This window comes from Pseudomonas brenneri (assembly GCF_007858285.1).
GTDB classification, from domain to species: domain Bacteria; phylum Pseudomonadota; class Gammaproteobacteria; order Pseudomonadales; family Pseudomonadaceae; genus Aquipseudomonas; species Aquipseudomonas brenneri.
Genome location: NZ_VFIL01000003.1, coordinates 169687 through 227357 on the forward strand (window position 1 = coordinate 169687; position 57671 = coordinate 227357).

Annotated in this window: 44 protein-coding genes and 1 other RNA gene (1 of these 45 running past the window's edge); 23 read left to right on the top strand and 22 right to left on the bottom strand. The window is 60.9% G+C overall.

Annotated elements, in window-relative coordinates; translation table 11 throughout:
• The 5 genes in view from FJD34_RS07460 to FJD34_RS07480 are tightly spaced (at most 26 nt apart) and all read right to left on the bottom strand, a layout consistent with a single transcriptional unit that may run on beyond the window.
• Nucleotides 1–315, bottom strand: partial view of an alanyl-tRNA editing protein gene (locus FJD34_RS07460; RefSeq protein ID WP_065943402.1) — the 5' end (the start) only. The gene continues 414 nt to the left of window position 1, outside the view; the window shows 315 of its 729 coding nt (coding positions 1–315); its start codon is at nucleotides 313–315; the stop codon falls past the left edge of the window.
• Nucleotides 316–317: 2 nt separating this feature from the next.
• Nucleotides 318–1310, bottom strand: a complete 993-nt coding sequence (locus FJD34_RS07465; RefSeq protein ID WP_032863394.1) for a serine O-acetyltransferase — start codon at nucleotides 1308–1310, stop codon at nucleotides 318–320.
• A gap of 23 nt (nucleotides 1311–1333) precedes the next feature.
• Nucleotides 1334–2248: a PLP-dependent cysteine synthase family protein gene (locus FJD34_RS07470; RefSeq protein ID WP_032863393.1), complete on the bottom strand. Its 915-nt coding sequence runs from the start codon at nucleotides 2246–2248 to the stop codon at nucleotides 1334–1336.
• Nucleotides 2249–2274: 26 nt separating this feature from the next.
• Nucleotides 2275–4137, bottom strand: coding sequence for a molybdopterin-synthase adenylyltransferase MoeB (gene moeB / locus FJD34_RS07475; protein ID WP_032863392.1), 1863 nt, complete (start codon nucleotides 4135–4137; stop codon nucleotides 2275–2277).
• 26 nt (nucleotides 4138–4163) lie between these two features.
• Nucleotides 4164–5057, bottom strand: a complete 894-nt coding sequence (locus FJD34_RS07480; RefSeq protein WP_162237661.1) for a DMT family transporter — start codon at nucleotides 5055–5057, stop codon at nucleotides 4164–4166.
• Between the two features lie 160 nt (nucleotides 5058–5217).
• Between FJD34_RS07480 and FJD34_RS07485 the strand changes: the two genes are divergently transcribed.
• Nucleotides 5218–6642, top strand: coding sequence for an aminotransferase-like domain-containing protein (locus FJD34_RS07485; protein WP_032863390.1), 1425 nt, complete (start codon nucleotides 5218–5220; stop codon nucleotides 6640–6642).
• Between the two features lie 110 nt (nucleotides 6643–6752).
• Here the strand turns inward: FJD34_RS07485 and ppsR are convergent, their stop codons facing one another.
• Nucleotides 6753–7571 carry a posphoenolpyruvate synthetase regulatory kinase/phosphorylase PpsR gene (ppsR, locus tag FJD34_RS07490; RefSeq protein ID WP_032863389.1) on the bottom strand — a complete coding sequence of 273 codons (819 nt, stop codon included), beginning with the start codon at nucleotides 7569–7571 and terminating at the stop codon, nucleotides 6753–6755.
• A 178-nt stretch (nucleotides 7572–7749) separates the two neighbouring features.
• Between ppsR and ppsA the strand changes: the two genes are divergently transcribed.
• The 8 genes from ppsA to FJD34_RS07530 all read left to right on the top strand — a co-directional run bounded on the left by ppsA (nucleotide 7750) and on the right by FJD34_RS07530 (nucleotide 15878).
• On the top strand, nucleotides 7750–10125 hold the full coding sequence (ppsA, locus tag FJD34_RS07495) for a phosphoenolpyruvate synthase (RefSeq protein WP_065943400.1): 2376 nt from the start codon (nucleotides 7750–7752) through the stop codon (nucleotides 10123–10125).
• A 99-nt stretch (nucleotides 10126–10224) separates the two neighbouring features.
• On the top strand, nucleotides 10225–11214 hold the full coding sequence (locus FJD34_RS07500; RefSeq protein WP_090291711.1) for an alpha/beta fold hydrolase: 990 nt from the start codon (nucleotides 10225–10227) through the stop codon (nucleotides 11212–11214).
• Nucleotides 11215–11443: 229 nt separating this feature from the next.
• Nucleotides 11444–11935, top strand: coding sequence for a ribonuclease E activity regulator RraA (gene rraA, locus FJD34_RS07505; protein ID WP_029298280.1), 492 nt, complete (start codon nucleotides 11444–11446; stop codon nucleotides 11933–11935).
• Nucleotides 11936–11958: 23 nt separating this feature from the next.
• On the top strand, nucleotides 11959–12954 hold the full coding sequence (locus FJD34_RS07510; RefSeq protein ID WP_032863386.1) for a zinc transporter ZntB: 996 nt from the start codon (nucleotides 11959–11961) through the stop codon (nucleotides 12952–12954).
• 85 nt (nucleotides 12955–13039) lie between these two features.
• On the top strand, nucleotides 13040–13285 hold the full coding sequence (locus tag FJD34_RS07515) for a hypothetical protein (protein ID WP_029298275.1): 246 nt from the start codon (nucleotides 13040–13042) through the stop codon (nucleotides 13283–13285).
• Between the two features lie 2 nt (nucleotides 13286–13287).
• The gene (locus FJD34_RS07520; RefSeq protein ID WP_032863385.1) at nucleotides 13288–14112 is read left to right on the top strand and encodes a mechanosensitive ion channel family protein; all 825 of its coding nucleotides are present in this window, start codon (nucleotides 13288–13290) and stop codon (nucleotides 14110–14112) included.
• Nucleotides 14113–14199: 87 nt separating this feature from the next.
• A complete protein-coding gene (gene sigX, locus FJD34_RS07525; RefSeq protein WP_032863384.1) occupies nucleotides 14200–14790 on the top strand; it encodes an RNA polymerase sigma factor SigX in 591 nt (196 codons plus the stop codon).
• Nucleotides 14791–14897: 107 nt separating this feature from the next.
• Nucleotides 14898–15878: an OmpA family protein gene (locus FJD34_RS07530; RefSeq protein WP_032863383.1), complete on the top strand. Its 981-nt coding sequence runs from the start codon at nucleotides 14898–14900 to the stop codon at nucleotides 15876–15878.
• A 62-nt stretch (nucleotides 15879–15940) separates the two neighbouring features.
• Here FJD34_RS07530 and cobA read toward each other — a convergent pair whose 3' ends face one another.
• From cobA to FJD34_RS07570, 8 genes are all read right to left on the bottom strand, one after another.
• The gene (gene cobA, locus FJD34_RS07535) at nucleotides 15941–16678 is read right to left on the bottom strand and encodes a uroporphyrinogen-III C-methyltransferase (protein ID WP_065943399.1); all 738 of its coding nucleotides are present in this window, start codon (nucleotides 16676–16678) and stop codon (nucleotides 15941–15943) included.
• An 11-nt stretch (nucleotides 16679–16689) separates the two neighbouring features.
• Nucleotides 16690–19398 (bottom strand): nitrate reductase, encoded by a 2709-nt coding sequence (locus tag FJD34_RS07540; protein ID WP_090291708.1) that lies wholly within the window; start codon nucleotides 19396–19398, stop codon nucleotides 16690–16692.
• Entirely contained in the window at nucleotides 19398–19715 is a 318-nt protein-coding gene (gene nirD / locus FJD34_RS07545) for a nitrite reductase small subunit NirD (protein ID WP_032863380.1), read from the bottom strand. The genes FJD34_RS07540 and nirD overlap by 1 nt, the downstream gene beginning before the upstream one ends.
• Nucleotides 19712–22165 carry a nitrite reductase large subunit NirB gene (gene nirB / locus FJD34_RS07550; protein ID WP_032863379.1) on the bottom strand — a complete coding sequence of 818 codons (2454 nt, stop codon included), beginning with the start codon at nucleotides 22163–22165 and terminating at the stop codon, nucleotides 19712–19714. The genes nirD and nirB overlap by 4 nt, the downstream gene beginning before the upstream one ends.
• 272 nt (nucleotides 22166–22437) lie before the next feature.
• Nucleotides 22438–24105, bottom strand: coding sequence for a bifunctional protein-serine/threonine kinase/phosphatase (locus tag FJD34_RS07555; protein WP_032863450.1), 1668 nt, complete (start codon nucleotides 24103–24105; stop codon nucleotides 22438–22440).
• A complete protein-coding gene (locus FJD34_RS07560; RefSeq protein WP_032863378.1) occupies nucleotides 24105–25316 on the bottom strand; it encodes a nitrate/nitrite transporter in 1212 nt (403 codons plus the stop codon). Before FJD34_RS07560 ends, FJD34_RS07555 begins: the two co-directional genes overlap by 1 nt.
• Before the next feature lie 204 nt (nucleotides 25317–25520).
• Nucleotides 25521–26096, bottom strand: a complete 576-nt coding sequence (locus FJD34_RS07565) for an ANTAR domain-containing response regulator (protein ID WP_032863377.1) — start codon at nucleotides 26094–26096, stop codon at nucleotides 25521–25523.
• Between the two features lie 14 nt (nucleotides 26097–26110).
• Nucleotides 26111–27337, bottom strand: a complete 1227-nt coding sequence (locus FJD34_RS07570) for a CmpA/NrtA family ABC transporter substrate-binding protein (RefSeq protein WP_090291706.1) — start codon at nucleotides 27335–27337, stop codon at nucleotides 26111–26113.
• A gap of 247 nt (nucleotides 27338–27584) precedes the next feature.
• Between FJD34_RS07570 and FJD34_RS07575 the strand changes: the two genes are divergently transcribed.
• The 4 genes from FJD34_RS07575 (at nucleotide 27585) to FJD34_RS07590 (ending at nucleotide 30627) form a co-directional block, all read left to right on the top strand.
• Nucleotides 27585–28460 carry a secretin N-terminal domain-containing protein gene (locus FJD34_RS07575; protein ID WP_223232711.1) on the top strand — a complete coding sequence of 292 codons (876 nt, stop codon included), beginning with the start codon at nucleotides 27585–27587 and terminating at the stop codon, nucleotides 28458–28460.
• A 170-nt stretch (nucleotides 28461–28630) separates the two neighbouring features.
• Nucleotides 28631–29053, top strand: a complete 423-nt coding sequence (locus FJD34_RS07580; protein ID WP_090291704.1) for a winged helix-turn-helix domain-containing protein — start codon at nucleotides 28631–28633, stop codon at nucleotides 29051–29053.
• Nucleotides 29050–29511 (top strand): transglycosylase SLT domain-containing protein, encoded by a 462-nt coding sequence (locus tag FJD34_RS07585; RefSeq protein WP_090291702.1) that lies wholly within the window; start codon nucleotides 29050–29052, stop codon nucleotides 29509–29511. The genes FJD34_RS07580 and FJD34_RS07585 overlap by 4 nt, the downstream gene beginning before the upstream one ends.
• Nucleotides 29512–29601: 90 nt before the next feature.
• A complete protein-coding gene (locus FJD34_RS07590; protein WP_032863372.1) occupies nucleotides 29602–30627 on the top strand; it encodes a quinone-dependent dihydroorotate dehydrogenase in 1026 nt (341 codons plus the stop codon).
• A gap of 117 nt (nucleotides 30628–30744) precedes the next feature.
• Here the strand turns inward: FJD34_RS07590 and rmf are convergent, their stop codons facing one another.
• Entirely contained in the window at nucleotides 30745–30960 is a 216-nt protein-coding gene (rmf, locus tag FJD34_RS07595) for a ribosome modulation factor (protein ID WP_002553055.1), read from the bottom strand.
• 533 nt (nucleotides 30961–31493) lie between these two features.
• On the opposite strand from rmf, the gene rlmKL reads away from it, so the two are divergent.
• Together rlmKL and FJD34_RS07610 are read left to right on the top strand one after the other, a co-directional pair.
• A complete protein-coding gene (gene rlmKL / locus FJD34_RS07605) occupies nucleotides 31494–33764 on the top strand; it encodes a bifunctional 23S rRNA (guanine(2069)-N(7))-methyltransferase RlmK/23S rRNA (guanine(2445)-N(2))-methyltransferase RlmL (protein ID WP_032863371.1) in 2271 nt (756 codons plus the stop codon).
• Between the two features lie 134 nt (nucleotides 33765–33898).
• Nucleotides 33899–36298, top strand: coding sequence for a sensor domain-containing diguanylate cyclase (locus FJD34_RS07610; RefSeq protein ID WP_090291700.1), 2400 nt, complete (start codon nucleotides 33899–33901; stop codon nucleotides 36296–36298).
• A gap of 85 nt (nucleotides 36299–36383) precedes the next feature.
• Here the strand turns inward: FJD34_RS07610 and dacB are convergent, their stop codons facing one another.
• Nucleotides 36384–37844 (bottom strand): D-alanyl-D-alanine carboxypeptidase/D-alanyl-D-alanine endopeptidase, encoded by a 1461-nt coding sequence (dacB, locus tag FJD34_RS07615; RefSeq protein ID WP_032863369.1) that lies wholly within the window; start codon nucleotides 37842–37844, stop codon nucleotides 36384–36386.
• 236 nt (nucleotides 37845–38080) lie between these two features.
• On the opposite strand from dacB, the gene FJD34_RS07620 reads away from it, so the two are divergent.
• Complete coding sequence (locus tag FJD34_RS07620) at nucleotides 38081–38425, top strand: YggL family protein (protein WP_032863368.1); 345 nt, start codon at nucleotides 38081–38083, stop codon at nucleotides 38423–38425.
• A 51-nt stretch (nucleotides 38426–38476) separates the two neighbouring features.
• Here FJD34_RS07620 and FJD34_RS07625 read toward each other — a convergent pair whose 3' ends face one another.
• Nucleotides 38477–39667 carry a benzoate/H(+) symporter BenE family transporter gene (locus tag FJD34_RS07625; protein WP_032863367.1) on the bottom strand — a complete coding sequence of 397 codons (1191 nt, stop codon included), beginning with the start codon at nucleotides 39665–39667 and terminating at the stop codon, nucleotides 38477–38479.
• A 347-nt stretch (nucleotides 39668–40014) separates the two neighbouring features.
• On the opposite strand from FJD34_RS07625, the gene FJD34_RS07630 reads away from it, so the two are divergent.
• Complete coding sequence (locus FJD34_RS07630) at nucleotides 40015–40779, top strand: GntR family transcriptional regulator (RefSeq protein WP_090291698.1); 765 nt, start codon at nucleotides 40015–40017, stop codon at nucleotides 40777–40779.
• Between the two features lie 59 nt (nucleotides 40780–40838).
• Here FJD34_RS07630 and guaD read toward each other — a convergent pair whose 3' ends face one another.
• From guaD to xdhA, 4 genes are all read right to left on the bottom strand, one after another.
• Complete coding sequence (guaD, locus tag FJD34_RS07635; RefSeq protein ID WP_090291696.1) at nucleotides 40839–42143, bottom strand: guanine deaminase; 1305 nt, start codon at nucleotides 42141–42143, stop codon at nucleotides 40839–40841.
• Between the two features lie 7 nt (nucleotides 42144–42150).
• Nucleotides 42151–42993: a xanthine dehydrogenase accessory protein XdhC gene (xdhC, locus tag FJD34_RS07640; RefSeq protein WP_065943391.1), complete on the bottom strand. Its 843-nt coding sequence runs from the start codon at nucleotides 42991–42993 to the stop codon at nucleotides 42151–42153.
• A gap of 115 nt (nucleotides 42994–43108) precedes the next feature.
• Nucleotides 43109–45508 (bottom strand): xanthine dehydrogenase molybdopterin binding subunit, encoded by a 2400-nt coding sequence (gene xdhB / locus FJD34_RS07645; RefSeq protein WP_065943390.1) that lies wholly within the window; start codon nucleotides 45506–45508, stop codon nucleotides 43109–43111.
• A complete protein-coding gene (gene xdhA, locus FJD34_RS07650; RefSeq protein WP_090291694.1) occupies nucleotides 45501–46949 on the bottom strand; it encodes a xanthine dehydrogenase small subunit in 1449 nt (482 codons plus the stop codon). Before xdhA ends, xdhB begins: the two co-directional genes overlap by 8 nt.
• A 267-nt stretch (nucleotides 46950–47216) precedes the next feature.
• Between xdhA and FJD34_RS07655 the strand changes: the two genes are divergently transcribed.
• The 6 genes from FJD34_RS07655 (at nucleotide 47217) to ffs (ending at nucleotide 56601) form a co-directional block, all read left to right on the top strand.
• Complete coding sequence (locus tag FJD34_RS07655; RefSeq protein ID WP_032863361.1) at nucleotides 47217–47876, top strand: GntR family transcriptional regulator; 660 nt, start codon at nucleotides 47217–47219, stop codon at nucleotides 47874–47876.
• A gap of 2 nt (nucleotides 47877–47878) precedes the next feature.
• On the top strand, nucleotides 47879–51367 hold the full coding sequence (gene smc, locus FJD34_RS07660; RefSeq protein ID WP_090291692.1) for a chromosome segregation protein SMC: 3489 nt from the start codon (nucleotides 47879–47881) through the stop codon (nucleotides 51365–51367).
• Nucleotides 51368–51620: 253 nt separating this feature from the next.
• The gene (gene zipA, locus FJD34_RS07665) at nucleotides 51621–52484 is read left to right on the top strand and encodes a cell division protein ZipA (protein WP_032863359.1); all 864 of its coding nucleotides are present in this window, start codon (nucleotides 51621–51623) and stop codon (nucleotides 52482–52484) included.
• A gap of 86 nt (nucleotides 52485–52570) precedes the next feature.
• On the top strand, nucleotides 52571–54928 hold the full coding sequence (ligA, locus tag FJD34_RS07670; protein WP_090291690.1) for an NAD-dependent DNA ligase LigA: 2358 nt from the start codon (nucleotides 52571–52573) through the stop codon (nucleotides 54926–54928).
• Between the two features lie 184 nt (nucleotides 54929–55112).
• Nucleotides 55113–56276: a zinc-binding metallopeptidase family protein gene (locus FJD34_RS07675; protein ID WP_090291686.1), complete on the top strand. Its 1164-nt coding sequence runs from the start codon at nucleotides 55113–55115 to the stop codon at nucleotides 56274–56276.
• Between the two features lie 228 nt (nucleotides 56277–56504).
• Nucleotides 56505–56601: signal recognition particle sRNA small type (ffs, locus tag FJD34_RS07680), an RNA gene on the top strand.
• Nucleotides 56602–56745: 144 nt separating this feature from the next.
• Here the strand turns inward: ffs and FJD34_RS07685 are convergent.
• A complete protein-coding gene (locus FJD34_RS07685; protein ID WP_090291684.1) occupies nucleotides 56746–57648 on the bottom strand; it encodes a DUF2167 domain-containing protein in 903 nt (300 codons plus the stop codon).
• Nucleotides 57649–57671 lie beyond the last annotated feature (23 nt).

Consider the following 57671-nt stretch of genomic DNA (forward strand, 5'->3'; position numbering starts at 1 on the left):
CTGGTAGCGCCGCTCCCAGTCCAGGCCAGCATCCACCTGCACACCGGCCCGCAATGATTCGGGGCAATGTTCCACCTGGTGCCAGATGATCGAGCGCAGTACTGGGTCGCGCACGGTCCCTGTCACGTTGACGCGGCTGCCGTCGGGCAGGGTGAAGTAGCCGGTATCTCCCGGCTGCCCACCTCCGGTGGGGTAGAACAGGGTGTGTTCCAGGGCGACGCCCTGTTCGCTGACGGCGATCACGCGGGCGCTGAAGGCGTTCTGGTAAGGCGCGCTGTCGAACAGCGCCAGGGTTTCCATTGTGTGTACGGACATGTTCAACCTCCAACGATCAGTGGGCTGGTTTGCAGCAGGCGCCGCACCATTGCGCTCAACCCGGGTGGGGAAAGCAGGGTGACCTCGAACTTCGGCCCGCACACCTTCAGGTTCAGGGGCAGGCGCGGTGGATGGGTGGGAGCCTGCAGCGTGCGCAGGCGAAATTGCAGGTGGTGACGCTCCTTGACCGTGGGTTCCAGCACCAGGCTGGACAGCGGATGGAAGTCGGCATCCAGCACCGTGACCCGGTGGCTGGTGCTGACTTCGCCGACCACATGCAGACGTTCGTCGAGGGCAAATGCCCCGAGGTAATTGCTGGCGTCTGATTCGTCGTTTTTCTGCAACTGGATCTGATTGACTACCTTCACCTTGGTGCCGGCGGGCACGTCCTGGGTGATGACACAGGAGGGGCTGATAAACACGTTGTCGCCGATCAGCACATAACCCAGCACCCTGGCGCCCGAGCCGACTTCCACATTGTTGCCCAGGCGCGGGTGGCGCTTGCCGTCAGGGTTGTTGGCGATGCCTCGTGCGCCCAGGGTCACGCCACACAGGATGTAGCAGTCATTGCCGATCTCGCAGGTTTCGCCGATCACCGTGCCAAAGCCATGATCCAGTACAAAACGTCGGCCAATGCGGGCAGCCGGGTGGATTTCGGCCCCGGACAGGATCTTGCCCTGGTTGCTCAACGTCAGCGCGATGGCACAGAACTGGCTGTGGGGCTGGTCGGAAAGATTCCATACCCGGTGCGCCAACCGGTAATACAGCACGGCCTTGAACGAGGCGTAGGATTCCAGGATCAGTTCGCCCCGGCCCCTGGACGCCGGGTCGCGCCAGGCATAGGCGATCAGGTCCTCGGCCACTTCCTGCGCCGCCGGCTGGATCAATTGCGCCAGGTGCGGCTGCAACTGTGCTATCTGCGCCGGCGAGAGGGTCTTGATGAGGTGGGTCAGCAACTCATCGTGCAACTGTTGCATGTCGATAAAGCCTCCCATGGAAGGCACCCCCGTAATTGTCGTTATTCGAAACAGGGCAGATAACTGTCGGCGCTGTCGTACACCATGGTCAGGACGACGGTGTCGGTGGGCAGTTCCGGGGCGAGCCTGGCGATGGCTACCATATTGGCGGCTGACGACAGCCCCAGGCTGATGGCATCGGTACGCATGATGCGCTTCATCATTTCCAGGCAGTCGAGGCGCGAAACCTTGAGCATGCCGTCCAGTACATTCAGGTTGAGAATGCTCGGGATCAAGCCGATGGACAGGCCCTGGATATGGTGCGGCGCATGGCGGTCGCTGAGCAGGTCGCACTCCTCGGGTTCGACCCCCATCACGCGGATCTGCGGCCAGGTGGCCTTGAGGGTTTCACCGATACCGGTGATATGACCCCCGGTACCGATGCCGCTGACAAAATAGTCGACCTGGCGCTCGCCAAAGGCGCGGATGATTTCCGGGGCGGTGGTGTCGCGATGGGTCTGGGGGTTGGCGCCGTTACGCTGTTGGTTGAGCATGACGAAGCTGGGGTTTTCCAACTGCAGTTCCATGCACTTTTCGCCATGGGAGTTGTTGCCCAGGCGGCTGTCCGACAGCACCACCTTGGCTCCATACAGGCGCAGCAGTTTCTGCTTTTCGGGGCTGTAGTTGTCGGGAATCACCAGCACCACTTTGTAGCCCAGCACATTGCCGGCCATGACCAGGCCGATACCCGTGTTGCCACCGCTGGGTTCGATGATGGTTTGCCCCGAATCGCGAATCAGGATGCCCCGGCGTTCGGCGTCGAGGATCATCCCCAGGGCGATCCGCGCCTTGTGGCTGCCGCCCGGATTCAGGGATTCGAGCTTGGCAAAGACCTCGATGCCGAGGTCTTCGGAGAATTGTTCCAGGCGCACGATGGGCGTTTGGCCAATGGCGTCGAGTATGGAGTTATGCAGCATCAGATAAGTACCCCCAAGGCCCGTGATCAGTACAAAGGCATGTCGGGTTCGACGTCGCGCACCCAGTGTTTCATGCCGCCTTCCAGCACCCGGGTGTTGGCAAAGCCCGCTGCCAGCAAGGTACTGGCGGCTTGCTCGGCGCGGATGCCGGCGTAGCAGATCAGGTAATGGGTATTGTCACGGCTGAGGGTATCGAGCTGATCGTCGAGCTGGGCCAGGGGGATGTGCACCACGCCGGGGAGTTGGCACACCTCCAGCTCGCTGGCGTCGCGCACATCCAGCAGGATGTCGGCGCTGCTACGGCGTTCCAGCAACTGCTTGAGCACCTGGGGCTTGATGTAGTGTTCTTCGGCCAGGCTGGGGGCGTTGCGGATGGCATCGGCACACACGGCGGCTGTGGGTTGGTGCTCATCGCGCAGTTCGGAGCAGCACGGGCAATCGGCGCGCCGCTTGAAACGGATTTCACTGAATTTCATGGCCAGGGCATCAAAGCGCATCAACCGACCTGACAACGGTTCGCCCAGACCGATCAGCAACTTGATTGCCTCGGTGGCCTGGATCATCCCGACCACCCCGGGTAGTACACCGATGACCCCGCCGGCGCTGCAATTGGGCGCCAGTTCCGCCGGTGGCGCGTGGGGGTACAGGCAGCGGTAGCAGGGCCCGCCTTGATAATTGAACACGCTGATCTGGCCATCGAAACGATAGATTGCGCCGTACACCAGCGGCTTGCCCAACTGTACGCAGGCATCGTTGACGAGGTAGCGGGTCTCGAAATTGTCGGTGCCGTCGATCACCAGGTCGTAGGCACCGACCAGCTCCAGGGCATTGTCGGCATTCAATGCGGTGTCGTAGGTGTTGATTTGGATATGGCGGTTGAGGTCTTGCAGGCGCTGCTTGGCGGATTCGACCTTGGGCAGGCCCAGGGTGCTGTTGCCGTGGACAACCTGGCGTTGCAGGTTGCTGCTTTCCACCACGTCGAAGTCCACCAGCCCCAGGGTGCCGATGCCGGCGGCGGCCAGGTACAGGCTGATGGGCGAGCCCAGGCCACCCGTACCGATGATCAGCACCTTGGCCTTCTTCAGGCTCAGTTGCCCTTCGCGGCCAACGCCGGGCAGGGTGATATGACGCACATAGCGCTGCACTTCCTCGTTGCTCAGCGAGTCGATGTCCATGCCACCGGAGGTGGCCAGCAGCACTTCGATTTTTACCTTTTCGGGTAGCGGCTCGTCGGGGCCGATCAGTTCTTCCCCCGCCGTGAACAGGAAGTGCTCCTTGAGCTGACCGTTGTTTTCGTGGAACAGGTGCGCCCGCAGTTGCGGGTAGCGGGTGCAGGTGTCTTCAATGACTTCGCGCAATGTCGATCCGGCACCCTCAAGGGTCGATTCTGGCAACTTGGCCACGCGCACCAGGATGTCGGGGAAAGAGACAGCGTTCATGTACAACTCCGTTTGCAGGTCGTTGAAGGGGTTGAGGGCGAAGTGCGTGCCATCCCAGGCAAACAGTTTCGACCCAAGGGCCTTGCCCTGGCGGACATCCACCACCAGGTAGCTGACGGGGTAGATGGGTTCCCCCATGTACAGGGCCTTGTCCTGATCCTCGTCGCTGAAGTACGCACCGACATCCGGGTGGGAGTGGTAGATCACCACCACCGGGTTGTCCGTGCGAAAGGCCTTGTTCATCAGCAGCGTGTCGGTCACCGAGAAGGTGTAGCCGTTGGCCGCGCTGCGTGGGTACATCTCGGGGTTCTTGCGGTGCAACTCGTTCTGGATATTGCTGCCCAGGTACACACTGCCGTCGGCGAAGACAAAGCCGCAGCACTCTTCGGGATAGGTGCTGGCGGCGTGGGCGTAGATCTGTTCCAGGGTGGTTTGGCGGAGGACGTCCATGTTTCTCTCGCGTGGTGGGGAAAGGGTCAATTGGGCTTGGCCAGGAGCTTTTCGATGGGCAACTTGGTGATTGCAAAGCCGGCCAGCAGGATCGCGGAGTACAGCATCAGGTCCCGGGACAGCTCCAGGCCTTCGTACCAGGCGCCGATGATCACGGCGAACACCGGGAAAATGATAAAGACGAACGACAGGATGATCGGGCTCAGGCGCTTGAGCAGCATGAAATACACGATAAAACCGCCGACCGATGCCACCAGGCCCAGGTACAGCAGGGCGCTCCAGGAGCGCAGGGTGATGGCCTCGAAGGTCGGGGCTTCGAACCATAGGCCGGCGACGAACAGCATCAGCCCGGCAATCCCGATGGGCAGGGTGTTGTAGGTGATCACGCTGATGGCGCTGCCTTTTTGCTTGGTAATGACATAGCACAAGGCATGCATGATCGCGGCGGTCAGAATCGCCAGCACGCCGAAGAACTCGGCATGGTCAAGGTGCAATCCCTGGCTCCTGATGATCATGTACAGGCTGCCGAAACCGATCCCAATCCCCACGACCTGGGAAAAGTAGATGCGCTCGCGCAGGAACAGCGCCGAGAAAATCAGGATAAACACCGGCATGCAACTGAACAGCAGGGCGGTGAGGCCGGACGAGACGTGCATTTCGCCATAGTTGAGCAGGTAGTAGGGAACACTGAAGTAGCAGAGGGTCACGAATACAAAGAACCAGCGGCTTTCCCGTGGAAACAGGATCGGCTCGCGACGCACCAGGGCAAAACACAGGAACAGTGGAAAGGCGATCAGGAAGCGCAGGCCCGCCGAGGTCAATGGCGGCACGCTTTCCACCGCGATCTTGATCCCCAGCCAGGTGGTGCCCCAGCTCAGGCAGACAATCAGGAACATTACACTGGTGATCAGGCCAGCCAGCCATTGTTTGTGTGATTTGGTTTTTTCGGCATTTTCGAGAACGGCGGACATTGGCATCGTTTATTGCTTCCCTGAGCCGGAATTGAACTCTATATTGAACTTGTAATTAGAGGTTTTACCCGGTGATTGAACCCGTAAAAGCACACTATTAGGGCGAAAGATGGCTGTCAAAACAAATATTGACATGGTGTCAATTATGCGAGAGGGACTGTCCAGCGGGCAGGGCGTGAAGTACAAGCGCCTGTCCGACGTCATGGAACGGGGCATCCTCGAAGGCTTGATCGAGCCGGGACGAAAGCTGCCGCCTCACCGGGTGCTTTCGGACAACCTGGGGGTGACCATCGGTACCATCAGTCGTGCCTACGGCGAACTGGAACGCCTGGGCCTGGTAGTGGCGCGGGTGGGTGATGGAACATTCGTGCGCAAGCGTGGGATGGAGCGCCAGCGTGACGAGGGCTTTCGCAATTTCAGCGAGGAGCCGCGCCAGTACTTCGATATGAGTCGCAACATGCATATTCCGGGTCAGGAAACGACCTTCCTGGCCCAGAGCTTCCAAACCCTGTCGACCAACGCCAAGTTTCTCCAGGACATCAGTGCCTATACTCCGGACGCCGGTTTGCCCCGCTACCGCGAGGCGGGGGCGCAATGGCTGGTGCAGCGCGATTTTCATCCGATTCCAGAGCAGGTCATCTGTGTCAATGGCGGCCAGCATGGGTTGCTGTGCGCCTTGATGGCCTTGGTGCGCGCGGGCGACACGGTGGTGACCGAGCAGCTGACCTACCCTGGCCTGATCACCGCCGCACGGATGCTCGGCATCCGGCTGATTGGCCTGGAAATGGATGAGGAGGGCGTGTTGCCCACGGCGCTGGACGAAGTCTGTCGCAATCACCGGGTGTCGGCCCTGTATTGCACGCCGACCATCCAGAATCCCACGACCGCCGTGTTGTCGGTGGCCCGCCGTGAGGCGCTGGTGAAGGTGTGTCGCGAGCACAACCTGTTGATCCTGGAAGACGAGGCACATGGGGTGCTGGTGGAGGACCGGCCGCCACCTTTGAGTCATTTTGCCCCGGAGCGCACGATTCTGATCAGCAGCCTGAGCAAGGCTGTGTCGGCGGGCCTGCGGGTGGGGTATGTACATGCGCCGCCGGCGCTGGTCAGCCGTATTTCTGCGGCCTTGCGCTCAACCTGCTGGATGGCCACGCCGGTGACCCTGGAGTTGGCCACGCAGTGGATTGAAAACGGCACGGCAGAGTATTTGTTGCATCAGCAGATCAATGAGATCAGCCGCCGCAAAACGTTGGTTGAGGACCTGTTGATGGGCCTGGAATACCGAACGCACCCCAACAGCCCGCACTTCTGGATTGAAGTCCCGGAGCCTTGGCGTGCGTCGGAAATCGAGGCTGAACTCAAGCAGAACAATTACCTGATCGCCACGGCAGAAGCCTTTGCGGTAGGACAAACGGCGGTGCCGCAGTTCATTCGGGCAAGTATCTGCAATACGTCCGGGGACGATCAGCTGTTACGTGCGGGATTTGATGCGTTGGCCACGGCGCTGGGGCAGGGTGGCGACCGGTTTCATCTGTGAGACCGCGTTATCGTTTATCCCAGGCAAGCCAGCGCCCACATTTTGACGCGTGAACCCCATCAAGTGTGGGGGCTGGCTTGCCTGCGATAGCGATGGACCCAAAATGAAAACTACTTGAAACGCCGCTCAACACCTTTTTCTACCAGGATCTTCGCCGAAATCTCTTCCACCGAAAAATGCGTGGAATTGATGTGCGCAATATTTTCCCGGCGGAATAGGTTCTCTACTTCCCGCACCTCGAATTCGCACTGGGCATAGCTCGAATAGCGGCTATTGGGCTTGCGCTCATTGCGGATGGCCGTCAGACGATCCGGATCGATGGTCAGGCCAAACAACTTGTGCTGGTGGGTACGCAGCACCGCCGGTAGCTGCAGGCGCTCCATATCGTCTTCGGTCAGTGGGTAGTTGGCCGCGCGTATGCCAAATTGCATGGCCATATACAGGCAGGTCGGGGTCTTGCCACAACGCGACACGCCGACCAGGATCAGGTCGGCCTTGTCGTAGTAGTGGGTGCGGGCGCCGTCGTCGTTATCCAGGGCGAAGTTCACCGCCTCGATCCGCTCCATATAGTTGGAGTTATGGCCAATGGAGTGGGACTTGCCCACGGAGTACGAGGAGTGTTCACTCAGCTCCTGTTCCAGGGGCGCCAGGAAGGTCGAGAAGATGTCGATCATGAAACCATTGGAAGTCGCGAGGATCTCACGAATGTCCTGGTTGACGATGGTGTCGAAAATGATCGGGCGCATCCCGTCTTTTTCGGCGGCCAGATTGATTTGTTGTACCATGGCCCGCGCTTTATCCACGTTATCGATATAAGGCCGGGTGAATTTGGCGAAGGTAATGCTTTCGAACTGCGCCAGCAGGCTTTGACCCAGGGTTTCGGCGGTAATGCCGGTGCCATCGGAGATAAAGAAAGCAGATCGTTTCATTTGAGCCTTGGGCCTTAAGCTGATGACGAATCTTGGATATGATAGGCGCGATTTTGCCGTCCCACAGTGGGCCGCATTCTCACTTATTTTCCAGGTCCAGGCCACAAACGCCGGTAAATGCTCCTATTGAGCCGCCGGCGCCCTGAGCTTTTCCAACACAGTTAGTGGAGAGATCACCTTGGTAGAGTACGTAGTTTCCCTCGATAAGCTCGGCGTCCATGATGTAGAGCATGTGGGGGGCAAGAACGCATCCCTCGGCGAGATGATCAGTAATCTTGCAGGCGCTGGTGTCTCGGTGCCCGGTGGTTTCGCCACCACGGCCCAGGCATACCGCGATTTCCTCGAACTGAGCGGTCTCAACGACCAGATCCACGCTGCCCTGGACGCGCTGGACGTCGATGATGTCAACGCCCTGGCCAAGACCGGCGCACAGATCCGTCAGTGGATCATGGAGGCCGAGTTCCCCGAGAAGCTCAACGCCGAAATCCGCACTGCCTTCGCCAGCCTGTCGGCCGGCAACCCGGACATGGCTGTCGCCGTGCGTTCCTCGGCCACCGCCGAAGACTTGCCCGACGCCTCCTTCGCCGGCCAGCAGGAAACCTTCCTGAACATTCGCGGCGTGGAAAACGTCATCCGCGCGGCCAAGGAGGTGTTTGCCTCGCTGTTCAACGATCGCGCCATTTCCTACCGTGTGCACCAGGGTTTCGACCACAAGCTGGTAGCCCTGTCTGCCGGTGTGCAGCGCATGGTGCGTTCGGAAACCGGTACCGCCGGCGTGATGTTCACCCTGGATACCGAGTCGGGCTTCCGTGACGTGGTGTTTATCACCGGCGCCTACGGCCTGGGCGAAACCGTCGTACAAGGCGCGGTCAACCCGGACGAGTTCTACGTCCACAAGCACACGCTTGAAGCCGGTCGCCCGGCGATCCTGCGCCGCAACCTGGGCAGCAAGGCCATCAAGATGATCTACGGCGACGAGGCCAAGGCCGGTCGCTCGGTGAAAACCGTTGATGTGGACAAGGCCGAACGTGCCCGGTTCTGCCTCAGCGATGCGGAAGTCAGTGAATTGGCCAAACAGGCGATGATCATCGAGAAGCACTACAAGTGCCCGATGGACATCGAATGGGCCAAGGATGGCGACGACGGCAAGCTGTACATCGTCCAGGCGCGTCCGGAAACCGTGAAGAGCCGTACGTCGGCCAATGTCATGGAACGCTACCTGTTGAAAGAAACCGGCACCGTGCTGGTGGAAGGCCGTGCCATCGGCCAGCGCATCGGCGCCGGCAAGGTGCGGATCATCAAGGACGTGTCCGAGATGGACAAGGTCCAGCCAGGTGACGTGCTGGTCTCCGACATGACCGACCCGGACTGGGAGCCGGTGATGAAACGCGCCAGCGCCATCGTCACCAATCGTGGCGGGCGTACCTGCCACGCGGCGATCATCGCCCGTGAGCTGGGGATCCCGGCAGTCGTCGGTTGCGGCAACGCCACCCAACTGCTCAAGGATGGCCAGGGCGTCACCGTATCCTGCGCCGAAGGCGATACCGGCTTCATCTTCGAAGGTGAGCTGGGCTTCGATATCAAGCAAAACTCTATCGATGCCATGCCTGACCTGCCGTTCAAGATCATGATGAACGTCGGCAACCCCGACCGCGCCTTCGACTTCGCGCAGTTGCCGAACGCTGGTGTGGGCCTGGCCCGCCTGGAGTTCATCATCAACCGCATGATCGGCGTGCACCCCAAGGCCCTGTTGAACTACGACGGCCTGCCGGTGGAAATCAAGGACAGCGTCGACAAGCGTATCGCCGGCTACAACGACCCTGTTGGCTTCTACGTCGAGAAGCTGGTGGAAGGCATCAGCACCCTGGCGGCGGCCTTCTGGCCGAAGAAAGTCATCGTGCGCCTGTCGGACTTCAAGTCCAACGAGTACGCGAACCTGATCGGCGGCAAGCTCTATGAGCCGGAAGAAGAAAACCCGATGCTGGGCTTCCGTGGCGCTTCGCGCTACATCAGCGAAGCGTTCCGTGACTGCTTCGAGCTCGAATGCCGTGCGCTCAAGCGTGTGCGCAACGAGATGGGCCTGACCAACGTCGAGATCATGGTGCCATTCGTGCGCACCCTGGGCGAAGCGAGCCAGGTGGTTGACCTGCTGGCCGAGAACGGTCTGACCCGTGGCGAAAACGGCCTGCGCGTGATCATGATGTGCGAGCTGCCGTCCAACGCGATCCTGGCCGAGGAGTTCCTGGAGTTCTTCGATGGTTTCTCCATCGGTTCCAACGACCTGACCCAGTTGACCCTGGGCCTGGACCGTGACTCCGGGATCATCGCGCACCTGTTCGACGAGCGAAATCCTGCGGTCAAGAAGCTGCTGGCCAATGCCATCCAGGCCTGTAACAAGGCCGGCAAGTACATCGGTATCTGTGGCCAGGGCCCTTCCGATCACCCGGACCTGGCCAAATGGCTGATGGAGCAGGGTATCGAAAGTGTTTCGTTGAACCCTGATTCCGTACTGGAAACCTGGTTCTTCCTGGCTGAAGGCCAAGCCTCGGCGTAATCGCCATTTGCCGGCCAGCCATTGTGGCTGGCCGGCATTTCTCATTCTGTACAGGGCGGAACTCCCTCCGGACGCCGCCCTTTTTTGTGCAAGAACATTATGCAGAGCAGCAGTAACCTGTTTCCCGTCGCCCTGATCAGCGCTGAGCGTCGTGGCGACCTGAGTGAAGATGTCTATCGCCTCAAGCCTGGCAACAGTCCCGACAGCACCGTAGAGCTGGCGGTGACACGCCTGGGCCTGGCCGATGTCGCGCAAAGCCGTGGTGTCCCGGTGGTGCTGGTGCATGGCAGCTTCTCCAATCGACGTTTCTGGTATTCGCCCAAAGGCATTGGTCTGGGGGCGTATCTGGCGCGCCAGGGCTTTGATGTATGGATCCCGGAAATGCGTGGGCACGGGCTTTCCCGGCGCAACCAGGATTACGCCAAGAATCGTGTCGCCGACTATGCTCGATACGACTTGCCCGCCATCGCCGCCTTTGTGCGAGAGCAAAGCGGGCAGATCCCGCACTGGATCGGCCATTCGCTGGGTGGCACGACCTTGGCGGCAGCCTTGGGTGGCCAGTACCTGGGCGCGCCGGCGGTGGCATCGGTGGCACTGTTTGGCTGCCAGGTCAGTCGTACTTACTGGCCGTTGAAAATTCCGCCGGTGGAGTGGGGTGGGCGCTTGATCCTGAAGCGCTTTGCCCAGCTCTCCGGCTCGCGGCTCAAGCGTGGTCCGGAAGACGAGCCCATTGGGTTGGCCCTGGAAAGCATGCGCTGGCATGGTTTGTTCGGGCGTTTTGGCGATGCCGAGCGCGATTGGTGGAAAGGTCTGGCTGAGGTCGATGTGCCGCTGTTGGCGGTGAGTGCCGCGGGTGACCATCAAGATCCGGACTGGGCCTGCCGCAAGCTGTTTGAACAAGTGGGCAGCGAGCATCGTCAATACCTGTGCCTGGGGCGCCAGCAAGGGTTCAGCGGTGATTTCGGGCATGTCGAGATGCTGGTCAGTAAAGCCGCCCAGGCCGAGGTGTGGCCACTGGTGCTGCGTTGGCTGAAAGATCCACTGATACCCTTGGTGGGCGCGCAGGCGCAGGTGCCCGTGACAGTCTGAGATAAGGCTCTGAGACGGGCGTTTCGCTTGATGGGACTTGCGGCTAAGATATGACGCACCAGGCTGTTCTGGTCATATTCAGTCGCGCAGTGGTTATTGCGTTACAGGCTGGTGGGTCTGATCATTGCGGCCCACGAGGCGGCAGGTCTTAAAGAATGCCCGTTGCGATGCGTTTTCTTGATGTGGCTGTGGATGTTCGACACCTTCTTTCACCGACAGGAGTTTTTCGATGAACCATTACGTTACCCCCGACCTGTGTGACGCCTACCCGGACCTGGTGCAGGTGCTGGAGCCGATGTTCGCCAACTTTGGTGGTCGGGACTCCTTCGGTGGCCAGATCGTGACCGTCAAGTGCTTTGAGGACAACTCCCGCGTCAAGGAGCAGGCCGAGTTGGACGGCACCGGTAAAGTGCTGGTGGTCGACGGTGGTGGTTCGCTGCGCTGCGCCTTGCTGGGTGACATGATCGCCGATCGCGCCGCAAAAAATGGCTGGGAAGGGTTGGTGATCTACGGCTGTGTACGGGACGTTGATGTCCTCGCCCAGACTGACCTCGGCGTGCAGGCCCTGGCCAGCCATCCGAAAAAGAGTCATCGCCAGGGTGTGGGCGACCTGGGCGGGGCCGTGACCTTTGCCGGCGTGACATTCCGTCCAGGCGAATATGTCTATGCCGATAACAATGGCGTGATTGTTTCGCCCAGCCCGCTGAAAATGCCTGAATAACCGCAGTAATCGACGGGGTGAGGATGTTCGAGGAAGAAAACGCGCAGTGGGGGCTGGTGCATGCCCTGGTGCTGGACGGTAAAGGCGGTGCGCGTTCGATTGCCCGGACAGAGCTTGATGACCTGCAACTGCAGCCTCAGGAAAGCCTGTGGCTGCATTGGGACCGCAGTCATCCCCAGACCCAGACCTGGCTGCGCAAATCCAGTGGCCTGAGCGAGTTCGCTTGTGACCTGCTGCTGGAGGAGAACACGCGACCACGGCTGTTGCCGTTGCCGGACGACGAGTTGCTGCTGTTTCTGCGCGGAATCAACCTCAATCCGGGGGCCGAGCCGGAAGACATGGTGTCGGTGCGTATCTTTGCTTCGGCCGACCGGGTCATCTCCCTGCGGCTGCGGCCTTTGCGCGCCACGGACGAGTTGCTGGTGCAACTGGAGGATGGAAAAGGTCCAAGGACTGCTTCCGAACTGATCCTGTGCATGGCGCAATACCTGACCAACAAAGTGCAGGATCTGGTCAGTGACCTGTCTGAAATCGTCGATATCGAAGAAGAAAAACTGGATACCGACGAACGGTATACCCCGGAGCATGGCAGTGTCCTGCAGATCCGTCGGCGTGCCGCCGCGCTGAAGCGTTTCCTGGCACCACAGCGCGATATTTTTGCGCAACTGACGCGCATAAAACTGCCCTGGTTCGTCGATGACGATGCCGACTATTGGAATGAATTGAACAACAGCCTGACCCGTTACCTGGAAGAGCTGGAACTGAGCCGGGAGCGCGTGGGGCTGGTGCTGGAGGCCGAGGATAGGCGTTTGAGCCTGCGCATGAGTCGCACCATGTATCGCTTCGGGATCATCACCGGGATCTTTTTGCCGATGAGTTTTCTGACCGGTTTGCTGGGGATCAACGTGGGGGGCATTCCGTTCTCCGAGAGCCCCTATGGCTTCGTGATTGCCTGCTTGTTGATGGTCTCGGTGGCCCTTGGGCAGTGGTGGTTGTTTCGACGTTTACGCTGGGTTTGACCTGAACGTGACCTGAACCGCGGGTGAGGTCATGTGACCCGATGAATTTTGCCCTCGTCTTTTAAATCACTTGCGAGAGGTCCCTATGCACGATCCGTTTGAACAGTCTTTGCGTGACATGCTTAACGCTTCGCCGTCCAACCGTGACGACGATGCTTGCCTGGGCCGCGTACTGAAAACCGCCAACCGCCAGGTAGGCGCGGGCGACCTGTTCGGTCTGCTCGGTCGCTGGCTGCCGGCACTGATGATGGCGCTGAACAACGGTTCGGCCCATGTATCACCTGTTTCTCGTCGTAAACCTATTGCTCGCACTGCTGATAAGGCTGATTGAATATGGAACTTGATCTCTGGACGCAGAGTCTGGTCACTGCAATGACTGCGTTGTGGACCAAGGTGGCGAATTTCATTCCCAACCTGTTTGGTGCGCTGGTGCTGGTGTTGCTGGGCTTTGTCGTGGCCAAGCTGCTCGACACCCTGCTTTCCAAACTGCTCGCCAAGCTGGGCCTCGACCGCTTGATGGCCGGCACCGGATTGACCAAGCTGCTGGGGCGCGTCGGGCTGCAAGTGCCGATCTCGACGTTGATCGGCAAGATCGTCTATTGGTTTGTTTTGCTGATTTTTCTGGTTTCTGCGGCGCAATCCCTTGGACTTGAGCGAGTTTCAGCTACGCTCGACATGCTGGCGCTGTATTTGCCGAAAGTATTCGGCGGCGCGCTGGTGTTGCTGGTAGGGGTTTTGCTGGCGCAGTTGGCCAATGGCCTGGTACGCGGTGCTGCCGAAGGTGTCGGCCTGGACTATGCCGCAGGCCTGGGGCGAATTGCCCAGGGGTTGGTGATCATCATCAGTATTTCGGTGGCGATCAGCCAGTTGGAGGTCAAGACTGACCTGCTCAACCATGTGATTGTGATCGTTTTGATTACCGTTGGTCTGGCCGTTGCGCTGGCCATGGGTTTGGGAAGCCGGGGAATTGCCGGGCAGATTCTTGCGGGAATCTATGTGCGTGAGTTGTATCAGGTGGGGCAACACGTGCGTGTTGGCGAGGTCGAAGGGCAGATTGAAGAGATCGGTACGGTGAAGACTACGGTGCTGACCGATGATGGCGAACTAGTGTCGCTGTCCAATCGGGTTCTGCTGGAACAGCAGGTCAATAGCCGCTAACCCGGTAAACCCTGCTAATGTACGCCGCCGCAATCCTGGCAACCCAGGGTGTGGCGGACATTGACCTGACTGTCGGCACGACTTGTTTTGAATAAAGCCCAAACGCTGTCCACGCGCTATGACCCCCGTGAGCTCTCTGATGAGGAGTTGGTCGCGCGCTCGCACACGGAGCTGTTTCACGTAACACGCGCGTACGAAGAATTGATGCGCAGGTATCAACGCACTCTGTTCAACGTTTGTTCAAGATATTTAGGGAACGATCGTGATGCGGATGATGTCTGTCAGGAAGTGATGCTCAAGGTGTTGTATGGCCTGAAGAACTTCGAGGGTAAATCGAAGTTCAAAACCTGGCTCTACAGCATCACGTACAACGAGTGCATCACGCAGTATCGTAAGGAACGGCGAAAGCGTCGCTTGATGGACGCGTTGAGCCTGGACCCCCTTGAGGAGGCGTCTGAAGAAAAGACGCCGGCACCCGAGGAGAAGGGCGGGCTTGATCGCTGGTTGGTGCATGTGAACCCAATTGACCGGGAAATTCTGGTGCTACGATTTGTCGCAGAACTGGAATTTCAGGAAATTGCTGACATTATGCATATGGGTTTGAGTGCTACAAAAATGCGTTACAAACGTGCTCTTGATAAATTACGTGAGAAATTTGCGGGCAGTACTGAAACTTAGTTCGGTGCAAATATCTCTTACGTGTAGGCAAGTTCTGTTAGACTTGTCGCCGAGTTGTCCCCCGGTATGTGGGACTGCTTTACAATCACCAGATGGGGATTTAACGGATGAAACTGAAAAACACCTTGGGCTTGGCCATTGGTTCTCTTATTGCCGCTACTTCTTTCGGCGTTCTGGCACAAGGCCAAGGCGCAGTTGAAGGCGAGCTGTTCTACAAGAAGCAGTACAACGATAGCGTCAAGCACATCGAAGACGGCTTCAATCCTGGCGCTCGCATCGGTTACTTCCTGACCGACGACCTGTCCTTGAACTTGTCCTACGACAAAACCAACCACACCCGTTCGAACGACGGTACTGGCAACCAGAAGATCAAAGGTGATACCGGCAGCCTGACTGCTCAGTACCACTTCGGTCAGGCTGGCGTCGACTCCCTGCGTCCATACGTAGAAGGTGGTTTCGGTCACCAGAGCCGTACCAACGTACTGGCTGACGGTCACAGCGGTCGCGATCAGACCACTCAAGCCATCATCGGTACTGGTGTTAAGTACTACTTCACCAACAACCTGTACGCTCGTGCCGGTGTTGAAGCTGACTACGGTCTGGACAACGGCAAGTGGGATTACTCCGCACTGGTCGGCCTGGGCGTAAACTTCGGCGGTAACGCTGGCGCAGCCGCTCCAGCTCCTACCCCAGCACCAGCTCCAGAGCCAGTTCCAGAGCCAGAAGCTCCGGTTGCTCAGGTTGTTCGTGTTGAGCTGGACGTTAAGTTCGACTTCGACAAGGCCGTTGTTAAGCCTAACAGCTACGGCGACGTGAAAAACCTGGCCGACTTCATGGCTCAGTACCCAGCTACCAACGTAGAAGTTGCTGGTCACACTGACTCCGTCGGTCCAGACGCTTACAACCAGAAGCTGTCCCAGCGTCGTGCTGACGCTGTTAAGCAAGTCCTGGTTAAAGACGGCGTTGACGCTGGCCGTATCACCTCCGTAGGTTACGGCGAATCCCGCCCAGTTGCTGACAACGCAACTGAAGCTGGTCGTGCTGTTAACCGTCGCGTAGAAGCATCGGTTGAAGCTCAAGCTCAGTAATTACTGAGTGGTAGAAAAAAGCCCGGCTCTTGAGCCGGGCTTTTTTTCGCCTGCGATTTACCTCAGGCGCTGGCCAACAATGCAGCTTCACCCGCTGTTGCCGCCACGGCACCGATTACCAGGATAGCCGGGCTCTTCAAGGCGAATGCCTTGGCATCATCCTGCATGCACGCCAGGGAACTGCGGCACTCACGCTGCTGGGGCAGCGAGGCATTCTCGATCATCGCCACTGGCATATCTGCAGCCATGCCACCGTCCAGCAACTGCCGGGCAATCTCTGAAAGCTTCGCCACGCCCATGTAGACCACCAGTGTCGTGCCACCTTCGGCCAAGGCCCGCCAATTGAGGCTGCTGTCGTCCTGGGTATGGGCCGTGACCAGCGTTACGCCGCGACTGATCCCGCGCAGTGTCAGCGGTATATCGCAATGGGTCGCACCTGCCAGCCCGGCGGTGATGCCATTGACCAACTCCACGCTCACGCCTCGCTCCCTGAGCCAGGTCGCTTCTTCGCCGCCACGGCCAAAAATGCACGGATCACCGCCTTTGAGGCGCACCACACATTTACCCTGTCGCGCATAACGCAGCATCAAACGATGAATGAAATCCTGGGGCGTGGAACGGCAGCCGCCGCGTTTGCCGACGGTAATCACCCGCGCGTTCGGGCAATGCTCAAGCACCGCCGGGTTGACCAGGTCATCTATCAACACCACATCGGCCTCGTGCAGGGCCCGTACCGCCTTGAGGGTCAACAGCTCCGGATCACCCGGCCCTGCGCCTACCAACCAGACTTTTGCGCTCATATTCATTGCCCTCACACACTGATTGCGATTGGCTGCGAGGTGCTCGCCAATAGCCGTTTGATTTCTGGCACGCATGAGCCACATTGCGTGCCGCAGCCCAGCTCCTGCTTCAGTCCATCCAGGCCCAGGCCGCGGCTGATGCCTGCACATATCGCGTGTTCACTGACGTTCTTGCAGTTGCAGAGGATTTTGTTGCTGCTCGTACCCGCACCGGGGGGCGCGCTTAACGGGGCCAGCAGCCAGCGGCGCAGTTGCTCATCGGCCCGGCCTTCCAGCCACAGGCTTTGCAGCCAATGGCGGGCCAGGGTTTCGCCGGCCAGACGGATCGCGGTAATCCGGCCTTTCTCGATTTTTACCCGTTTGCCGATGGAGCGCCGTGGGTCGTCATAAGCCATGACCGGGCCGTCGTTGAGGCCCAGCAATTGGTCGATGTTCTTGAGCAACTGCAGGTCCGGCGCCTCGGTATGGGCAGCACGCACCAACAGCGCCGGCCGTTCACGCCCGGTCAAGCTGAGGCTGACGTAGGCAAAGCGCTCGCACAAAGGGCGCAAGGCTTCGAAGTGTTGCTGGACGTCCCCTTCGATCAGCGCAAACAGCTGCCAAGGCAATTGCACCGCTTCCAGGCGCACACCGCTGTGCTTGAGTTCGGGTTGTTTCGACAAGGGGTCGAATGCCGGCTGAGTCAGCAGGTTGACGCCGCCCTTGAGGAAGCGATCACCCCAATGCATTGGCAGGAACGCCTGGCCGGGCCGCACGCTGTCATCACTGGTCACGGCCACAATCACATGGCCACGCCGACTTTTCAGGCAGACCAGATCGCCCTCTTTGAAGCGGTGCCGGCGCAGTTCGTCCGGGTGCAGGCCAAGCAATGCTTCGCTGACGTGGCCGAACAGTTGCGCCGCCGTACCGGTGCGGCTCATGCCGTGCCATTGGTCGCGCAGGCGGCCGGTGATCAGGGTTAGTGGAAAGCGTGCATCACGTTGTTCTTTGGCGGCGCGATAAGGCTCGGCGATAAAGTGCGCGCGGCCACTGTCGGTCGGGAAGATACCGTCGGTGTACAGCCGTGGCGTGCCGCTTTGCGCCTCGGCGGGAAACGGCCATTGCTGCGGGCCGATCCGGTCGAGCAGGGCATGGCTGATGCCTGACAGGTCCAGGTCCCGACCGCGTGTCAGCAGTTTGAACTCATCAAAAATCTGCGCCGGTTGCGCAAAGGCAAACAGGCTCGGTAGGCCAGGTCGCAAACGTTGCTCCAGGCGCTGTGCGAAATCCACGGTAATCGCCCAGTCCGACCGCGCCTCACCCGGTGGGGCAATGGCCTGGCGTACGTGGGAAATGCGCCGCTCGGAATTGGTCACGGTGCCTTCTTTCTCGCCCCAACTGGCGGCTGGCAATAGCAGGTCGGCAAAGGCCGCCGTTTCTGTGGTGCGGAAGGCTTCCTGCAACACCACGAATGGGCACGCGGCCAGGGCCAGGCGCACGTTGTTCTGGTCTGGCAACGATTGCGCAGGGTTGGTGCAGGCGATCCATAACGCTTTGATCTTGCCGGCCTGTACCTGCTCGAACAGCTCGATGGCGGTCAAGCCGGTGCTCGATGGCAGTTGCTCAACCCCCCAGTAGGCGGCCACTTGTGCGCGGTGCTCGGGGTTGTTGGCGTCACGATGGCCCGGCAGCAGGTTTGACAGGCTACCGGTTTCCCGGCCGCCCATGGCGTTGGGCTGGCCGGTCAGGGAAAACGGCCCGCAACCTGGGCGGCCAATGGTGCCGGTGGCCAGGTGCAGGTTGATCAGGGCGCTGTTTTTCGCACTGCCGGCGGTGGACTGGTTAAGCCCCATGCACCACAGCGACAGAAAGCTCGCCGAGGTGCCAACCCACTGCGCACACTGGCGCAGTTGCTCGACGCTGATCCCGCACAATTGCGTGACCATCTGCGGCGTGTAGTCGTGGACCAGGCGTTTGAGTTCGACCAGGCCATCGGTATGAGCCTGGATAAAGTCGCGATCTATCCAGTCTTCCCACAGCAGCAGATGCAAAATCCCATGGAACAACGCGACGTCAGTGCCCGGCAGGATTGCCAGGTGCATATCGGCCAGGTCACAGGTATCGGTGCGCCGTGGATCAATGACCAGCACTTTCATATCCGGGCGGCGCGCCTTGGCCTCTTCCAGCCGACGAAACAGTACCGGATGGGCGTAGGCCATATTACTGCCGACGATCATCACGCAATCGCTGGTCTCCAGGTCCTCATAGCTGCACGGCGGCGCATCGGCCCCCAGGCTGCGCTTGTAGCCGACCACCGCCGAGGACATGCACAGCCGGGAATTGCTGTCGATATTATTGGTGCCCACCAGCGCCCGGGCGAGTTTGTTGAAGCTGTAGTAATCCTCGGTCAGCAACTGCCCGGAGATATAGAACGCCACACTGTCAGGGCCGTGCTCGGCGATGGTGTCGGCGAACACCTGGGCGGCGTGGTCCAGGGCACTGTCCCAATCGGTACGGCCACGGGCCAGGCCTTTGCCCAGGCGCAATTCGGGGTACAACGCCCGCGCTGCCAGGTCGCCAGTCAGGTGCAGGCTCGACCCCTTGCTGCACAGTTTGCCGAAGTTGGCCGGGTGCGTCGGATCGCCACTGACCCCGAGGATCTGTGTGCCATCATGCTCGATCAGCACGCCGCAGCCGACCCCGCAGTAGCAGCAGGTCGATGCGGTGGTCTGGCGCTCCATCAACCGGCGTCCCGCAGGGCCAGCATCACCCGGCCGTTTTCAACCCGGGCGTGGTGATGGTGGGCGCAACCGATATCCGGGGCCTGGGCTTCGCCGGATGCCAGGTCGATCTGCCAGTTGTGCAGCGGGCAGGCCACGCGTTTGCCATAGATCAACCCTTGGGACAGTGGCCCGCCCTTGTGCGGGCAGCGGTCGTCGAGGGCGAAGACTTCGTCGTCACTGGTACGAAAAATCGCGATTTCACCTTTCGGGCCACTGATGATGCGCGAGCCCAGGGCGTTGATTTCGTCGAGGGCGCAGATATCCAGCCAGTTCATAGCACTACCTCCAGCTGTTTGACGGCGATGGTGTCGAATTCCTTCTTCAGCAACGGCTGTTCCAGACGTTCTTTCCATGGGTCTTGTTCGAACGACAGGGAGAACTGCAGGCGCTCGTTCAGGGCCTGGCGCCGCGCCGGGTCTTCCAGCACGGCCTTCTTGATATGGTCCATGCCGACCCGCTGCATGTAGTGCACGGTGCGCTCCAGGTAGAAGGCTTCTTCGCGGTACAGCTGTAGGAAGGCGCCGTTGTATTCGCGCACCTCCTCGGCGGTCTTGAGCTTGACGAAGAACTCCGCGACCTCGGTCTTGATCCCGCCGTTGCCGCCGATATACATCTCCCAGCCCGAGTCGACGCCGATAATGCCCACGTCCTTGATCCCGGCTTCCGAGCAGTTGCGCGGGCAACCGGAGACTGCCAGCTTGACCTTGTGGGGCGACCACATATTGAACAGGTCATGCTCCAGCTCAATGCCCAACTGTGTGGAGTTCTGCGTGCCGAAGCGGCAGAACTCGCTGCCTACGCAGGTCTTCACGGTACGAATGGATTTGCCGTAGGCGTGCCCGGAAGGCATGTCGAGGTCTTTCCACACACCGGGCAGGTCCTGTTTCTTGATGCCCAGCAAGTCGATGCGCTGCCCGCCGGTGACCTTGACCATCGGCACGTTGTACTTGTCGGCCACATCGGCAATCCGCCGCAGTTCGGAAGGATTGGTCACACCGCCCCACATCCGCGGGACTACCGAGTAGGTGCCGTCTTTCTGAATGTTGGCGTGGGCCCGTTCGTTGATCAGGCGTGATTGCGGATCGTCCTTGGCTTCCCCTGGCCAGGTGGAGATCAGGTAGTAGTTCAATGCCGGGCGGCAAGTGGCGCAGCCGTTGGGGGTACGCCAGTTCAGGTAGCTCATGGTGTCGGCGATGGTCAGCAGGTGCTGGTCGCGGATCGCCTGGCGAATTTGCCCGTGGTTCAGGTCGCTGCACCCGCAGATGGCTTTTTCGCTCTTGGGTTTGACGTCAGCCGCACCGCCCACGGTGTTGATCAGGATCTGCTCCACCAGCCCGGCGCAGGAGCCGCAGGAACTGGCGGCCTTGGTGTGTTTTTTCACCTCATCGACGCTGAACAGACCCTGTTCCTGGATCGCCTTGACGATGGTGCCCTTGCACACGCCGTTGCAGCCGCAGACTTCGGCGCTGTCGGCCATGCTCATGGCTTTGTCCTGGCCTTGGTGGCCGACGTCGCCCAAGGCGTTTTCGCCGAACATCAGGTGGTCGCGGATCTCGCCAATGCCATGGTTCTCACGGATCTGCCGGAAATACCAACCGCCATCGGCGGTGTCGCCGTACAGGCAGGCGCCGACCAAGATGTCGTCCTTGATCACCAGCTTCTTGTAGACGCCGCCGATGGGGTCGGAAAGGGTGATGGTTTCGGTGCCTTCGCCGCCCATGAAGTCGCCAGCGGAAAACAGGTCGATACCGGTGACTTTCAGCTTGGTGGAGGTCACCGAGCCTTTGTAGGTGGCGAACCCCAGCTGGGCCAGGTGGTTGGCGCAGACCTTGGCCTGCTCGAACAGCGGCGCCACCAGGCCGTAGGCAATCCCGCGGTGGCTGGCGCATTCGCCGATGGCATAGATACGCGGGTCGTAGGTTTGCATCGTGTCGTTGACCAGGATCCCACGGTTGCACGGGATACCGGACTTTTCCGCCAGTTCGGTGTTGGGGCGGATCCCGGCGGCCATCACCACCAGGTCGGCGGGAATCACGTCGCCGTTTTTGAACTGCACCGAACCCACACGGCCATTGCCGGCATCGTGCAAGGCCTGGGTCTGTTCGCACAGGCGAAACACCAGGCCGCGGCTTTCCAGTTCGGTTTGCAGCAACTGGCCACTGGTCTTGTCCAGTTGCCGCTCCAGCAGCCATTCGCCGATATGCACCACGGTGACGTGCATGCCGCGCAGCATCAGACCGTTGGCTGCCTCCAGGCCGAGCAGGCCGCCACCGATGACCACGGCGTGCTTGTGGGTCTTGGCGGTGTCGATCATGGCTTGGGTGTCGGCGATATCGCGGTAGCCAATCACGCCCTGCAAGGTATTGCCAGGGATCGGCAGAATGAACGGGGTCGAGCCGGTGGCGATCAGCAGGCGATCGTACTCGGCCTCGGTGCCATCTTCGGCGATGACTTTGCGTTTGACCCGGTCGATCTGCACCACCTTGCGGTTGAGCAGCAACTTGATGTTGTTTTGCAGGTACCAGTCGAGGTCGTTGAGCACGATCTCTTCGAAGGTCTGCTCACCGGCCAGCACCGGCGACAGCAGGATGCGGTTGTAGTTGGTGTGGGGCTCGGCGCCAAAGACTGTGATGTCGTACAGCTCAGTGCTCAGCTTCAGCAGTTCTTCAAGGGTGCGAACCCCGGCCATGCCGTTGCCGATCATCACCAGTTTGAGTTTCTTCATGTCGTTCTCCGCAATGGCTCGACCAATCACGCGCAAACAAAAAAAGGCGTCCCGCTAGTTGCCTAGCGAGGACGCCTTTGTCCTGGTCCCGTTCTCTCGGGAAAGCCCCACCTTCGTCGTTGAAGGGTGGGCTGTATGTGGGGTGTTGCAGGAGCTAATGCAGTGGTTGTGCCAAGTCGTGAAAAGCCGGATTTACTGAGGTTCTGGCGGATGTCGCAAGGCTTTTTCGCACCATTTAAAGGCGCGACGCCCACAACTGGCGCGCCGACCACCTACAGGGATAACAGATACAGCAACACCAGATTGATCAGCAGCGACACCAGCGCCAGGGTTTGCCAGACCTTGAGAGGCTCGCGCTCCAGCAGCGGCCGGGGGCGCAGGCTCAGCTCGCGGCGGTCGGCCTGTTCCAGTACCAGCAGCCATTCCTCGGCGGTTTCGTAACGTTGATTCGGTTGTGCCGCCACCGAGCGTTCCAGGCTTTGCTGCAACCAGTCGGGCAGGTCCGGTCGATACCGGCTGGCGCTGACCGGCGTGTTGAAACGGGGCCGTTGGAAGGCTTCGATTTCACCGTAGGGATAGTGCCCGGTCAGCAGGTAATACAGGCTCACGCCGACACTGTACAAATCCTGCTGCGGGGTCGGACGTTCACCACTAAAGGCTTCAGGCGCGATAAAGCTGGGGGTGCCGGGTAGCAGATGAGCGCGGTCTTCGGATAACCCAGGGCAATAGGCCAGGCCAAAGTCCAGCACCCGCAATTCACCGTCGTCCCCCAGCAGCAGGTTTTCCGGTTTGATGTCGCGGTGCAGGATCTGCCGGCGATGCAGCATGCCCACCGCGCGCAGCAAACGCTCGGCGATGGACTGCCATTGCGCCAGCGGTAACGGGCCCTGGTGCTGGAACAGGGCGGCCAGGGTTTGCCCGCTGTATTCGCGCATCACATAGTACAAATGCTGGCGCCCGCTGGCCGGATGGACTTCAGGAAACGCCCGTCCGGCCACCCGGCGCAGAAACCACTCCTCCGAAAGCAATGCCTGGGCGGCGTCGTTGTCATCATCGTGGCCTGGGGGCAGGGTTTTCAGCAGCCAGGGTTGCTGCTGGGTGTCGCGTACCCGGTACAGCAACGACTGGCGACTTTGCGCCAGCACACTTTCCACCTGCCAGCCTTCAAAGGATTGCCCAGCCTTCAGGGGCGGCGGCAATGGCCATTGCTGCAACTGCACCAGCGCATCGCCCAGGGTCGCCGCGCCGAGCTGGTCAATGCGCACCAGCAAGGCGCTGGCATTGTCCTGGCTACCTGCCAGGTGGGCGGCACTGACCAGCGTATTCACGGCAAGGTTAAGGTCAGCCTGTTCGCGCAGGATCGCACGGATGCTGTGATCGGCCAGGGTCGACCACACGCCATCGCTGAGCAGCAGGAAACATTCGCCCTGGCGCAGTTCACCGTCGAGAAAGTCCACCACCAGATGCTGATCCAGGCCCAGGGCGCGCTTGAGCACATGCTGCATGCCCGGTTGCTCCCAGACATGCTCTTGAGTGATGCGCTGCAACTCGCCATCGAACCAGCGATACACCCGGCAGTCGCCGACGTGGGCCAGGGTAAAGCGCTGACCACGAAACACCACGGCGCTGAGGGTGGTCAACAACGGCTGGCCGCCGCCATTGGCCTGCAGCCAGCGGTTCTGGGCCAGCAACAGCCGGTCCAGGGCCTGGGCCACGCTCCAGGTCTGCGGCGTGGCGTAGTAGTCCAGGGCCAGGGCCTGCAAGGTCGAGCGCGCGGCCAGGCCACCGTCGGCACATTGGCTGACGCCGTCGGCGATAGCACACAGGTAGCCTTTGCTCGCGGCCAACTCCAGGGCCGGGGTGACCAGGCGCAGGGCGTCCTGGTTTTCTTCCCGTGGCCCGATGGCGCTGGCCTGGGCAAAGCTCAGTTGCAGGCTCATCAGACCCGCGCTGCGGTGACGGCAGCCGAACCCCAAGTGGTCCTCCAGCGCCGCTTCACGCCATACAGGCCGAACCACGCCAGCACGCCCAGGCTGGCGAACAGCCACAATGCCAACTGGTAGCTACCGGTGCTTTGTTTAATTGCGCCCATGCCCGCTGCCAGGGCGAAGCCGCCGATGCCGCCGGCCATGCCGATCAGCCCGGTCATCACACCAATCTCCCGGCGAAAACGCTGCGGTACCAGTTGGAATACCGCGCCGTTGCCGGCCCCCAGGCCGAGCATGGTGCATACGAACAGCGCCAGTGCGGCGTAGGAACTGGGCAGGTTGAAACCCACGGCAGCGATGCACACGGCCGCTACGCCGTACATGCCCAGCAGCGTGCGGATCCCGCCGAAACGGTCAGCCAGGGCACCGCCCAGAGGGCGCATCAGGCTACCGCCGAACACGCAGGCGGCGGTGTAGTAACCGGCGGTGACCGGGCTCAGGCCATATTGGTCGTTGAAGTAGCCGGGCAGGGCGCTGGCCAGGCCGATAAAACCGCCGAAGGTCACGCTGTAGAAGAACATGAACCACCAACTGTCGCGGTCACCCAGGGCCTTGAAATAGTCGGCCATGGATTTGGCTTTTGGCCGTTCGGGGGCGTTGCGCGCCAGCCAGGCGAAGACGATCAGGGTCAGGATCAACGGGATCAGGGCAAAGCCGAACACATTGCTCCAGCCAAATGCGGCGGCGATCAACGGCGCCAGCAGCGCGGCAAACACGGTGCCGGAGTTGCCGGCCCCGGCGATGCCCATGGCCTTGCCTTGGTGCTCGGCGGGGTACCACTGGGACGCCAGCGGCAGGGCAACGGCAAACGAGGCACCGGCCATACCGAGGAACAGCCCCAGCAGCAGCGCCTGTTCATAGCTGTGGATCCCCAGCTTCCAGGCAAAGAACAGCGCCACAATCACGATCACCTGGCCAATCAGCCCGGCGGTCTTGGGCGACAGCTTGTCGGCCAGCATGCCCATCAAGAAGCGCAGGATCGCCCCCGCCAGGATCGGCGTAGCAACCATCAGCCCGCGTTGCTGGGTGGTCAGTTGCAGGTCGGCGGCGATCTGTACCGCCAGTGGGCCCAATAGGTACCAGACCATGAAACTCAGGTCGAAATACAAGAACGCGGCAAACAAGGTCGGGGTGTGCCCGGATTTCCAGAAGCTTGATTTCATCACGCACCTCACGATTGGGGATCTTGTAGAAGGCCTGGTGATGGAACGGCCAGCAAAAGCCGCCCCACCAAAACGAAAAAACGCCGCCACCGGGTTTGTGTATGCAAACCGGATGTGCGACGTCTTTGTCGTGGAGGGGCAACCGCCGTTGGCTACCTGTGATGTTTACATAGCAAGTCTTGCGCCAACCGTGACACCGCTATCTCAGCCCAACAACTCACTCATGGCAATAATCTGCTCGGCCACCTGGATCAGCTTCTGCTGGCGGCTCATGGCCTGGCGGCGCATCAGGGTGTAGGCCTGTTCCTCATTGCAGTCTTTCATCTTCATTAATAGGCCCTTGGCCAGTTCGATGCGCTTGCGTTCTGCCAGTTGCTGGTCGCGGGCTATGAGCTGCGCGCGCAAGGCCTGGTCGCTCTCGAAACGGGCCATGGCCACATCGAGGATCGGTTGCAGGCGCTGGGCCTGGATGCCTTCGACGATATAGGCGCTGACCCCGGACTTGATCGCCTGGCGCATCACGCCGGGGTCATGTTCGTCGGTAAACATCACGATGGGTCGGGGCTGGTCGCGGCTGACCAGCACCACTTGCTCCATCACATCGCGGCCGGGTGACTCGGTATCGATCAGAATCACGTCCGGGCGCACCGTTTCGACGCGCGCCGGCAGGTCGATGATCAGGCCGGACTCGTCGATCACTTCAAAGCCGGCCTCGGTCAGCGCGCTCTTGAGGCGCCCGACTTTGCGCGGGGTGTCGTTGATCAGCAGGATTCGCAACATGGGTCGGTCTCCCATCAGCGCAAGGCGTGGCGGACGACATCGTCGGCCAGGGCATGCAGGCGGAAGCTGCGGGCATAGGCGGCCGGGTCCGAGCCATCCCAGACCTTGCCGTCGATCAATTGGCTGCTGCGCATTTCCTCGCCCCAGGCGGCGACGCCCACGGCTGTCGCGGCCTGGCGATAGATATCCAGTTGTTGCACCTGGCGAGCAACGGCAAGGTAGTCGGGGTCTTCACGCAGCAGGCCCCAGCGGCGAAATTGGGTCATGAACCACATGCCGTCGGACAGATAAGGCAGATTGACCTCGCCACCCGCGTGGAAGCGCAGTGCGTGGGCGTCCTGCCAGTGATTGCCCAAGCCGTCGTTATACAGGCCTAACAGGCGCGGCTCGATGCAGTCGAGTGGGGCGTCCAGGTAGTCCCCGGCACTGAGCAGTTGCGCAGTGGAGCGGCGGTTCTCGATGCTGTCGTCGATAAAACGGCTGGCCTCCAGAACCGCCATCACCAGCACGCGTGCGGTGTTGGGGTATTGCTCGACAAACGCCTGGGTGCAGCCCAGGACTTTTTCCGGGTGGTCCGGCCAGATCGCCTGGCTGGTGGCAAGGGTGAAGCCCTGGTTCTGCTGCACCGCGCTGGCACACCAGGGTTCGCCGACGCACAGGCCATCGATCCGCCCGGCTTGCAGGTGCGCGACCATTTGCGGCGGTGGGACCACCACACTTTCGACATCGCGCAGCGGATGAATGCCCTGGCTGGCCAGCCAGTAATACAACCACATGGCGTGGGTGCCGGTAGGAAACGTCTGGGCGAAGGTGAGTTTTGTTCGGCTTTGGTGCACCTTGCGCTCCAGTGCCTCAGGACTGGTCACGCCCTGCTGTTGCAGGCCCTGGGACAGGTTGATGCCTTGGCCGTTCTGGTTCAGGCCCATCAGCACCGCCATGTCGGTCGGCGCGACGCCGCCGATGCCCAGGTGGACCGCATAGATCAGGCCGTACAGGCTGTGGGCGGCGTCCAGTTCGCCGCTGACCAGCTTGTCCCGCAGGCCGGCCCAGGATGACTGGCGCTTGAGGTTCAATGTCAGGCCGTACGGTTGGGCAAACCCCTGTGTCGCCGCGACCACCAGCGAAGCGCAGTCGCTCAGGGCCATGAAGCCCAGGTCGAGGCTGCTCTTTTCCGGGGCATCGCTGCCGTTGACCCAGGCCAGGGGATTGGTTGCCTGGCTGTTGCCGACCTGATCACTCATCAACACCTACCTTCTGTGTGAAAAAGGCGTCGTTCCGTAGGGTGGCTTGCAAGCCTCCTGCCGGTAACGACGCCTTTGTCTTTGCGCCCGTTCCGTCATTGGTACGGGCCGCCATAGCCAAGGCAAAGCAAGGCACATGCCACGGTGTGCAAGTGGGCACTGGAAGGTCAGAATTTCATCAAGATTGCACTACGGGGGCCTTTCACTATGGCGCTCCTTCATGCAAGACCATTCAGGAATCCCCCGCGTGCTCCTTGACCGATATGCCGCAGCGACCTGCCGGGCCTTTTTGCAGCGCTGGTTGCTTGGCGGGCTGTTGCTGCTCAATGCCCTGCCTGTGGCGGGCGAGTCCTACCTGGTGTGGAACGAGAGCCTGCAGGGCTTCTTCTCCCGGCTCGCGGTGCCCCTGGGCCAGCCCATCGTGGTCAGCAAGCTGGCGGCGGGTAAGCGTATTACCGGGCAGTTTGATTTTGCCGACCCGCAAGCGGTCCTGGAGACCGTGGTGTTGCAGCACGAACTGATCTGGTACAGCGACGGCCAGGTGCTGCATCTCTACGACGCCAGCGAGGCCAAGAGCTCCGGGGTAACCCTGCGGCACATGACTGTCGACCGGTTGCGCAAAGTCATGCGGCGCTCGGGACTCGACGAGGCGCGCTACCCCATTCGCAAGGCCGGTCCTCGATTGTTTTATGTGTCCGGGCCTGCCAATTATGTCGATCACGTATTGCGCCTGGCCCAGCTCATGGATCGCCAGCGTCCAGCGCGCCGGCAGGCGTTGCCCGGCGTCGGTGTTGTCCAGGTGCTTAATGCTGACGTCGCGGACCATCAGTACGACAGAGGGGCGCAAACGATCACCGTGCCCGGCATGGCGACGATGGTCGAGCGGCGGCTTGCCGAGCTTGGGCGCAAGGCCGGTGCGGGCGCTGCGGTCATCGCCTACCCGCAGCTCAACAGCCTGTTGATCAAGGGCAGTGAACAGCAGTTGAAACTTATCAAAACGCTGGTGACTGAGTTGGATAACCCTGCGCCTGCCGTGGTCGAGGGGCGCGTCGCTTCGGTCCCCCTGAGCACCGAGCAGTACGAGCGTGTACGACGCGCATTTGCACGGGTAGCCGAGCAGTAAAGCGAGGCGCAAGGGCTGGTGTCGTACAGGCTTCGAAAGGTCCTACGCGATACTCCTGGAAAACTTCGAAGCAGCGGGCTTTTTCCTAGCGTGAAATTGGCTGCGGGTTTTTATAGTCGCGACATCTCCCAGGCGGTGCGATATGTCCGCAGACAGGTATAGAGGTTTAAATGGTTGTTGCAATTGAGGGCTTGATGATGGCGTCCCTCGTCTTTGGGCAGTGGACGTTGCAAGGGGATGGCAGGCTGACCACCCAAGGGCGCGATGTTCAATTGCCGCCCAAAGAGTGTCATGTCTTGCGCCTCTTGCTGGCCACGCCCGGCATGCTGGTCACCAAGGACTGGTTGCTGGAGCAGGTGTGGCCCGATATCGATATCGCCGAAGAATCCCTGACCCGGTGCATCTACTCGTTGCGCAAGCAATTGCAGAGTGACCGGGGCTTGATTGCGACGGTGTATGGCCGCGGTTATCGCTTCAATGGCAGGGTACGGATGGTTGAGCTGCCTGGCCAGGCAGCGCGAACTGCGGGGACACCACCGCGTTTTTGCCCGGCCTGTGGATGGGGCGCCGAAGTGGATGTCGACCTGGCATGAAGCGGGCCTGTTGGCTGGGGCTGCTGTTCATCGTGGGCGTGGCAAGTGAGGCCAGGGCTTATTGCTGGGCAGAGGCTGCTCGCCAATACGATATCGAGCCGCAACTGTTGCAGGCGATTGCTGTCGTAGAGTCCGGCTACCGCGCCGAGGCCATGAACTACAGCAATACCAATGGCTCCCGTGATATTGGCCTGATGCAAATCAACAGCATTCATTTGCCGCGCCTGCTCAAGCAGGGGATTACCGAGCAGCGGTTGCTGGATGAGCCGTGCCTGTCGGTGGAAGTGGGGGCGTCGATCCTGGCCGACTTCATCAAGCAGTTCGGCTACAACTGGACCGCCGTAGGTGCCTATAACGTCGGGCCCGGGGCAGGGGCCGAGCGTGATGCACTGCGCCTGCGTTATGCGCAGAAGATCTGGAGCCGTTATGAAGAGTTGATGGCCCATGGCAGTGGATGATCGACCGGCGGTGTGTCACGCCTCGCACGGACTCGCCACCCCGGCTATAATCGCCGCCACCTTTCGCCGCCATCCGAGTCAAGCCCGCCCATGTATACCCTGGCCCGCCAGCTGTTGTTCAAACTCTCCCCGGAAACTTCCCACGATCTGTCCCTGGACCTGATCGGCGCGGGCGGCCGCCTGGGGCTCAATGGCCTGGTGTGCAAGGCGCCGGCGAAAATGCCGGTCTCGGTGATGGGGCTCGATTTCCCCAACCCGGTTGGCCTGGCGGCTGGCCTGGACAAGAACGGCGCGGCCATCGATGGCTTTGCGCAGTTGGGGTTCGGTTTTGTCGAGATCGGCACGGTCACGCCGCGTCCGCAGCCGGGCAATCCCAAGCCGCGCATTTTCCGCCTGCCGGAAGCCGAGGCGATCATCAATCGCATGGGCTTCAACAACCTGGGCGTTGACCATCTGCTGTCACGGGTGCAGGCCGCCAAGTACAAGGGCATCCTGGGGATCAACATCGGCAAGAACTTCGATACCCCGGTTGAACGTGCGGTGGATGACTACCTGACTTGCCTGGACAAGGTTTACGCCCATGCCAGCTATGTAACGGTCAACGTCAGTTCCCCCAACACCCCGGGCCTGCGTAGCCTGCAGTTTGGCGACTCCCTCAAGCAACTGCTCGAAGCCCTGCGCCAGCGCCAGGAAGACCTGGCGGTACGGCATGGCAAGCGTGTGCCGTTGGCGATCAAGATCGCCCCGGACATGAGCGACGAAGAAACCGTGCTGGTGGCCCAGGCCCTGGTGGATTCGGGGATGGATGCGGTGATTGCCACCAACACCACGCTCAGCCGTGTAGGCGTTGAAGGCCTGGCCTACGGTGATGAGGCCGGTGGGCTGTCCGGTGCGCCGGTACGCGACCAGAGTACCCATATCGTCAAGGTGCTGGCGGCCGAGTTGGCCGGGCGTCTGCCGATCATCGCCGTGGGCGGGATCACCGAAGGCCGGCACGCAGCAGAGAAAATCGCTGCGGGTGCAAGCCTGGTGCAGTTGTATTCCGGGTTTATCTACAAGGGGCCGGCGCTGATTCGCCAGTCGGTGGACGCCATTGCGGCCTTGCCCAAATCCTGAACCCATAAAAAAGGGCTCCTCGAAGGAGCCCCTGGGCCGAAGCCCGCCGCCCGGATGGGGCGTGCGTGGTTAAGTCGTTACATTCTTCAAGGTGGTTGTCGGAATTAAGTGCCCTGATTAGCCGACGGCGTGAAGTTCGTTGAGTCTGTGGATCCCCGCAGTGCCGGTCATACCGTCCCAGTTGTCGCCGCGTCCTTCGCGCCACCCGTTAATCCAGGCCTGGCGTACCGACGGTAGAGTAAATGGGCAAAGCTCACGGGATTTGCCATGAACGCCATACTGATATCCGCGTAAAAATGCTCTTTCCAACGGATCACGCTTAAGTCTTCTCATAGGGTGTTTCCCTCACTTGTTGACTGTCTTGATATCCTTCGACCTCATCCGAGGCCGGGCAGAGTTTTTCTGCCGTTGGTGTGGCTCGCTGCCGGCGTGGCGAGCCGATGTGTCAGCGTCGTTGCGGCGCTGACCTGTGTTGAGTTCTAACCAATAGGTCACATGGATTCAATGATCGTTTTGTCATAAGCACGTAACGATAACGATGCTATAGCCATAAGCTGGGATGGCTTTTCGCCCCATTTATTGGGCAAAGCCAGCTATGATGTGCCCTGTAAAGAGGATGGGTTTAATCCTTTAGTGAGAATACCCGCCGCTTGCAGTCGGTTATTATTCGACGAAGGGTCGGAATATTTCCTTTTGTTGCGCGAATTATCTCTCTGCCCTGGCAATCAAGGCCTACAGGTCTGGACACCGGGGTGGAACGGCACACATTCGTGCCACGCGAGCGCTCTTCAAGAAAAGCGCTTGATTGAAAACCGAACGCGCGATGCGTCGCCCGTTCATTTATTGCTGAAAAGCCTGGAATGCCCATGTCGGACCGTTACGAACTCTTCCTCACCTGCCCCAAGGGCCTCGAAGGCCTGCTGATCGAGGAAGCCGTCGGGCTTGGCCTTGAAGACGCCCGCGAGCACACCTCGGCCGTGCGCGGCATGGCCGACATGGAAACCGCCTACCGCCTGTGCCTCTGGTCGCGCCTGGCCAACCGCGTGTTATTGGTACTCAAGCGCTTCCCGATGAAGGATGCCGAAGACCTGTACCACGGCGTGCTGGATATCGAATGGCAAGACCATATGGTCCCGGATGGCACCCTCGCGGTGGAATTCAGCGGCCATGGCTCGGGCATCGACAACACCCACTTCGGCGCGCTGAAGGTCAAGGATGCGATTGTCGACAAGCTGCGCACCCCGACCGGCGAACGCCCGTCCATCGACAAGATCAACCCCGACCTGCGCATTCACCTGCGCCTGGACCGTGGCGAAGCGATCCTCTCCCTCGACCTGTCCGGCCACAGCCTGCACCAGCGCGGCTACCGCCTGCAGCAAGGTGCAGCGCCGTTGAAGGAAAACCTCGCGGCGGCGATTCTGATTCGTGCCGGCTGGCCGCGCATTGCTGCAGAAAACGGCGCACTGACGGACCCGATGTGCGGCGTCGGTACCTTCCTGGTGGAGGGTGCGATGATTGCCGCCGACATGGCGCCCAACCTCAATCGCGAGCAGTGGGGCTTCACCGCCTGGCTCGGTCACGTGCCTGCCCTGTGGAAAAAACTGCATACCGAGGCCAGCGAGCGTGCGGCCATCGGCATGAACAAGCCACCACTGTGGATCCGTGGCTACGAAGCTGACCCGCGCTTGATCCAGCCCGCGCGCAACAACATCGAGCGCGCCGGCCTGAGCCACTGGATCAAGATCTACCAGGGCGAAGTCGGCACCTTCGAACCGCGCCCGGACCAGAACCAGAAAGGCCTGGTCATCTGCAACCCGCCGTACGGCGAGCGCCTGGGTGATGAAGCCAGCCTGCTGTACCTCTACCAGAACCTCGGCGAGCGTCTGCGCCAGGCGTGCATGGGCTGGGAGGCGGCGGTGTTCACCGGCGCCCCGGACCTGGGCAAGCGCATGGGCATCCGCAGCCACAAGCAGTATTCGTTCTGGAACGGCGCCTTGCCGTGCAAGCTGCTGCTGATCAAGGTCAACCCGGACCAGTTCGTCACTGGCGAGCGTCGTACCCCGGAACAGCGTCAGGCCGAACGTGAGCAAGCCGCTTACGATCAGGCCCCGACCGAGCCGCAAGAGCGTCAGTACAACAAGAACGGTAACCCGATCAAACCTGTACCGGCACCGGCTCCGGTGGTCGAACAGGCGCGCTTGAGCGAAGGCGGGCAGATGTTTGCCAACCGTCTGCAAAAGAATCTCAAGCTGCTGGGCAAGTGGGCCAAGCGCGAAGGTGTCGATTGCTACCGTGTGTACGATGCCGATATGCCGGAATACTCCATGGCTATCGACCTGTACCACGACTGGGTGCATGTGCAGGAATACGTGGCGCCCAAGTCCATCGACCCGGAAAAAGCCTCGGCGCGCATGTTTGATGCCCTGGCCGCGATTCCCCAGGCGTTGAACATCGACAAGAGCCGTGTGGTGGTCAAGCGCCGCGAGCGCCAGAGTGGCACCAAGCAGTACGAGCGCCAGAGCGCCCAGGGCAAGTTCACTGAGGTCAGCGAAGGCGGGGTGAAGCTGCTGGTCAACCTGACCGACTACCTGGATACCGGCCTGTTCCTCGATCACCGCCCGATGCGCATGCGCATCCAGAAAGAAGCCGCCGGCAAGCGCTTCCTCAACCTGTATTGCTACACCGCCACCGCCAGTGTGCACGCGGCCAAGGGCGGTGCGCGCAGCACCACCAGCGTCGACTTGTCGAAAACCTACCTGGACTGGGCGCGCCGCAACCTGTCGCTCAATGGCTTCTCTGACAAGAACCGCCTGGAGCAGGGTGACGTGATGGCCTGGCTGGAAGCCAGCCGTGATGAGTTCGACCTGATCTTCATTGACCCGCCGACCTTCTCCAACTCCAAGCGCATGGAAGGCGTGTTCGACGTTCAACGCGATCACGTGCAACTGCTCGACTTGGCCATGGCGCGTCTGGCGCCGGGCGGGGTGTTGTATTTCTCCAACAACTTCCGCAAGTTCCAGTTGGAAGACAACCTGGGCGAGCGCTATGCCGTCGAGGAAATCAGCGATAAAACCATTGATCCGGATTTTGCCCGTAACGCGAAAATCCATCGTGCCTGGAAAATCACCGCACGCTGATCGACCTTGATGCTGCAGGCCTGGATTTTTCCGGGCTTGCGGCTTTTTGCACTGGTCAAAACTGGACCCGATGGCTATAACTAATCACCTAGCCAAAGTGGCGCTCCTGCACGCTGGTGTTTCGAGTTTTGCCTATGCCGTTGCAAGCCGTCCGCCCGAAAATACTGGGATTTATCAGCGAACAGGCGTCGGCTTGGCTGGTGGCATTGGTGGTCTTGCTGGTGGGGGTGGCACTCACCGCCGTGCTGGCGCTGACCACGGCCGATGTTTATCAGCAGCAGGTTCGCCAGCGGTTCCAGTTGCTGGTCAATGAGCGCTACATTCGTCTGGAAGAGCGTTTTGAAGACCAGGAACAGCGCCTTGGCAGCCTGCGACGCTTTTTCGTCAACTCCCATAATGTTTCCCGCGAAGATTACGATGGGTTCGCCCAACCGCTGCTGTTGCGTGCGCGTGCCTACGCCTGGGCGCCACGTATCTTTCACGATCAGCGCCAGGCTTTCGAACAACAGGTGTCACTCCAGCGTGGCATGGCGTTTTCCATTCGAGAGCTGAACGAAGCCGGGACCCTCGTGCCTGCGGGCGAGCGCGACGAATACGTGCCGGTGTTGTACAGCCAGACCCAGAGCCTGCTCGGCTCACCCTTGGGGTTTGACCTGCTCTCCCAGCCACTGCGCCGCTCGACGATAGAGCGCGCGTACCGTTCCGGGGCCATTGCGGTGTCCCAACCCATGTCGCTGGTGGGCGTGGAACCGGCGTATGCCACGGGGGTGTTGCTGGTCGCTCCGGTCACGCGACCGCCCACCGCGCAAATGCCCTACAGCGAACCCTATGGTTTTGTCATGGCGGTTATCAGCATGCGCCAATTGGTGGCCGACGGTTTGCCCAAGCCCTCGCGGGACAACCTGGTGATGCAGATTGTCGATACCTCAGATACGCAACAGCGGGTGCTGTATGAGTCGGACAATGCGGTGGGCGATAGCAGCCTGAAGGCGATCCGCCGGCTGACCCTGGGCGATCATGTCTACGCCCTGAGCCTGCGCCCCAGCCAGGTGTTTGAGCAGGCCAATCGTTCCTCGGTCACCAGCATCCTGGCCATGGGCAGTTTGCTCAGTCTGCTGCTCAGTGCCTTGCTCTACGTACTGGTCAGCCAGCGTCAGCGGGCGGTGCGGCTGGTGCAGCAGCGCACGGGGCAATTGCATCAGCGCGAGTATGAATTGCGCGGGGCCCACGCCCAGTTGCGCAGTGTGCTCAACGCCGCGACCCAGGTGGCGATCATTGCCACGGACCTGCGCGGCGTGATCAATACCTTCAATGCAGGTGCCGAGCAGATGTTGGGTTACCAGGCCGAGCAGGTGCTCGGCCACATGACCCTCGAAAGCCTGCACCTGGCACCCGAGCTGGAGGCCCGGGCCGCGCAGTTGAGCCAGGTCCTCGGTAAACGCATCATGCCAGGCCAGGCGATGCTGGTGGAGGGCTCCGACAGCCTGCATGAAGCTCGGGAATGGACGTTGGTGCGCCACGATGGCAGCCAGTTGACCGTGAATATGCTGGCAACGGCATTGCTTGACGATCATGGCTTGTGGATCGGGCACCTGGCGATCTGTCTGGATGTCACCGAGCAGAAGCGCGCCTATGAGGCCCTGGCGGCGCGGGATCGCCTGTTGAAAAAACTCAGTGCCCATGTGCCGGGCGGGATCTTCCAGTTCACCCTGGAGCCCAACGATAACTGGCGGTTTATCTACGCCAGCGACGGCATTCGCGATATCTATGAAATCGATCCGGGGCTGCTGCAGCAGGATGCCAAGCAAGTCTTCGAACGCATTCATCCCCTGGACGCTGAACGCATCCGTGCGTCCATCCGCTTGTCAGCGCTGCAATTGAGCCAATGGCGTGAAGAATATCGGGTGCAACTACCAGGCCGGGGCCTGCGCTGGATCCGTGGCGAGGCGACGCCGGAAGAATTACCCGGCGGCGGTACGTTATGGCATGGCTATGTGTCGGATATCTCCGATCTCAAGCGGGTGGAGGAAGAGCTGCGCGCGCTGTCCATCACCGACTCGTTGACGGGTATCCATAATCGTCGCTACTTCCAGGACCGATTGAAGGCCGAGATGAGTCGGGTTCGGCGTACCTCGGGCACATTGGCGGTGATCATGCTGGATATCGATCACTTCAAGCGCATCAATGACCGGCATGGGCACGCAGTAGGGGATGGGGTATTGCAGGAGCTGTGCCGGCGAATCGCCCAGCGCTTGCGCCGTAGCGATGTGTTCTGCCGCCTGGGCGGCGAAGAATTCATGGTGCTGTGCCCGAACACCGATGGCGCGCAGGCCTACAGCCTGGCGGTTGAATTGTGGGAAGTGTTGCGCAGTACGCCGATCGAGAATGTCGGGACAGTGACGGCCAGCTTCGGCGTGGCCAGTTGGCGTATTGATGAGGGGGTGGATGGCTTGTTGCTGCGCGCGGACTCGGCGGTGTATGCGGCCAAGCAGGCGGGGCGGGACCGGGTTGAGGCAGAACGCTTGCCTGTGTGAGCGCCGCATACCTAATGTGGGAGCGAGCAAGCCCGCTCCCACATTTAGTCCGTAGCGGTTTTTAAAGGTGGGTAAGCCAACCGTTCTATAGACCCGGAGCCGCGGCCGCCAGCTTCGGCTGGCGATACAGATCCAGCAGCACCTGGTCCAGCACCGACGATGCACCCCACGGCTTCGGATCGTTGAGAATCGCCACTACCGCCCAGGTATTGCCATTGTTGTCACGGCTGAAGCCGGCAATCGCACGCACCGTGTTCAGGGTGCCAGTCTTGACGTGGGCTTCGCCGCGCAGGGCCGTGGTTTTCAGGCGCTTGCGCATGGTGCCGTCACTGCCGGCAATCGGCATCGAGCTGATGAACTCTGCGGCATACGGGCTTCTCCAGGCGGCTTGCAGCATGGTCGCCATTTCCCGGGCGCTCACGCGCTCGGCACGGGACAGGCCGGAGCCGTTTTCCATCACCAGGTGCGGTGCGGTAATGCCCTTTTTCGCCAGCCACTGACGAACCACGCGCTGGGCGGCCCTGGCGTCGTCGCCGTCGGCATCGGTGCGGTATTGCGCGCCGAGGCTGAGGAACAGTTGCTGGGCCATGGTGTTGTTACTGTATTTGTTGATGTCGCGGATGATCTCCGCCAGGTCCGGGGAGAACGCCCGGGCCAGGACCTTGGCGGTTTTCGGCACTGGGGCCAGCACGTCGCGGCCCTGGATAGTGCCACCCAGCTCTTTCCAGATCGCCCGCACGGCACCGGCGGTGTAGGTGGCATGGTCGAGCAGCGACAGATACGTCTGCGAGCTGCAGCCGTCGCCCAACTGGCCGCTGACCGTCACGGTGACGCTGCCATCGGCGGCAGTGACCGGGTTGTAGCGCACGTCACCGGTGCATTGCTTGGCGTTGGTGGCTTTGACCTGATTGTCGATCTGGATGCTGGCAATCGGCGGTTCGACCGAGACCAACACCCTTCCTGAATCATTGCGGGTCACGAAGCGCAGGGCCTTGAGGTTGACCAGCAGGGCGTCCGGCTTGACCAGAAATGGCTTGTTCGCGTCGTTGCCGTCGTCGTTGAACTCTGGCAGTTGCGGCTGGATAAAGAAGCCGCGGTCCAGCACCAGGTCGCCGGTGACTTGCTGTACGCCATTGGCACGCAGGTCACGCATCAGCAGCCAGAGTTTCTCCATGTTCAGCTTGGGGTCACCGCCGCCCTTGAGGTACAGGTTGCCCCGCAGGACACCGCCGCTGAGAGTGCCGTCGGTGTAGAACTCGGTTTTCCACTGATGGTTGGGCCCGAGCATTTCCAGGGCGGCGTAGGTGGTGACCAGCTTCATGGTCGAAGCCGGGTTGACCGAAACGTCGGCGTTGAACACCGTGGCGGTGCCGGGCCCATTGAGCGGAATCATCACCAGGGACAGCGCATTGTTTTGCAGTTTGGCTTTCTGCAGGGCTTCCTGGACTTTAGGTGGCAGGGTGGTATTGATCGGGGCAGCGGTGACGGAGAGCGCCAGGGGCAAAAGGAAACTGGCGAGTAACAATGGACGCAAGGATTTGATCATAAGAAGTAAGACCCTACTGCTGAGGAGGGTGAATATGGCGGGGGTTATGTAAGAAAATCCCCCAGTGGTCATGAAAGTGTCGGCATTATGCCCCAAGGTGGGGCTACTTGTGCCTCAACGATAGCTGCAAATGATGGTTTTTTTCGCGGGTTCATGCCACCCGTCTTGGATAGCCGGGCAATTGCCGCCTTAAACTGGTAGAGTGCCGGCCGTTAATACTTAAGAGGATTGTTCCAATGGCGACTAACCGTTCCCGGCGTCTGCGCAAAAAACTGTGCGTTGATGAATTTCAAGAGCTGGGTTTCGAACTGAACCTGGATTTCAAAGAAGGTTTGGACGACGAAGCGGTTGACGCTTTCCTCGACGCCTTCCTGACCGAAGCGATGGATGGCAATGGCCTGGACTACGTGGGCGGCGACGACTTCGGTCTGGTTTGCAAAGCCACCCGTGGTTCGGTTACCGCTGAGCAGCGTGCAGCTGTTGAAGCGTGGCTCAAGGCTCGCCCAGAGCTGACCCGCGTTGAAGTCAGCGAACTGCTGGACGCCTGGCACCCAGAAAAGCCGATCAACCCGGCTGTCTGATGTCATGAAAAAGCGACCCGCCCGGGTCGCTTTTTCGTTTCAGGGTAATTATCAGGCCTTGCGCCAGTTCAGAATCACCAGCGTCAACACCCCCGCGACAATCCCCCAGAATGCCGAACCGATGGAAAACAGCGTCAACCCCGACGCCGTGACCATAAAGGTGACCAGCGCGGCTTCCCGTTCCTTGGGCTCATTCATGGCAATGCTCAGGCCATTGATGATCGAGCCAAACAACGCCAATGCGGCGATCGACAGCACCAGCTCCTTGGGCAGCGCTGCGAACAAGGCCGCCAACGTGGCGCCAAACACTCCGGCAAACCCGTAGAAAATCCCGCACCAGACCGCCGCGGTATAGCGCTTGTTGCGGTCCTCATGGGCATGCGACCCGGTGCAGATAGCGGCGCTGATCGCGGCCAGGTTGATACCGTGGGAGCCGAACGGGGCCAGCACCAGCGAGGCCAGGCCCGTGGTGGTGATCAGCGGCGAGGCCGGCACGTTGTAGCCGTCGGCGCGCAATACCGCGATCCCTGGCATGTTCTGCGAGGTCATCGCCACCACAAACAGCGGGATGCCGATGCTGATGGTCGCGGCCAGGGAAAAGTGTGGGGTGGTCCATACCGGCGTCGCCACTTCCAGGCTGAACCCGCTGAAATCCAGCAGCCCCATCAGCCCGGACAAGGCGGTGCCGATCAGCAGGGCGGCCAGCACCGCATAACGGGGCGACAGGCGCTTGATGATCAGATAGGTGAAGAACATGCCCAGCACTAGGGCAGTGCGGTGCTGCGCGGCGACGAAAATCTCGCTGCCGATCTTGAACAGAATCCCGGCCAGCAGCGCGGCGGCAAGCGAGGCGGGAATCTTCTTCACCAGCTTTTCAAAGCTGCCGGTGAGGCCGCAGATCGTCACCAGTACCGCGCAGGTGATGTAGGCGCCGATGGCTTCGCCATAGCTGACCCCGCCCAGGCTGGTGATCAACAGTGCTGCGCCTGGGGTCGACCAGGCGATAGTGATCGGCGTGCGGTAACGCAGGGACAGGCCGATGCTGCACACCGCCATGCCGATGGAGATCGCCCAGATCCACGAGGAAATCTGTGCGCTGGTGAGGCCGGCAGCCTGGCCGGCCTGGAACATCAGCACCAGGGAGCTGGTGTAGCCGGTCATCATGGCGATGAAGCCGGCAACGATGGCCGAAGGCGAAGTATCGGCCAAAGGGCGCAGGGGCGCCTGGGTCGCGTCGGTCATGGAAAAGTCTTCCTTGTACCCGGCACCCTGTAGGAGCCGGCTTGCCGGCGAAGACCGTCAACGATGACACGGGCATTCTGGAGGAACGCGGCGCTCTCGGGTTCTTCGCGAGCAAGCTCGCTCCTACAGGGGGGGTGATTGATGATTGTGGGAAATCGTGGAATCAAGCCTAAACTCAAACGTAACTGACTGTTGCAATACAGCCGGCTACGCAAACAGCCGTACAGTGTGTTGGCGCAACGGGTTGTGTACAATGTGCGCTGTTTTTACGCGATACTTGCCAGCGACCCTCTGTGCCGTATTACAGTCAACGTCAATTCGCCGCCGTTCTCCCGACCCGAGTGCCCATGAACGAACAGTTGCAGCCCCTCAAGAAACAGCCGCGAGCCGGTAAGGCCGGTCGCAGTGGAACCCAGGACGATATCGTCTACGCGCATATCTTCGAGGCCATCCTCGAACAACGCCTGGCGCCCGGCACCAAATTGAGTGAAGAGGCACTGGGCGAAATCTTTGGCGTCAGCCGCACTATCATTCGCCGTGCACTCTCGCGCCTGGCCCATGAAGGTGTGGTGTTGCTGCGCCCCAATCGTGGCGCCGTGGTAGCCAGCCCGAGTGTCGAGGAGGCCCGCCAAGTGTTCATGGCGCGGCGCCTGGTAGAGCGGGCCATCACCGAATTGGCGGTGCAACATGCCACGGCCGAAGAATTGGCCGCGCTGCGTCAGATGGTCAATGATGAGCGCGACAGCTTCTCACGCGGTGATCGTGGGGCCGGCATCCGGCTTTCTGGCGAGTTCCACCTCAAGCTGGCCGAGGCGGCGAAGAATGCACCGCTGATCAGCTTCCAGCGCAGCCTGGTGTCCCAGACCTCGCTGATCATCGCCCAGTATGAAAGCGGCAACCGCTCACACTGTTCCTACGATGAGCACACCCAGTTGATCGACGCGATCGAAGCTCGGGATGCGGTGCTGGCGGTGGACCTGATGATGCATCACATGGATCACATCGACAGCAAGCTCAACCTCGATGAGGAAAGTGCGTCGGATGATTTGCATGCGGTGTTCTCGCATTTGCTGCAGACCAAGAAACCAGGGCGCTCCTCTGTAAAACTGTAAACCCGATCAAGCTGTGGGAGCGGGCTTGCTCCCACATTGGTTTTATGGCGGGCTTAAAATCAGCGTTGGTGTACCAACTGTCCCGCTGCATAGGTTTGCATCACTGCCCGATCATCCCCCAGCGTCATCAACACAAACAACGTCTCGGCAATGTTATTGGCCTGCTTCAAGCGATAGCTGAGCAGCGGCGTGGCGTTGTAGTCCAGTACCAAAAAGTCCGCATCGGTGCCCGGCTGCAGGGTGCCGATCTTGTCTTCCAGGCGCAGCGCTTTTGCACCGCCCAGGGTCGCCAGGTACAGCGATTTGAACGGGCTCAGGCGTGCGCCCTGCAATTGCATGACCTTGTAGGCTTCGTTCAGCGTCTGTAGCAGCGAGAAGCTGGTGCCCCCCCCCACGTCCGTGCCCAGGCCTACATTGAGCTGGTGCTTCTCGGCCATCGGCAGGTTGAACAAACCGCTGCCGAGGAAGAAGTTCGATGTCGGGCAGAACGCCACCGCCGAACCGGCTTCGGCCAGCCGCGCGCACTCGTCGTCGCACAGGTGTACGCCATGGGCGAATACCGAACGCTCCCCCAGCAGCTTGTAGTGGTCGTACACGTCCAGGTAGCCACTGCGCTCCGGGAACAGTTCCTTGACCCATTGCACTTCCTGCAGGTTTTCACTGATGTGGGTCTGCATGTACAGGTCTGGATATTCCCCCAGCAACTGCCCGGCGAGGGTCAACTGTTCAGGTGTGCTGGTAGGCGCGAAGCGCGGCGTCACCGCATAGTGCAAACGGCCCTTGCCGTGCCAGCGCTCGATCAGCGCCTTGCTTTCCTGGTAGCCGGATTCGGCGGTGTCGGTCAGGTAGTCCGGCGCATTGCGGTCCATCATCACCTTGCCGGCGATCATGCGCAGGTCGAGCTTCTCGGCCGCTTCAAAGAATGAATTTACCGATTGCGGATGCACGCTGCCGAACACCAGGGCGGTGGTGGTGCCGTTGCGCAGCAGTTCCTTGATAAAGATATCCGCGACTTCTTCGGCGTGGGCCTTGTCGGCGAACTGGCTTTCGCAAGGGAAGGTATAGGTGTTCAGCCAATCCAGCAGTTGTTCGCCGTAGGCACCAACCATGCCGGTTTGCGGCAGGTGGATATGGGTGTCGATCAGGCCGGGGGTGATCAGCGCATCCTGGTAATGGGTGATTTCGATATCGGCGTCCAGCGTCGGCAGCAGGTCGCTGGCATGCCCCAGGGCACTGATCTGGCCGTTGTCGATCACCAGCAGGCCATCTTCGAAATACTCATACGAGGCTTCGATCCCTACGATGGCGGGGTCGGCGAGGCTGTGCAGGATGGCAGCACGGTAGGCTTTGCGAGTCAAAGGCATGGTCGTCTCAATTGATAGCTTGGCTGCGGCGCGAAGCCGGCAGCAGTTTGGCAATGGGTTCGGCACTCGCGGTGTGCTGGCCGAAGTTGGCGTTATAGGTGGCGATGATCTCGCCGGCGATGGAGATGGCGATTTCCACCGGCAATTTGCCCTTCACCTCGGTGAGGCCCATGGGGCAGCGCATGCGTTGCAACTGTGCGGCCTCGAAGCCGCGCTCGCGCAGGCGGTGTTCAAACTTGACGCGCTTGGTCTGCGAGCCGATCAGGCCGAAGTAGGCAAAATCATTGCGCTTGAGCAGGGCGGCGGTCAGTTCCAGGTCGAGCTGATGATTGTGGGTCATGACGATGCAATAACTGCCGGCGGGCAGGTCGGCAATTTCATCCACCGGCTCTTCGCTGACGATTTTACGCACGCCCGGGGGGATATGCTCCGGGAATTCCTGTTCCCGCGAGTCAATCCAGCGCACCCGGCACGGCAGGCTCGCCAGCAGCGGCACCAGCGCGCGACCGACATGGCCGGCGCCGAATACGGCAATCTGTGCCTGCACCTGGCCCATGGGCTCGAACAGCAGCACGGTCACGCCGCCACAGCATTGGCCGAGGCTGGCCCCCAGGCTGAAGCGCTCCAGGTGGGTGTTGTGCTGGCCACGCACGAGCATGTCGCGGGCGATCTGCATCGCCTTGTATTCCAGGTGGCCGCCGCCGATGGTGTCGAAGGTGTGACTGGCGCTGACCACCATCTTGGAGCCTGAGTTGCGCGGCGTGGAGCCGAGCTCTTCGATGATGGTCACCAGCACGCAGGGTTCGCCCTGGGTTTGCAGGTTGGCGAGGGCGCTGATCCAGTTGTTCATGTCTACCTCAACATTTCTGTTGTCAGTTCGGCCGTCTTCGCGAGCAAGCCCGCTCCCACAGGGGAATGCATTCCAAATGTGGGAGCGGGCTTGCTCGCGAAGGCAGCACCTCGGTCTAGAGCGAAGCCATCTCGGCCTGTGCCTCAACCGCCTTCGCCGCCTGCAACTGGCGCATCTGCTCGCACCCCCACAACACCCGCTCCGGCGTGGCCGGCGCATCGATCTTCGGTTGATGGCGATAGTCACCCAGGCTCGCCACCGCATCCTTGATCGCGCACCACGAGGCAATCCCGAGCATGAACGGCGGCTCGCCCACGGCCTTGGAGTGGAACACCGTGTCCTCCGGGTTCTTGCGGTTTTCCACCAGCTTCACCCGCAAATCCAGCGGCATGTCCGCCACCGCCGGGATCTTGTAGCTGGCCGGGCCGTTGGTCATCAGCTTGCCCTTGTTGTTCCACACCAGCTCTTCCATGGTCAGCCAGCCCATGCCCTGGATAAAACCGCCCTCGACCTGGCCGATATCGATGGCCGGGTTCAGCGAGGCGCCCACATCATGGAGGATGTCGGTGCGCAGCATCTTGTATTCACCGGTCAGGGTATCGACGATCACTTCGCAGCAGGCCGCGCCGAAGGCGAAGTAGTAGAACGGCCGCCCTCGTGCCTGGCTGCGGTCATAGAAGATTTTCGGGGTTTTGTAGAACCCGGTGCTCGACAGCGAGACCTGGGCGAAATACGCCTGCTGGATCAGTTCCTCAAAGGTCAGGATCTGCTCACGCACCCGCACATGGCCGTTGTGGAACTCAACATCCGCCTCGCTGACGTCGTACTTGCGCGCGGCAAATTCCACCAGGCGCTGCTTGATGGTCTCGGCGGCATTCTGCGCGGCCTTGCCGTTGAGGTCGGCGCCGCTGGATGCGGCGGTCGGCGAGGTGTTGGGCACCTTGTCGGTGTTGGTCGCGGTGATCTGCACCCGGTCGATTTCCACCTGGAAGATCTCGGCCACCACTTGCGCGACCTTGATGTTCAAACCCTGGCCCATTTCGGTGCCGCCGTGGTTCAAGTGGATGCTGCCGTCGGTGTAGATATGGATCAAGGCGCCGGCCTGGTTGAGGAAGCTGGCGGTAAACGAAATGCCGAACTTGACCGGGGTCAGCGCCAGGCCTTTTTTCAGGATCGGGCTGTTGGCGTTATAGCGGCGAATGGCTTCGCGGCGCTCGGCGTATTGGCTGCTGGCTTCCAGTTCGGCAGTCATTTCTTCGAGCATGTTGTGCTCGACGGTCTGGTAGTAATGGGTGACGTTGCGTTCGGTCTTGCCGTAGTAGTTGGCCTTGCGCACGGCCAGTGGGTCCAGCGCCAGATGGCGGGCGATGGCGTCCATCACTTCCTCGATGGCCACCATGCCTTGCGGGCCACCGAAGCCACGGTACGCGGTGTTGGACGCGGTGTTGGTCTTGCAGCGATGGCCATTGACCGTGGCATCGCCCAGGTAATACGAGTTGTCGGAGTGGAACATCGCACGGTCGACAATCGAGTTGGACAGGTCCGGCGAACAGCCGCAGTTACCTGCCAGGTCCAGATTGATCCCATGCAGACGCCCGCTGTCGTCGAAGCCCACGTCGTATTCGATATAGAAGGGGTGGCGCTTGCCGGTCATCAGCATGTCTTCGACGCGCGGCAGGCGCATCTTGGTCGGCTGGCCGGTCAGGCGCGCCACCACCGCACACAGGCATGCAGGGCTGGCGGCCTGGGTTTCCTTGCCGCCAAACCCACCGCCCATGCGGCGCATATCAACGACGATCTTGTTCATCGACACGTCGAGGACTTCGGCCACCAGCTTCTGCACTTCGGTGGGGTTCTGGGTGGAGCAGTAGACGATCATGCCGCCGTCTTCGGTGGGCATCACCGAAGAGATCTGGGTTTCCAGGTAGAAGTGTTCCTGGCCGCCGATATGCAGGGTGCCCTGGATACGGTTTTTCGCGCTCGCCAGGGCGCCTGCCGAATCACCGCGCTGGTGGGTGTGGCTGTCCAGTACGAAATGTTTTTTGCGAAAGGCCTCGACCACATCCAGCACCGGTTCCAGGTCTTCGTATTCGATCACCGCCGCCATGGCGGCCTTGCGCGCGGTTTCCAGGTCGCGGGCGGCCACGGCCAGCACCACCTGGCCGACGAACTGCACGGTGTCGATGGCCAGCAACGGGTCGCCGGGCATCAGCGGGCCGATGTCTTTCAGGCCCGGCACGTCTTCGTGGGTGATGACGATGCGCACACCCTCGAAGGCGTAGCAGGGCGCGGTGTCGATACTGAGGATTTTGGCGTGGGCGCGGTCGGACATGCGCGCATACAGGTGTAGCTGATTGGGGAATTCCAGGCGGTCATCGATGTATTGCGCTTCGCCCGACACGTGTTTGGCGGCGCTGTCGTGCTTGACGCTGCGCCCGACTCCGCTCGTCAGGTCCTGGGCAAACAGTTCGGCCATTTCGGCTTGGGTTTTTACCACGGCGTGATGGTTAGACATAAGCGGTCACCCGAGTCTCGATGTGTGGCGTTTGCAGTTCGATGAAGTATTTGCGTAGCAGGTTCTGTGCGCTGAGCAGGCGGTATTCCTTGCTCGCCCGGAAGTCCGACAGCGGGGTGAAGTCCTCGGCCAGGGCGGCGCAGGCTTTCTCCACGGTGGCGGCGTTCCAGGTGGCGCCGATCAGTACCGTTTCACAGTGTTTCGCACGTTTGGGCGTGGCCGCCATACCGCCGAAGGCGACACGGGCATCGCTGATCACCCCGTTGTCGATCTTCAGGTTGAAGGCTGCGCACACCGCAGAAATGTCATCGTCCAGGCGTTTGGAAACCTTGTAGGCGCGAAACAGCGCGTGGCCCTTGGGCACGATGATTTTCTCGATGAACTCGCTGTCCTGGCGGGCGGTGACGCGGTAGTCGATGAAATAGTCTTCCAGGGCCAGGGTACGGCGCACGTTGCCCTTGCACAGCACGATCTGCGCGCCGAGGGCGATCAGCAGCGGCGGCGAGTCACCGATCGGCGAGGCGTTGCCGATGTTGCCGCCGAGGGTGCCCTGGTTGCGGATTTGCAAGGAGGCGAAGCGGTGCAGCAGGTCGCCGAAGTCCGGGTATTCGTGGTGCAGTGCGCCGTAGCAGTCGGAGAGGGCGGTGGCGGCGCCGATTTCCAGGCGGTCGTCAAAGGTCTCGATGCGCTTCATGGCCTCAATGTTGCCGACGTAGATCATCACCGGCAGCACCCGGTGGAACTGGGTGACTTCCAGCGCCAGGTCGGTGCCGCCGGCCAGCAGCCGGGCTTGAGGGTAGGCATCGTAGAGGTCGGCCAGGTCGGCGACGGTCAGGGGCACCAGGCAGCGTTTGTCGCCGCTGTTCAGCTCGCCGGTCTGGGTCGGTGCGATGGCCTTGAGGCGGGCGATGGTCTGCGCCTCGCGGCTGTCGAACTGGTCCTGGGGTTTGTTGCAGCAGGCTTGTTCGGCGGCGGCCAGGATCGGGCGGTAGCCGGTACAGCGGCACAGGTTGCCGGCCAGGGCTTCGTGGGCCTTGGCACTGTCCGGGGCGTCGCTGTTCTTTTGCAGGGCGAACAGCGACATCACAAAACCAGGCGTGCAGAAACCACACTGCGAGCCATGGCACTCGACCATGGCCTGTTGCACGCTGTGCAGTTGACCCTGGTGCTTGAGGTCTTCGACAGTGATCAGTTGCTTGCCGTGCAGGGACGAGACAAAGGTCAGGCACGAATTGAGGCTGCGATAGCGAATCTGCTCGGCGCCCTGTTCGTCACTATGCAGTTCGCCGACCACCACGGTGCAGGCGCCACAGTCACCGCTGGCGCAGCCTTCCTTGGTACCGGATTTGCCCAGGTGCTCACGCAGGTAGTTGAGCACAGTCAGGTTCGGGTCCAGGGCATGCTCGCTACGGAGTTCCTGGTTAAGTAAAAACTGGATCACGGAAGGCCTCGCAGACTCATTATTGTTGTTAACCGCTTTGCGCCGAATCTAGTCATGTCTGACTTTTCGGTCAATGATTTTCTGACCTAAGGGTCAAAAAAGTGCGATTGCAACACCTTTGATTATGGTTCATATCCCTGTAACCACCGTTTTCAGCGGCGCCTGGGCTTTATCGTCTGCTTATTTCATGCCAAATTCGGCGTTGTGGGCCCAGCGATTGCGCTACACTGCCGCCCTTGTACCGATAGAAGATTTTGAAGGGAAAACATGACGTTCAAGGCGCCGGACAGTCTCGCCGAGCAAATCGCTCACCACCTCGCCGAACGCATTATCCGCGGCGACCTTAAGCCTGGGGAGCGGATCCAGGAGCAGAAAGTCACGCTGGCACTCAATGTCAGCCGTGGCTCCGTGCGCGAAGCCTTGCTGATCCTTGAGCGGCGGCATTTGATTGCCATCCTGCCGCGCCGTGGCGCCCACGTCACCGAACTCACCGCGCACAAGGTGCAGAGCCTGTGCACACTGATGAGCGAGCTGTACATCCTGCTGGGCAATGCGGTTGCCGACGGTTGGCAGACCCAGGCCGACATGGCGCCGTTCATACAGATCCAGCAACGCCTGGTGAGCAACTTCGAACGCCAGGACATCCGTGCCTTTGTCGAAGAGTGCTTCAACGTGATGCGCGCCGCGTACCCTTTCGCCAATAACCCGTACTTGCAGGAAACAGTCGAGAACCTGCAGCCGGCGATGAACCGTGCCTATTACCTGGCCCTGGATCAGCGCAAGGCGTCCATGAGCGAGTACCTGGCGCTGTTCGAGCAACTGCTCGCCGCCGTTCTTGCCCGTGACCTGCCGCAGATCCGAAAGGTGCTCTCGGCTTACTGCCAGCGCAGTGCCACGTTGGTCATCGCAGCCCTGGCGGACGCCTAAGCGTGCGGCTCAAGTGCATCAAACTGGCGGGGTTCAAATCCTTCGTCGACCCGACCACGGTGAACTTCCCCAGTAATATGGCGGCAGTGGTCGGGCCCAATGGTTGCGGCAAGTCGAACATCATCGACGCCGTCCGTTGGGTGATGGGCGAGAGCTCGGCAAAGAACCTGCGTGGCGAGTCGATGACCGACGTCATCTTCAACGGCTCCACCAGCCGCAAGCCGGTAAGCCAGGCCAGCATCGAACTGGTGTTCGACAACTCCGACGGCACGCTGATTGGCGAGTATGCGGCGTATGCGGAAATTTCCATCCGCCGCAAAGTGACGCGCGACAGCCAGAACAGTTACTTCCTCAACGGCACCAAGTGCCGCCGCCGGGACATTACCGACATCTTCCTCGGCACCGGCCTGGGCCCGCGCAGCTACTCGATCATCGAGCAGGGCATGATCTCCAAGCTGATCGAAGCCAAGCCTGAGGACTTGCGCAACTTTATCGAGGAAGCGGCCGGCATCTCCAAGTACAAGGAGCGCCGCCGCGAGACTGAAAACCGCATCCGCCGCACCCACGAGAACCTGGCACGCCTGACCGACCTGCGTGAAGAGCTGGAGCGCCAGTTGGAGCGCTTGCACCGCCAGGCCCAGGCCGCCGAAAAATACCAGGAATACAAAGGCGAAGAACGCCAGCTCAAGGCGCAACTTTCGGCGCTGCGCTGGCAGGCCTTGAATGACCAGGTGGGCCAGCGCGAAGCGATCATCGGCACCCAGGAAATCAGCTTCGAGGCCCTGGTGGCCGAGCAGCGCAATGCCGATGCGAGCATCGAGCGCCTGCGCGACGGTCACCATGACCTGTCCGAGCGCTTCAACCTGGTGCAGGGACGCTTCTATTCGGTGGGCGGCGACATTGCGCGGGTCGAGCAGAGCATCCAGCACGGCCAGCAGCGTTTGCGCCAGTTGCAGGATGACTTGAAGGAAGCGGAACGGGCGCGCCTGGAAACCGAATCCCACCTGGGGCATGACCGCACCTTGCTGCTGACCCTTGGGGAGGAGTTGGACATGCTCACCCCCGAGCAGGCAATCACCAGCGCTGCTGCTGAAGAAGCCGCCGCCGCCCTGGAAGAATCCGAAACCACCATGCACGGCTGGCAGGAGCAGTGGGACGCTTTCAACCTGCGCTCCGCCGAACCGCGTCGCCAGGCTGAGGTGCAGCAATCGCGCATCCAGCAACTGGAAACCAGCATGGAGCGCCTGGCCGAGCGCCAGCGCCGGGTCCTGGAGGAGCGCGCGTTGCTCGCCGCTGCCCCGGAAGATGCGGCGATCATGGCGTTGAGCGAGCAGTTGGCTGAAAGCGAAATGACCCTGGAAGAGCTGGAGGCCAGCGAAGAACAACAAGTGGAGCGCCTGGAGCAATTACGCCAGGAGCTGCACCAGGCAACCCAGGCGCAGCAGCAGGCCCAGGGGGATTTGCAGCGGCTCAACGGTCGTTTGGCATCCCTTGAAGCCTTGCAGCAGGCGGCCCTGGACCCGGGCACCGGCACCGCCGAATGGCTGCGCGACCAGCACCTGGCCGAACGCCCGCGCCTGGCCGAGGGCTTGAAGGTTGAAGCGGGCTGGGAGCTGGCGGTGGAGACCGTGCTCGGTGCCGATCTGCAGGCGGTACTGGTGGACGATTTCGCCGGGTTTGATCTGGCCGGCTTTGCCCAGGGCGATTTGCGCCTGCTCAGTCCGTCGGCTGATGGCACCCGCGTACCGGGCAGCCTGCTGGATAAAGTCGAGGCGCAGATTGACCTGTCGCCGTGGCTGGGCCAGGTCAAGCCGGTGGATTCCCTGGAACAGGCCCTGGCAATGCGTGGCCAATTGGCCTTTGGCGAAAGCCTGATCAGCCGCGACGGCTATTGGGTTGGCCGGCACTTTTTACGGGTGCGCCGCGCCAGTGAGGCTGAAAGTGGCGTATTGGCCCGAGGCCAGGAAATCGTCAACCTGGGGGCCGAGCGTGAAGAGCGCGAGGCCACTCTGGAGTCCCTGGAAACCCAACTGCAAACCCTGCGCGCCACCCAACGCCAGCAAGAGACCGGCCGCGAACACTTGCGCCGCCTGCTGCAGGACGAAGCGCGCCAGCAGGGCGAATTGAAAGCCCAGCTCTCGGCGAGCAAGGCCAAGGCCGAACAATTGACCCTGCGCCGTACCCGTCTCGATGAAGAAGTGGCCGAGATGGGCGAACAGCGTGCCCTCGAACACGAACAAGTCGGCGAAGCGCGCCTGCAATTGCAGGGCGCCCTCGACAGCATGGCGCTGGACACCGAGCAGCGTGAACTGCTGCTGGCCCAGCGTGACAGCCTGCGCGAACGCCTCGACCGGGTGCGCCAGGAAGCGCGCCAGCACAAGGATCACGCCCATCAGTTGGCCGTGCGCCTCGGCTCGTTGCGGGCCCAGCACGATTCCACGCGCCAGGCCCTTGAGCGCCTTGAAATGCAATCCGAGCGCCTGACGGAAAAACGCGAGCAGTTGAGCCTCAACCTGGAGGAGGGCGAGGCGCCGCTGGAAGAGTTGCGGCTCAAGCTTGAAGAATTGCTCGACAAGCGCATGAGCGTTGACGAAGAACTCAAGACCGCGCAAATCGCCCTGGAAGATGCTGACCGCGAACTGCGTGATGCAGAAAAGCGCCGGACCCAGGCCGAGCAGCAATCGCAATTGATCCGCGGCCAGCTCGAACAGCAGCGCATGGAATGGCAGGCACTGACGGTGCGCCGCAAAACCCTGCAAGAGCAGTTGCTGGAAGATGGCTACGACCTGCACGGCGTACTCAATACGCTGACCGCCCAGGCCAATGAAAAAGAAGCTGAAGAAGAACTTGAGCGCATTGCTGCACGTATTCAACGTCTGGGGGCGATCAACCTCGCGGCCATCGATGAATATCAGCAGCAGTCCGAGCGTAAACGTTATCTGGATGACCAGAACGCCGATCTGGTGGAAGCCCTGGACACGTTGGAAAACGTCATTCGCAAGATCGACAAGGAAACCCGCAATCGTTTCAAAGATACCTTTGATCAGATTAATGGCGGTTTACAGGCGTTATTCCCGAAAGTTTTCGGTGGTGGCAGCGCTTACTTGGAACTGACGGGCGAAGATCTACTCGATACAGGGGTAACGATCATGGCGCGGCCTCCGGGCAAGAAGAACAGCACCATCCATTTGTTGTCCGGTGGCGAGAAGGCCCTGACTGCACTGGCGCTGGTATTTGCGATCTTCAAGTTGAACCCGGCGCCGTTCTGCATGCTCGACGAAGTTGACGCGCCGCTGGATGACGCTAACGTTGGACGGTATGCCCGCCTGGTTAAAGAGATGTCCCAGACGGTGCAGTTCATCTATATCACCCACAACAAGATCGCCATGGAAATGGCGGATCAATTGATGGGGGTGACCATGCATGAGCCGGGTTGTTCGCGACTGGTGGCGGTGGATGTTGAAGAGGCAATGGCAATGGTGGAAAGTTAGCGGCAAGTTGCTGGCTTCCAGCGCCAAGGGCGTCAGTTTGGGGCTTATGGTTTGTAGCCTGATTCCTGCGCCAGCCGACACATTTTGCGCCAACTGTGTAAAGTTATCTTTGGTCGTGCTAGTTTAATGTCAATTTTTCGTATGCGTGGGCAAAACGTCAGTCAGAACATAGAGTTGGCGCCACGTTTTAAAGCGGTTTGCACGGTGCTAAACCCCTTATTTTTCAGCATTTTTTATAGAGGCAAGGGATTACATGGAAATCGGTCTGCGCGAGTGGCTGATCGTCATCGGCATTATTGTAATTGCCGGTATTCTTTTTGATGGCTGGCGCCGTATGCGCGGCGGCAAGGGCAAGCTGAAATTTCGCCTGGACCGCAACCTGTCCAATTTGCCCGACGATGACGGTGCCGCCGAGCTGCTGGGGCCGCCCCGTGTCCTGGATACCCATAAAGAACCGCAGCTGGACGAGCACGACTTGCCGTCGATGAGCGCGCCGGTGCGTGAAGCCCGCGAGCCGTCGTCCAAGCGCGGCAAGCGTGGCAGTGCCGCTGTCGCCGAGCCGCATCAGGGTGACCTGAACCTCGACGTGGATGATGGCCCGAGCTTCAGTAGCCGTGATGGTGACTTCCCGGATGAAGCCCCGGCCAAGGGCGCATCGCGTGAGTCCGCCAAGGATCAGCCGGCGGCCGAAGAAGTGCTGGTGATCAGTGTGATCTGCCGCGACGCGGCTGGCTTCAAGGGCCCGGCCCTGTTGCAGAACATCCTGGAAAGCGGCCTGCGTTTTGGCGAGATGGATATTTTCCACCGCCACGAAAGCATGGCCGGTAACGGTGAAGTACTGTTCTCCATGGCCAATGCGGTCAAGCCGGGCACGTTCGACCTGGACGATATCGACCTGTTCAGCACCCCGGCGGTGAGTTTCTTCCTCGGTCTGCCAGGCCCGCGTCATCCGAAACAGGCGTTCGACGTCATGGTGGCCGCAGCCCGCAAGCTGTCCCAGGAACTCAACGGCGAGCTCAAGGACGACCAGCGCAGCGTGCTGACCGCCCAGACCATCGAACATTACCGTCAGCGTATCGTCGAGTTCGAGCGTCGCGCCCTGACACAGAAGCGCTAAGGTTCAATCCTAAGCGTTGCCTGTAGAATCCGTGCACTACATATTGAGCAGCTTCGGCTGCTCTTTTGCTTTATGAGAGAACACCCATGACCGCCGCCCACACCCGCATTCTCGAACTGCGCGCTGAACTGGATCAGCACAACTACCGCTATCACGTACTCGACGAGCCGAGCATCCCGGACGCCGAGTACGATCGATTGTTCCACGAACTCAAGGCCCTTGAGGCCGAGCACCCGGACCTGGTTACCCGTGATTCGCCCACGCAGCGGGTCGGCAGCGCGGCGTTGTCGGCCTTTACCCAGGTGCGCCACGAGATCCCGATGCTCAGCCTGGGCAACGCCTTTGATGAAGCCACCATGCTGGAATTCGATCGCCGGGTCACCGAGGGCCTCGACCTGCCGGTGGGCGATCTGTTTGGTGGTGGCGCGGCGGTGGAATACAGCTGTGAGCCCAAGCTCGATGGCCTGGCGGTCAGCCTGCTGTATCAGGACGGCGAGCTGGTACGTGGCGCGACCCGCGGCGATGGCACCACGGGAGAAGACATCAGCGTCAATGTGCGCACCGTGCGTAATATTCCGTTGAAGCTGCAAGGCAGTGGCTGGCCGGCGACCCTGGAAGTGCGCGGCGAAGTGTTTATGTCCAAGGCTGGTTTTGAGCGTTTGAATGCCACGCAGTTGGAAGTCGGCGGCAAGACGTTCGCCAACCCACGCAACGCAGCCGCCGGGAGCCTGCGCCAACTCGACTCGAAGATCACCGCCAGCCGCCCGCTGGAGTTCTGCTGCTACGGCGTGACGACGGATATCAGCGACACCCATATCGGTAACCTGCAGCAGTTGCAGAAGTGGGGCATGCCCATCAGTCACGAGCTGAAGCTGGCCAAGGGCATTGAGGATTGCCTGGAGTACTACCGCGATATCGGTGAGCGGCGTAACAGCCTGCCGTATGAAATCGACGGTGTGGTGTTCAAGGTCAACAGCATCGCCTACCAGCGTGAACTGGGCTTTCGCGCCCGCGAGCCGCGTTGGGCCATCGCCCATAAATTCCCGGCGATGGAGGAGCTGACCGAGTTGCTGGACGTTGAATTCCAGGTCGGTCGCACCGGCGCCGTGACGCCAGTGGCGCGCTTGAAGCCGGTCAAGGTCGCGGGCGTCACCGTGTCCAATGCGACGTTGCACAACATGGACGAAGTGGCGCGCCTGGGCTTGATGATTGGCGACACGGTGATCATCCGCCGTGCCGGTGATGTGATCCCACAGGTCGTGTCGGTGGTTGTCGAGCGTCGCCCGGAAAATGCCCGCGCCGTGCAGATCCCGCAGAGCTGTCCGGTGTGTGGCTCCCACGTGGAGCGCACGCAACTGGTCAAGCGCAGCAAGGGCAAGGAAACCGTCAGCGAAGGCGCGGTGTATCGCTGCGTCGGGCGTCTGGCCTGTGGTGCGCAGCTCAAGCAGGCGATTATCCATTTCGTTTCGCGCCGGGCCATGGACATCGACGGCCTGGGTGACAAGACCATCGAGCAGTTGGTCGATGAAAAGCTCATTGGCTCACCGGCCGACCTCTACAAACTCAAGTACGAGCAGATCATCGACCTTGAAGGCTTTGCCGATGTTTCCAGCAAGAAACTGATCGCCGCCATCGAAAACAGCAAGACCCCGACCCTGGCGCGTTTCATCTACGCCCTGGGCATTCCCGATGTGGGCGAGGAAACCGCCAAGGTGCTGGCGCGCTCCCTGGCCTCTCTTGAGCGTGTCCAGCAGGCGCTGCCGGAAGTGTTGACGTACTTGCCGGATGTTGGCCTGGAAGTGGCTCACGAGATCCACAGCTTCTTTGAAGACAGCCACAACCGGCAGGTGATTGGCGCGCTGCTGTCGCCGGATGAATGTGCGCTGGTCTTGCAGGACCAGGGCGAACTCAGTGCCGAGTTTGCCGCCAGTACCACCCTGGGCGGCTTGCTCGACAAGTTGCACGTACCTTCCGTGGGGCCGGGGGCTGCGCAGAAGCTGGCAGACAAGTTCGGCTCCCTGGAGGGCGTGATAAAGGCTGACTGGCTGGACATGCGCCAGGCTTTGCCGGAGAAGCAGGCCAAGTCCGTGCGTGAGTTCTTTGATAATGAAGAGAATGCCCGTCGTGCGCTGGCCATTGAGCAGCAGCTCAAGGACTTCGGCATGCACTGGCAGAGCGAGAAGAAGGTGGTCGAGGGCCTGCCTGAGGCGGGCCGCACGTGGGTCTTGACCGGGTCGCTGGAGCTGATGAGCCGCGACGTGGCCAAGGAAAAGCTCGAAAGCCTGGGCGCCAAGGTGGCGGGCTCGGTATCGGCGAAAACCTATTGTGTGGTCGCAGGGCCGGGCGCCGGGTCGAAACTGGCCAAGGCCAGCGAGCTGGGGGTGAAGGTCTTGGACGAGGAGGCGTTCGTCGCCTTCCTGGCCAAGCACCACATCACTGTCTGATACCGACCCGATCCTGTAGGAGCGAGCTTGCTCGCGAAAAACCTCAACGATAACGCGGGGTATCTGGTTCCCCGTGGCGGTCTCAGGTTCTTCGCGAGCAAGCTCGCTCCTGCAGGGCATTCACTTTGAACGATCTTGCGTGGGAAATGATCTAGTCTTGGGCACGCCCTAGGGAAAGATCGCCATGTTCCGCTACTTCGAGCAACTCAGTTCGCGCATTGCTGCGCCGCACATGGCCGGGATTTCGCGCAACAGCAAGGTCTGGCAATGCCGTTGCGGGCAGTCGCTGTTCTTTCGCAACAGCCAGTGCCTGGCCTGCTCGGCGCTGTTGGGCTATCAGCCTGAGCACAGCCGCCTATCGTCCCTACAGCCGGGCCCCGTGGTCGATACCTGGTTGCAGGACGATAACCTGCAGGCGGGCGCCTTCCGCCGTTGCGCCAACCTCGACACCGCGGCCGCCTGCAACTGGCTGATTCCGGCCCAGAGCACCGCGCAGTTGTGTGTGGCGTGTAGCCTCAATCGCACCATTCCCGACCTGTCGATCCCGCAAAACCCAGAGCGCTGGCGCAAGGTCGAAACCGCCAAGCGCCGACTGGTGGCGCAATTGATCAGCCTGGGGTTGCAGGTCATCCCCAAGACGGTTGATGAGGACAGCGGCCTGGCGTTTGACTTCGTGGGCATCGACCTGGAAGGCAAGGCCCCCACCACCGGCCATGCCAATGGCCTGATCACCCTGGATATCAAGGAGGCTGACGACGAGCACCGTGAGAAAATTCGCGTGCAGATGCGCGAACCGTACCGCACCTTGCTTGGCCATTTTCGGCATGAGGTCGGCCACTATTACTGGGATCGCCTGATCGCCGGCAGCCACTGGCTAGAGCCCTTTCGCAACCTGTTCGGCGATGAACGCGCCAGCTACGCCGACGCACTTGACCAGCACTACCAGAACGGCCCGCGACCGGACTGGCAGCAAAGCTGCGTCAGCGCCTACGCCACCATGCACCCCTGGGAGGACTGGGCGGAAACCTGGGCTCACTACCTGCACATGATGGACGCCGTCGACACCGCCTTGGGCTTTGGCATGAGCGCAAGGGAGATGGGCCTGGACTACCAGTCGTTTCCCCTTGCGACCCTTTACGACCCGGAACACCCAGGCGGCGCGGCGTTCCTGTCATTCGTCAACGCCTGGATCGAACTGGCCGGCATGCTCAACGAACTGTCCCGCAGCATGGGGCAGCCGGATTTCTATCCGTTCGTGCTGCCGCCGGCGGTGATCGCCAAGCTGCATTTCATTCACCTGGTGATTCAAGAAGAGGGCGGTCGGGCCGACGAAGTCGTTCATCTGTAGGAGCGAGCTTGCTCGCGAAGATCGTTAACGATAACGCGGGCATTCTGGATGAATGTGGAGCATCCGGATTCTTCGCGAGCAAGCTCGCTCCTACAGGGCCTCTGCGAAACCAGTGGGCAAGTACTTGAACCTCATAAGATTTTTAATCCTGCGCCAACGGTTGTAACTTCCGATGAGATCGGTACAATGGCCCCGCTTGCCGAGAGGCCAGCGTCGTTATGGTGACCCCATCGGTCCCCCCGCAACGATTACCCGTGAACCTGGTCAGAGCCGGAAGGCAGCAGCCACAGCGGGAACATTGTGTGCCGGGGTGTGGCTGGTGGGGTTGCCTCCATAACGCTCTCCTTCGCCACAACCCTCCTGCTTTATCCCTGACTCATCAGAACTTTTCACTTGCCCATGCCTGATTGCGCACGGGGCCAAGTTGTCTGTACGCCGCGATTTCCCGCGGCGTTTTCGTGTCTGGCAATCAGTCCTTGTTGCGATTGAAGAACTTGCGCGCGCCTGCCAGCAACGCCACCACACCAATCACCAGAAACTTCTTCGCTGCCAGCAGGAAGATGCCGATCTTGGCAAACAGTCCGGCCTTGCCGGCAATCCCGCCGGCGACCAGCGCGGCCAGGCCGTACGAGGCCAGTTTGTCGGTGCCTGGGTTGTAGTCGGTGTAGAGGTTGTCGTCGGTGAAGTTGGTGAAGGCCAGGACCTTGGGCAGTTCCTGTTTGATGGTGGGCAGGTCGGCCATGGCGGCGACGGCGTTGAGTTCCAGCACACCCTCGCGGCCGAGCACGCGGATGCTGTAGTTGAGCGTGTTCTGCTCGGCGTCGTCGGCTTTCAGTTCGCGGGCCCAGTACATCTTGTGGGACTGCTGGTCGTAGTGCGGCGGTTCGGCCCAGCCCAGCAGGTGCAGGCCGGCGTAGCCCTGTTTCTGGCGTTCCTTGTTGTCCTCGGCGTCGTCCTCCTGCATTTGCTTGAGCAGTTCGGCGTAGTCGATTTTTGCTGCGTCTTCGTCGGCAATATGCCCGTCGTCCTTGTAGCTGACGATCACGCCCCAGCCGCGTTCCGACAGCGGGCTGACGGCCTTGGGCACGATCATGCCCAGGGTGTTGAAGCCCGGCGGGTTGCCCCAGCCGTCGGTGAGCAGGCGCTCGGTGTCCTTGGGGTCAAGGTAATAGAACTCGTCGTTGAGCTTGAGCGTGGCAATGCCGCCGGGCAGGGTGACGGTGCCGGTTTGCTGCTTGAGGGAGGTGAGGAAGTGCTCGGCGGTTTCGGCGGGCGCGCTGGTTTCGACCGGTGCCGGGGCTGTGGTGGCATAGGCTGGCGCGGCAGGCAGGCTTAGTGCGGCAGCCGCCAGCAGCAGGCGGAAGTAGTTCATGGTAGTCCCTTACATTTTGAAAT

Coding starts and splice junctions, on each gene's coding strand:
- FJD34_RS07465 (WP_032863394.1), bottom strand. CDS start 1,310: ATGGGAGGCTTTATCGACATGCAACAGTTGCACGATGAGTTGCTGACC.
- FJD34_RS07470 (WP_032863393.1), bottom strand. CDS start 2,248: ATGCTGCATAACTCCATACTCGACGCCATTGGCCAAACGCCCATCGTG.
- moeB (WP_032863392.1), bottom strand. CDS start 4,137: ATGGACGTCCTCCGCCAAACCACCCTGGAACAGATCTACGCCCACGCC.
- FJD34_RS07485 (WP_032863390.1), top strand. CDS start 5,218: ATGGCTGTCAAAACAAATATTGACATGGTGTCAATTATGCGAGAGGGA.
- ppsR (WP_032863389.1), bottom strand. CDS start 7,571: ATGAAACGATCTGCTTTCTTTATCTCCGATGGCACCGGCATTACCGCC.
- FJD34_RS07500 (WP_090291711.1), top strand. CDS start 10,225: ATGCAGAGCAGCAGTAACCTGTTTCCCGTCGCCCTGATCAGCGCTGAG.
- rraA (WP_029298280.1), top strand. CDS start 11,444: ATGAACCATTACGTTACCCCCGACCTGTGTGACGCCTACCCGGACCTG.
- FJD34_RS07510 (WP_032863386.1), top strand. CDS start 11,959: ATGTTCGAGGAAGAAAACGCGCAGTGGGGGCTGGTGCATGCCCTGGTG.
- FJD34_RS07515 (WP_029298275.1), top strand. CDS start 13,040: ATGCACGATCCGTTTGAACAGTCTTTGCGTGACATGCTTAACGCTTCG.
- FJD34_RS07520 (WP_032863385.1), top strand. CDS start 13,288: ATGGAACTTGATCTCTGGACGCAGAGTCTGGTCACTGCAATGACTGCG.
- FJD34_RS07530 (WP_032863383.1), top strand. CDS start 14,898: ATGAAACTGAAAAACACCTTGGGCTTGGCCATTGGTTCTCTTATTGCC.
- cobA (WP_065943399.1), bottom strand. CDS start 16,678: ATGAGCGCAAAAGTCTGGTTGGTAGGCGCAGGGCCGGGTGATCCGGAG.
- FJD34_RS07540 (WP_090291708.1), bottom strand. CDS start 19,398: ATGGAGCGCCAGACCACCGCATCGACCTGCTGCTACTGCGGGGTCGGC.
- nirD (WP_032863380.1), bottom strand. CDS start 19,715: ATGAACTGGCTGGATATCTGCGCCCTCGACGAAATCAACGCCCTGGGC.
- nirB (WP_032863379.1), bottom strand. CDS start 22,165: ATGAAGAAACTCAAACTGGTGATGATCGGCAACGGCATGGCCGGGGTT.
- FJD34_RS07555 (WP_032863450.1), bottom strand. CDS start 24,105: ATGAGCCTGCAACTGAGCTTTGCCCAGGCCAGCGCCATCGGGCCACGG.
- FJD34_RS07560 (WP_032863378.1), bottom strand. CDS start 25,316: ATGAAATCAAGCTTCTGGAAATCCGGGCACACCCCGACCTTGTTTGCC.
- FJD34_RS07565 (WP_032863377.1), bottom strand. CDS start 26,096: ATGTTGCGAATCCTGCTGATCAACGACACCCCGCGCAAAGTCGGGCGC.
- FJD34_RS07570 (WP_090291706.1), bottom strand. CDS start 27,337: ATGAGTGATCAGGTCGGCAACAGCCAGGCAACCAATCCCCTGGCCTGG.
- FJD34_RS07580 (WP_090291704.1), top strand. CDS start 28,631: ATGGTTGTTGCAATTGAGGGCTTGATGATGGCGTCCCTCGTCTTTGGG.
- FJD34_RS07585 (WP_090291702.1), top strand. CDS start 29,050: ATGAAGCGGGCCTGTTGGCTGGGGCTGCTGTTCATCGTGGGCGTGGCA.
- FJD34_RS07590 (WP_032863372.1), top strand. CDS start 29,602: ATGTATACCCTGGCCCGCCAGCTGTTGTTCAAACTCTCCCCGGAAACT.
- rmf (WP_002553055.1), bottom strand. CDS start 30,960: ATGAGAAGACTTAAGCGTGATCCGTTGGAAAGAGCATTTTTACGCGGA.
- rlmKL (WP_032863371.1), top strand. CDS start 31,494: ATGTCGGACCGTTACGAACTCTTCCTCACCTGCCCCAAGGGCCTCGAA.
- FJD34_RS07610 (WP_090291700.1), top strand. CDS start 33,899: ATGCCGTTGCAAGCCGTCCGCCCGAAAATACTGGGATTTATCAGCGAA.
- dacB (WP_032863369.1), bottom strand. CDS start 37,844: ATGATCAAATCCTTGCGTCCATTGTTACTCGCCAGTTTCCTTTTGCCC.
- FJD34_RS07620 (WP_032863368.1), top strand. CDS start 38,081: ATGGCGACTAACCGTTCCCGGCGTCTGCGCAAAAAACTGTGCGTTGAT.
- FJD34_RS07625 (WP_032863367.1), bottom strand. CDS start 39,667: ATGACCGACGCGACCCAGGCGCCCCTGCGCCCTTTGGCCGATACTTCG.
- FJD34_RS07630 (WP_090291698.1), top strand. CDS start 40,015: ATGAACGAACAGTTGCAGCCCCTCAAGAAACAGCCGCGAGCCGGTAAG.
- guaD (WP_090291696.1), bottom strand. CDS start 42,143: ATGCCTTTGACTCGCAAAGCCTACCGTGCTGCCATCCTGCACAGCCTC.
- xdhC (WP_065943391.1), bottom strand. CDS start 42,993: ATGAACAACTGGATCAGCGCCCTCGCCAACCTGCAAACCCAGGGCGAA.
- xdhB (WP_065943390.1), bottom strand. CDS start 45,508: ATGTCTAACCATCACGCCGTGGTAAAAACCCAAGCCGAAATGGCCGAA.
- FJD34_RS07655 (WP_032863361.1), top strand. CDS start 47,217: ATGACGTTCAAGGCGCCGGACAGTCTCGCCGAGCAAATCGCTCACCAC.
- zipA (WP_032863359.1), top strand. CDS start 51,621: ATGGAAATCGGTCTGCGCGAGTGGCTGATCGTCATCGGCATTATTGTA.
- ligA (WP_090291690.1), top strand. CDS start 52,571: ATGACCGCCGCCCACACCCGCATTCTCGAACTGCGCGCTGAACTGGAT.
- FJD34_RS07675 (WP_090291686.1), top strand. CDS start 55,113: ATGTTCCGCTACTTCGAGCAACTCAGTTCGCGCATTGCTGCGCCGCAC.
- FJD34_RS07685 (WP_090291684.1), bottom strand. CDS start 57,648: ATGAACTACTTCCGCCTGCTGCTGGCGGCTGCCGCACTAAGCCTGCCT.